General features: G+C 33.4%; 64 protein-coding genes, 3 pseudogenes, 1 riboswitch and 1 other annotated feature (2 of these 69 running past the window's edge). Of the genes and pseudogenes, 54 read left to right on the top strand and 13 right to left on the bottom strand.

The features are described 5' to 3' along the window. Both MHH59_RS13935 and lpdA read left to right on the top strand, forming a co-directional pair. On the top strand, nucleotides 1-815 hold the 3' portion of the coding sequence (locus MHH59_RS13935; RefSeq protein ID WP_002127715.1) for a dihydrolipoamide acetyltransferase family protein. 385 nt of this gene lie to the left of the window's left edge; the window shows 815 of its 1,200 coding nt (coding positions 386-1,200); its start codon lies beyond the left edge, outside the window; it ends in the stop codon at nucleotides 813-815. Nucleotides 816-830: 15 nt separating this feature from the next. Then, entirely contained in the window at nucleotides 831-2,210 is a 1,380-nt protein-coding gene (gene lpdA, locus MHH59_RS13930; RefSeq protein ID WP_061690298.1) for a dihydrolipoyl dehydrogenase, read from the top strand. 155 nt (nucleotides 2,211-2,365) lie between these two features. Here lpdA and MHH59_RS13925 read toward each other — a convergent pair whose 3' ends face one another. Beyond that, nucleotides 2,366-2,959, bottom strand: coding sequence for a hypothetical protein (locus MHH59_RS13925; RefSeq protein ID WP_002013060.1), 594 nt, complete (start codon nucleotides 2,957-2,959; stop codon nucleotides 2,366-2,368). A gap of 220 nt (nucleotides 2,960-3,179) precedes the next feature. Between MHH59_RS13925 and MHH59_RS13920 the strand changes: the two are divergent. The 4 genes and pseudogenes from MHH59_RS13920 to MHH59_RS13905 all read left to right on the top strand — a co-directional run bounded on the left by MHH59_RS13920 (nucleotide 3,180) and on the right by MHH59_RS13905 (nucleotide 5,934). Then, nucleotides 3,180-3,813 (top strand): annotated as a pseudogene (locus MHH59_RS13920) (DUF4085 family protein). A gap of 86 nt (nucleotides 3,814-3,899) precedes the next feature. Next, complete coding sequence (locus tag MHH59_RS13915) at nucleotides 3,900-4,301, top strand: Rrf2 family transcriptional regulator (protein WP_002127709.1); 402 nt, start codon at nucleotides 3,900-3,902, stop codon at nucleotides 4,299-4,301. A gap of 98 nt (nucleotides 4,302-4,399) precedes the next feature. Then, entirely contained in the window at nucleotides 4,400-5,305 is a 906-nt protein-coding gene (locus MHH59_RS13910) for an NAD(P)/FAD-dependent oxidoreductase (RefSeq protein WP_003189881.1), read from the top strand. Between the two features lie 26 nt (nucleotides 5,306-5,331). Then, nucleotides 5,332-5,934, top strand: coding sequence for a class I SAM-dependent methyltransferase (locus tag MHH59_RS13905; RefSeq protein ID WP_001062014.1), 603 nt, complete (start codon nucleotides 5,332-5,334; stop codon nucleotides 5,932-5,934). A gap of 59 nt (nucleotides 5,935-5,993) precedes the next feature. On the opposite strand, the gene MHH59_RS13900 is transcribed toward MHH59_RS13905, so the two are convergent. After that, on the bottom strand, nucleotides 5,994-6,491 hold the full coding sequence (locus tag MHH59_RS13900; RefSeq protein WP_000835754.1) for a hypothetical protein: 498 nt from the start codon (nucleotides 6,489-6,491) through the stop codon (nucleotides 5,994-5,996). 251 nt (nucleotides 6,492-6,742) lie between these two features. On the opposite strand from MHH59_RS13900, the gene MHH59_RS13895 reads away from it, so the two are divergent. From MHH59_RS13895 to MHH59_RS13870, 6 genes are all read left to right on the top strand, one after another. Next, nucleotides 6,743-7,513, top strand: a complete 771-nt coding sequence (locus MHH59_RS13895; protein WP_340851534.1) for a DeoR/GlpR family DNA-binding transcription regulator — start codon at nucleotides 6,743-6,745, stop codon at nucleotides 7,511-7,513. Between the two features lie 12 nt (nucleotides 7,514-7,525). Continuing rightward, nucleotides 7,526-8,122: a GNAT family N-acetyltransferase gene (locus tag MHH59_RS13890; protein WP_002013071.1), complete on the top strand. Its 597-nt coding sequence runs from the start codon at nucleotides 7,526-7,528 to the stop codon at nucleotides 8,120-8,122. After that, nucleotides 8,095-8,433, top strand: coding sequence for an NIPSNAP family protein (locus tag MHH59_RS13885; RefSeq protein WP_002127705.1), 339 nt, complete (start codon nucleotides 8,095-8,097; stop codon nucleotides 8,431-8,433). The genes MHH59_RS13890 and MHH59_RS13885 overlap by 28 nt, the downstream gene beginning before the upstream one ends. 314 nt (nucleotides 8,434-8,747) lie before the next feature. Continuing rightward, a complete protein-coding gene (locus MHH59_RS13880) occupies nucleotides 8,748-10,598 on the top strand; it encodes a sigma-54-dependent Fis family transcriptional regulator (protein ID WP_087996161.1) in 1,851 nt (616 codons plus the stop codon). 115 nt (nucleotides 10,599-10,713) lie between these two features. Next, nucleotides 10,714-10,959, top strand: a complete 246-nt coding sequence (locus MHH59_RS13875; protein WP_000873838.1) for a DUF3977 family protein — start codon at nucleotides 10,714-10,716, stop codon at nucleotides 10,957-10,959. Nucleotides 10,960-10,980: 21 nt separating this feature from the next. Further along, nucleotides 10,981-11,220 carry a DUF3953 domain-containing protein gene (locus tag MHH59_RS13870; RefSeq protein WP_002165667.1) on the top strand — a complete coding sequence of 80 codons (240 nt, stop codon included), beginning with the start codon at nucleotides 10,981-10,983 and terminating at the stop codon, nucleotides 11,218-11,220. 47 nt (nucleotides 11,221-11,267) lie between these two features. Here MHH59_RS13870 and MHH59_RS13865 read toward each other — a convergent pair whose 3' ends face one another. Then, the gene (locus tag MHH59_RS13865) at nucleotides 11,268-11,879 is read right to left on the bottom strand and encodes a TetR/AcrR family transcriptional regulator (RefSeq protein WP_016127093.1); all 612 of its coding nucleotides are present in this window, start codon (nucleotides 11,877-11,879) and stop codon (nucleotides 11,268-11,270) included. Between the two features lie 159 nt (nucleotides 11,880-12,038). Between MHH59_RS13865 and kynU the strand changes: the two genes are divergently transcribed. The 5 genes from kynU to MHH59_RS13840 all read left to right on the top strand — a co-directional run bounded on the left by kynU (nucleotide 12,039) and on the right by MHH59_RS13840 (nucleotide 16,518). Continuing rightward, a complete protein-coding gene (gene kynU / locus MHH59_RS13860; protein ID WP_002168240.1) occupies nucleotides 12,039-13,325 on the top strand; it encodes a kynureninase in 1,287 nt (428 codons plus the stop codon). Nucleotides 13,326-13,327: 2 nt separating this feature from the next. After that, nucleotides 13,328-13,957, top strand: coding sequence for an arylformamidase (gene kynB, locus MHH59_RS13855; protein ID WP_002065849.1), 630 nt, complete (start codon nucleotides 13,328-13,330; stop codon nucleotides 13,955-13,957). Between the two features lie 33 nt (nucleotides 13,958-13,990). Beyond that, a complete protein-coding gene (kynA, locus tag MHH59_RS13850; protein WP_002127699.1) occupies nucleotides 13,991-14,830 on the top strand; it encodes a tryptophan 2,3-dioxygenase in 840 nt (279 codons plus the stop codon). Between the two features lie 126 nt (nucleotides 14,831-14,956). Next, nucleotides 14,957-15,874, top strand: coding sequence for a serine hydrolase domain-containing protein (locus MHH59_RS13845; protein ID WP_340851527.1), 918 nt, complete (start codon nucleotides 14,957-14,959; stop codon nucleotides 15,872-15,874). 20 nt (nucleotides 15,875-15,894) lie between these two features. After that, nucleotides 15,895-16,518 carry a Pr6Pr family membrane protein gene (locus MHH59_RS13840; protein ID WP_215575840.1) on the top strand — a complete coding sequence of 208 codons (624 nt, stop codon included), beginning with the start codon at nucleotides 15,895-15,897 and terminating at the stop codon, nucleotides 16,516-16,518. A 66-nt stretch (nucleotides 16,519-16,584) separates the two neighbouring features. Here the strand turns inward: MHH59_RS13840 and MHH59_RS13835 are convergent, their stop codons facing one another. Continuing rightward, a complete protein-coding gene (locus MHH59_RS13835) occupies nucleotides 16,585-16,917 on the bottom strand; it encodes a DUF3889 domain-containing protein (RefSeq protein WP_002147449.1) in 333 nt (110 codons plus the stop codon). Nucleotides 16,918-17,061: 144 nt separating this feature from the next. Here MHH59_RS13835 and sleB point away from each other — a divergent pair, with 144 nt between their 5' ends. From sleB to MHH59_RS13805, 6 genes and pseudogenes are all read left to right on the top strand, one after another. Beyond that, the gene (gene sleB / locus MHH59_RS13830) at nucleotides 17,062-17,841 is read left to right on the top strand and encodes a spore cortex-lytic enzyme (RefSeq protein ID WP_340851519.1); all 780 of its coding nucleotides are present in this window, start codon (nucleotides 17,062-17,064) and stop codon (nucleotides 17,839-17,841) included. Nucleotides 17,842-17,856: 15 nt separating this feature from the next. After that, nucleotides 17,857-19,197 carry a germination protein YpeB gene (gene ypeB, locus MHH59_RS13825; protein ID WP_340851518.1) on the top strand — a complete coding sequence of 447 codons (1,341 nt, stop codon included), beginning with the start codon at nucleotides 17,857-17,859 and terminating at the stop codon, nucleotides 19,195-19,197. 26 nt (nucleotides 19,198-19,223) lie between these two features. Further along, on the top strand, nucleotides 19,224-19,820 hold the full coding sequence (locus tag MHH59_RS13820) for a YhcN/YlaJ family sporulation lipoprotein (RefSeq protein WP_002085166.1): 597 nt from the start codon (nucleotides 19,224-19,226) through the stop codon (nucleotides 19,818-19,820). Between the two features lie 104 nt (nucleotides 19,821-19,924). Beyond that, on the top strand, nucleotides 19,925-20,281 hold the full coding sequence (locus MHH59_RS13815; RefSeq protein WP_002127693.1) for a hypothetical protein: 357 nt from the start codon (nucleotides 19,925-19,927) through the stop codon (nucleotides 20,279-20,281). 27 nt (nucleotides 20,282-20,308) lie between these two features. Beyond that, nucleotides 20,309-20,806 (top strand): annotated as a pseudogene (locus MHH59_RS13810) (GNAT family N-acetyltransferase). 164 nt (nucleotides 20,807-20,970) lie between these two features. Beyond that, the gene (locus MHH59_RS13805) at nucleotides 20,971-21,507 is read left to right on the top strand and encodes a DUF1697 domain-containing protein (protein WP_078203324.1); all 537 of its coding nucleotides are present in this window, start codon (nucleotides 20,971-20,973) and stop codon (nucleotides 21,505-21,507) included. Nucleotides 21,508-21,548: 41 nt separating this feature from the next. Here the strand turns inward: MHH59_RS13805 and MHH59_RS13800 are convergent, their stop codons facing one another. Then, nucleotides 21,549-21,953, bottom strand: coding sequence for a hypothetical protein (locus MHH59_RS13800; protein ID WP_002127690.1), 405 nt, complete (start codon nucleotides 21,951-21,953; stop codon nucleotides 21,549-21,551). Between the two features lie 209 nt (nucleotides 21,954-22,162). Here MHH59_RS13800 and MHH59_RS13795 point away from each other — a divergent pair, with 209 nt between their 5' ends. Beyond that, a complete protein-coding gene (locus tag MHH59_RS13795; RefSeq protein WP_002013097.1) occupies nucleotides 22,163-23,332 on the top strand; it encodes a ParM/StbA family protein in 1,170 nt (389 codons plus the stop codon). Between the two features lie 11 nt (nucleotides 23,333-23,343). Beyond that, the gene (locus MHH59_RS13790; protein ID WP_002085171.1) at nucleotides 23,344-23,679 is read left to right on the top strand and encodes a hypothetical protein; all 336 of its coding nucleotides are present in this window, start codon (nucleotides 23,344-23,346) and stop codon (nucleotides 23,677-23,679) included. A 279-nt stretch (nucleotides 23,680-23,958) separates the two neighbouring features. Here MHH59_RS13790 and MHH59_RS13785 read toward each other — a convergent pair whose 3' ends face one another. Continuing rightward, entirely contained in the window at nucleotides 23,959-24,816 is an 858-nt protein-coding gene (locus MHH59_RS13785) for an alpha/beta fold hydrolase (RefSeq protein WP_002127689.1), read from the bottom strand. A 236-nt stretch (nucleotides 24,817-25,052) separates the two neighbouring features. Between MHH59_RS13785 and MHH59_RS13780 the strand changes: the two genes are divergently transcribed. Continuing rightward, on the top strand, nucleotides 25,053-25,979 hold the full coding sequence (locus tag MHH59_RS13780; protein ID WP_201056593.1) for an NADP-dependent oxidoreductase: 927 nt from the start codon (nucleotides 25,053-25,055) through the stop codon (nucleotides 25,977-25,979). Nucleotides 25,980-26,040: 61 nt separating this feature from the next. Here MHH59_RS13780 and MHH59_RS13775 read toward each other — a convergent pair. Further along, nucleotides 26,041-26,745, bottom strand: a pseudogene (locus MHH59_RS13775) (class I SAM-dependent methyltransferase). Continuing rightward, nucleotides 26,742-27,644, bottom strand: coding sequence for an SMP-30/gluconolactonase/LRE family protein (locus tag MHH59_RS13770; protein ID WP_016120320.1), 903 nt, complete (start codon nucleotides 27,642-27,644; stop codon nucleotides 26,742-26,744). The pseudogene MHH59_RS13775 and the gene MHH59_RS13770 overlap by 4 nt, the downstream one beginning before the upstream one ends. A gap of 141 nt (nucleotides 27,645-27,785) precedes the next feature. Between MHH59_RS13770 and MHH59_RS13765 the strand changes: the two genes are divergently transcribed. Both MHH59_RS13765 and lysS read left to right on the top strand, forming a co-directional pair. Further along, entirely contained in the window at nucleotides 27,786-27,956 is a 171-nt protein-coding gene (locus tag MHH59_RS13765; RefSeq protein WP_078203372.1) for a DUF2197 domain-containing protein, read from the top strand. Between the two features lie 71 nt (nucleotides 27,957-28,027). After that, nucleotides 28,028-28,284, top strand: a binding site (T-box leader). A gap of 83 nt (nucleotides 28,285-28,367) precedes the next feature. After that, nucleotides 28,368-29,921 (top strand): lysine--tRNA ligase, encoded by a 1,554-nt coding sequence (gene lysS / locus MHH59_RS13760; RefSeq protein ID WP_340851515.1) that lies wholly within the window; start codon nucleotides 28,368-28,370, stop codon nucleotides 29,919-29,921. A gap of 61 nt (nucleotides 29,922-29,982) precedes the next feature. On the opposite strand, the gene MHH59_RS13755 is transcribed toward lysS, so the two are convergent. After that, nucleotides 29,983-30,411 carry a cell wall hydrolase gene (locus MHH59_RS13755; protein ID WP_002085180.1) on the bottom strand — a complete coding sequence of 143 codons (429 nt, stop codon included), beginning with the start codon at nucleotides 30,409-30,411 and terminating at the stop codon, nucleotides 29,983-29,985. Nucleotides 30,412-30,570: 159 nt separating this feature from the next. Here MHH59_RS13755 and MHH59_RS13750 point away from each other — a divergent pair, with 159 nt between their 5' ends. From MHH59_RS13750 to MHH59_RS13735, 4 genes are all read left to right on the top strand, one after another. Further along, entirely contained in the window at nucleotides 30,571-31,485 is a 915-nt protein-coding gene (locus tag MHH59_RS13750; RefSeq protein ID WP_201056591.1) for an acetamidase/formamidase family protein, read from the top strand. A gap of 125 nt (nucleotides 31,486-31,610) precedes the next feature. Further along, nucleotides 31,611-32,318, top strand: coding sequence for a response regulator transcription factor (locus MHH59_RS13745; RefSeq protein WP_002127681.1), 708 nt, complete (start codon nucleotides 31,611-31,613; stop codon nucleotides 32,316-32,318). Further along, on the top strand, nucleotides 32,315-33,298 hold the full coding sequence (locus MHH59_RS13740; protein ID WP_002127680.1) for a sensor histidine kinase: 984 nt from the start codon (nucleotides 32,315-32,317) through the stop codon (nucleotides 33,296-33,298). The genes MHH59_RS13745 and MHH59_RS13740 overlap by 4 nt, the downstream gene beginning before the upstream one ends. Nucleotides 33,299-33,496: 198 nt before the next feature. Next, nucleotides 33,497-34,396: a LysR substrate-binding domain-containing protein gene (locus MHH59_RS13735; protein ID WP_340851511.1), complete on the top strand. Its 900-nt coding sequence runs from the start codon at nucleotides 33,497-33,499 to the stop codon at nucleotides 34,394-34,396. Between the two features lie 76 nt (nucleotides 34,397-34,472). Here the strand turns inward: MHH59_RS13735 and MHH59_RS13730 are convergent, their stop codons facing one another. After that, nucleotides 34,473-35,462, bottom strand: a complete 990-nt coding sequence (locus MHH59_RS13730; RefSeq protein WP_016101307.1) for an aldo/keto reductase family protein — start codon at nucleotides 35,460-35,462, stop codon at nucleotides 34,473-34,475. Nucleotides 35,463-35,978: 516 nt separating this feature from the next. Here MHH59_RS13730 and abc-f point away from each other — a divergent pair. The 5 genes from abc-f to MHH59_RS13705 all read left to right on the top strand — a co-directional run bounded on the left by abc-f (nucleotide 35,979) and on the right by MHH59_RS13705 (nucleotide 42,107). Continuing rightward, nucleotides 35,979-37,607 (top strand): ribosomal protection-like ABC-F family protein, encoded by a 1,629-nt coding sequence (abc-f, locus tag MHH59_RS13725; protein WP_340851506.1) that lies wholly within the window; start codon nucleotides 35,979-35,981, stop codon nucleotides 37,605-37,607. A gap of 20 nt (nucleotides 37,608-37,627) precedes the next feature. Next, nucleotides 37,628-38,221, top strand: coding sequence for a GNAT family N-acetyltransferase (locus MHH59_RS13720; RefSeq protein ID WP_340851503.1), 594 nt, complete (start codon nucleotides 37,628-37,630; stop codon nucleotides 38,219-38,221). 468 nt (nucleotides 38,222-38,689) lie between these two features. After that, nucleotides 38,690-39,460: an ABC transporter ATP-binding protein gene (locus MHH59_RS13715; protein ID WP_002127673.1), complete on the top strand. Its 771-nt coding sequence runs from the start codon at nucleotides 38,690-38,692 to the stop codon at nucleotides 39,458-39,460. Further along, entirely contained in the window at nucleotides 39,435-41,366 is a 1,932-nt protein-coding gene (locus MHH59_RS13710) for an ABC transporter permease (RefSeq protein WP_340851500.1), read from the top strand. Before MHH59_RS13715 ends, MHH59_RS13710 begins: the two co-directional genes overlap by 26 nt. 69 nt (nucleotides 41,367-41,435) lie before the next feature. After that, nucleotides 41,436-42,107 carry a lipoprotein BA_5634 family protein gene (locus MHH59_RS13705; RefSeq protein WP_340852951.1) on the top strand — a complete coding sequence of 224 codons (672 nt, stop codon included), beginning with the start codon at nucleotides 41,436-41,438 and terminating at the stop codon, nucleotides 42,105-42,107. 75 nt (nucleotides 42,108-42,182) lie between these two features. Here the strand turns inward: MHH59_RS13705 and MHH59_RS13700 are convergent, their stop codons facing one another. Beyond that, nucleotides 42,183-42,524 carry a DUF3914 domain-containing protein gene (locus tag MHH59_RS13700; RefSeq protein WP_002127670.1) on the bottom strand — a complete coding sequence of 114 codons (342 nt, stop codon included), beginning with the start codon at nucleotides 42,522-42,524 and terminating at the stop codon, nucleotides 42,183-42,185. 279 nt (nucleotides 42,525-42,803) lie between these two features. Here MHH59_RS13700 and MHH59_RS13695 point away from each other — a divergent pair, with 279 nt between their 5' ends. From MHH59_RS13695 to MHH59_RS13670, 6 genes are all read left to right on the top strand, one after another. Then, a complete protein-coding gene (locus MHH59_RS13695; protein WP_003189482.1) occupies nucleotides 42,804-44,045 on the top strand; it encodes an esterase/lipase family protein in 1,242 nt (413 codons plus the stop codon). Between the two features lie 86 nt (nucleotides 44,046-44,131). After that, a complete protein-coding gene (locus MHH59_RS13690) occupies nucleotides 44,132-45,157 on the top strand; it encodes a homoserine dehydrogenase (protein WP_002127667.1) in 1,026 nt (341 codons plus the stop codon). 96 nt (nucleotides 45,158-45,253) lie between these two features. Next, nucleotides 45,254-46,702, top strand: coding sequence for a MocR-like pyridoxine biosynthesis transcription factor PdxR (pdxR, locus tag MHH59_RS13685; RefSeq protein WP_003189486.1), 1,449 nt, complete (start codon nucleotides 45,254-45,256; stop codon nucleotides 46,700-46,702). A 4-nt stretch (nucleotides 46,703-46,706) separates the two neighbouring features. Then, on the top strand, nucleotides 46,707-47,621 hold the full coding sequence (locus MHH59_RS13680; RefSeq protein ID WP_002185707.1) for a D-alanine--D-alanine ligase: 915 nt from the start codon (nucleotides 46,707-46,709) through the stop codon (nucleotides 47,619-47,621). Between the two features lie 73 nt (nucleotides 47,622-47,694). Next, nucleotides 47,695-47,800: riboswitch (TPP riboswitch) on the top strand. A gap of 124 nt (nucleotides 47,801-47,924) precedes the next feature. Then, nucleotides 47,925-48,611 carry a thiaminase II gene (gene tenA / locus MHH59_RS13675; protein ID WP_002032475.1) on the top strand — a complete coding sequence of 229 codons (687 nt, stop codon included), beginning with the start codon at nucleotides 47,925-47,927 and terminating at the stop codon, nucleotides 48,609-48,611. 331 nt (nucleotides 48,612-48,942) lie between these two features. Next, entirely contained in the window at nucleotides 48,943-49,644 is a 702-nt protein-coding gene (locus MHH59_RS13670) for a pPIWI_RE module domain-containing protein (RefSeq protein ID WP_050000399.1), read from the top strand. A 38-nt stretch (nucleotides 49,645-49,682) separates the two neighbouring features. Here MHH59_RS13670 and MHH59_RS13665 read toward each other — a convergent pair whose 3' ends face one another. Beyond that, complete coding sequence (locus MHH59_RS13665; RefSeq protein WP_199626737.1) at nucleotides 49,683-50,792, bottom strand: site-specific integrase; 1,110 nt, start codon at nucleotides 50,790-50,792, stop codon at nucleotides 49,683-49,685. 204 nt (nucleotides 50,793-50,996) lie between these two features. Between MHH59_RS13665 and MHH59_RS13660 the strand changes: the two genes are divergently transcribed. The 5 genes from MHH59_RS13660 to MHH59_RS13640 all read left to right on the top strand — a co-directional run bounded on the left by MHH59_RS13660 (nucleotide 50,997) and on the right by MHH59_RS13640 (nucleotide 53,521). Next, a complete protein-coding gene (locus MHH59_RS13660) occupies nucleotides 50,997-51,146 on the top strand; it encodes a hypothetical protein (RefSeq protein WP_199626736.1) in 150 nt (49 codons plus the stop codon). Nucleotides 51,147-51,164: 18 nt separating this feature from the next. After that, the gene (locus MHH59_RS13655; protein ID WP_340851494.1) at nucleotides 51,165-51,326 is read left to right on the top strand and encodes a hypothetical protein; all 162 of its coding nucleotides are present in this window, start codon (nucleotides 51,165-51,167) and stop codon (nucleotides 51,324-51,326) included. Nucleotides 51,327-51,887: 561 nt separating this feature from the next. After that, nucleotides 51,888-53,039 carry an AimR family lysis-lysogeny pheromone receptor gene (locus tag MHH59_RS13650; RefSeq protein WP_106408228.1) on the top strand — a complete coding sequence of 384 codons (1,152 nt, stop codon included), beginning with the start codon at nucleotides 51,888-51,890 and terminating at the stop codon, nucleotides 53,037-53,039. Nucleotides 53,040-53,079: 40 nt separating this feature from the next. After that, nucleotides 53,080-53,226, top strand: coding sequence for a complement C1q protein (locus MHH59_RS13645; protein WP_088074297.1), 147 nt, complete (start codon nucleotides 53,080-53,082; stop codon nucleotides 53,224-53,226). 166 nt (nucleotides 53,227-53,392) lie between these two features. Further along, nucleotides 53,393-53,521, top strand: a complete 129-nt coding sequence (locus MHH59_RS13640; RefSeq protein ID WP_272938034.1) for a hypothetical protein — start codon at nucleotides 53,393-53,395, stop codon at nucleotides 53,519-53,521. Nucleotides 53,522-53,530: 9 nt separating this feature from the next. On the opposite strand, the gene MHH59_RS13635 is transcribed toward MHH59_RS13640, so the two are convergent. Next, a complete protein-coding gene (locus MHH59_RS13635; protein WP_088074295.1) occupies nucleotides 53,531-53,881 on the bottom strand; it encodes a helix-turn-helix domain-containing protein in 351 nt (116 codons plus the stop codon). Between the two features lie 223 nt (nucleotides 53,882-54,104). On the opposite strand from MHH59_RS13635, the gene MHH59_RS13630 reads away from it, so the two are divergent. The 6 genes from MHH59_RS13630 to MHH59_RS13605 form a co-directional block, all read left to right on the top strand. Continuing rightward, entirely contained in the window at nucleotides 54,105-54,296 is a 192-nt protein-coding gene (locus tag MHH59_RS13630) for a helix-turn-helix domain-containing protein (protein WP_050000403.1), read from the top strand. A gap of 54 nt (nucleotides 54,297-54,350) precedes the next feature. Then, nucleotides 54,351-54,617, top strand: coding sequence for a helix-turn-helix domain-containing protein (locus MHH59_RS13625; protein ID WP_340851480.1), 267 nt, complete (start codon nucleotides 54,351-54,353; stop codon nucleotides 54,615-54,617). Beyond that, nucleotides 54,617-54,763, top strand: a complete 147-nt coding sequence (locus tag MHH59_RS13620; protein WP_165763982.1) for a hypothetical protein — start codon at nucleotides 54,617-54,619, stop codon at nucleotides 54,761-54,763. Before MHH59_RS13625 ends, MHH59_RS13620 begins: the two co-directional genes overlap by 1 nt. 229 nt (nucleotides 54,764-54,992) lie before the next feature. After that, nucleotides 54,993-55,877 (top strand): DnaD domain-containing protein, encoded by an 885-nt coding sequence (locus tag MHH59_RS13615; protein WP_340851474.1) that lies wholly within the window; start codon nucleotides 54,993-54,995, stop codon nucleotides 55,875-55,877. Then, nucleotides 55,819-56,682 carry an ATP-binding protein gene (locus tag MHH59_RS13610; RefSeq protein ID WP_340851473.1) on the top strand — a complete coding sequence of 288 codons (864 nt, stop codon included), beginning with the start codon at nucleotides 55,819-55,821 and terminating at the stop codon, nucleotides 56,680-56,682. The genes MHH59_RS13615 and MHH59_RS13610 overlap by 59 nt, the downstream gene beginning before the upstream one ends. Nucleotides 56,683-56,684: 2 nt before the next feature. Then, nucleotides 56,685-56,770: the 5' portion of a hypothetical protein gene (locus MHH59_RS13605; RefSeq protein WP_340851471.1), read on the top strand. 109 nt of this gene lie beyond the right edge of the window; only the first 86 of its 195 coding nucleotides appear in the window; it begins with the start codon at nucleotides 56,685-56,687; its stop codon lies off the right edge, out of view.

Raw genomic sequence — 56,770 nt, 5'->3', positions numbered from 1 at the left:
CAAAAACTGAAAATCTCGATATTAGATCATTAATTGGTACAGGACCTGGCGGAAGAATTACAAAGGTAGATGTATTAAAGGCGCTTGAAGAAAGAGTAGCAATTCCAGAAGTACTTGAACAAGAAGAAAGTAAAGTCATTCCTATTACTGGTATGCGAAAAGCAATTGCGAACCGTATGCATGCAAGCTTACAAAATAGTGCGCAATTAACATTAACGATGAAAGTAGATGTTACAGATTTAGTTGCTTTACATAAAGAAATAGCGGAAGTTGTACAAAAACGATACGATAACAAACTAACTATTACTGATTTCGTTTCTCGTGCTGTTGTATTAGCGCTAAGAGAGCATAAAGAAATGAACAGCGCGTATATAAATGATGTCATTCATCAATTTGAACATGTTCATTTAGGTATGGCGGTCGCGTTAGAAAAAGGATTAGTCGTTCCAGCTATTCGCTTTGCTAATAATCTATCTTTAGTAGAGTTATCTAAAGAGATTAAAAATGTGGCACAAAAGGCACGAGCAGGCAGTTTAAGTAGTGATGATATGCAAGGGACAACATTTACAATTAGTAATTTAGGTAGCTTCGGTATTGAATATTTTACGCCAGTATTAAATACACCTGAAACTGGTATTTTAGGTGTAGGTGCAATTGAACATGTTCCTGTATATAAAGGGAAAAAATTAAGAAAAGGAAGTATGTTACCTTTAAGTTTAACATTCGATCATCGTGTACTAGACGGTGCACCAGCAGCTGCATTTTTACGCACAATTAAACGTTATTTAGAAGAACCTGTAACAATTCTTTTATAAAGAGAAGGTGAGAAAATGAGTAATTTAGTTGTTATTGGGGGCGGACCTGCTGGTTATGTAGCGGCAATTACCGCGGCTCAAAATGGAAAAGATGTCACTCTTATTGATGAAGCTGATCTTGGCGGGACTTGTTTAAATGTCGGTTGTATGCCTACGAAATCATTGTTAGAAAGTGCGGAAGTATACGATATTGTTAATCATGCGAATCGTTTTGGAGTATTAGTAGATAAGCAGAATATATCAATTGATTGGAAACAAATACAGACGAGAAAATCACAAATTGTTACGCAACTCGTACAAGGTATACAATATTTAATGAAGAAAAATAAAATAAAAGTTATACAAGGTAAAGCGAAATTTGAAACGGATCACCGTGTGCGAGTTACACATGGTGATAAAGAAGATGTAGTAGTTGGAGACCAGTTTATTATAGCGGCAGGATCAGAACCAACTGAATTACCTTTTGCTCCATTTGATGGGAAGTGGATTTTAAATAGTAGTCATGCAATGTCCCTAGAAAATATACCAAAATCATTATTAATCGTTGGTGGTGGTGTAATAGGTTGCGAGTTTGCAAGCATTTATAGTCGTCTTGGAACAAAAGTTACGATTGTTGAAATGGCATCGCAATTATTACCTGGTGAAGATGAAGATATCGCACAAATTTTAAGGGAGAAACTAAAAAATGATGGCGTAAAAATATTTACAGGAGCGGCTTTAAAAGGATTAAATAATTATAAGAAGCAGGCTTCATTTGAATATGAAGGAAGTATCCAAGAAGCCAACCCGGAATCCATTCTCGTTTCTGTAGGTCGAAAACCACGTGTACAAGAATTAGCTTTAGAAAAAGCAGGCATTCAATTTTCAAATAAAGGAATTTCTGTGAATGAACATATGCAAACAAATAGATCACATATTTACGCAGCGGGTGATGTGATTGGTGGAATACAGCTTGCTCACGTTGCCTTCCATGAAGGAACGACAGCGGCATTACACGCGAGCGGAGAAGATGTGAAAGTAAACTATCATGCTGTACCTCGCTGTATTTATACAGCTCCAGAAATTGCTAGTGTCGGTTTAACAGAAAAAGGAGCAAGAGAGCAATACGGTGACATCCTCATCGGAGAATTCGCATTTACAGCGAACGGAAAAGCGCTTATTATTGGAGAACAAACGGGGAAAGTAAAAGTTATTGTGGAACCTAAATATCAAGAAATTGTAGGGATTTCTATTATCGGTCCTCGTGCAACCGAACTAATCGGACAAGGAACGGTGATGATTCATACAGAAGTAACCGCTGATATAATGAGAGATTATATTGCAGCACATCCAACTTTATCTGAAGCGATTCATGAGGCATTATTGCAGGCAGTAGGACATGCTGTACATGCTTGAAGGTAAATAGGACTGGTCTTTTTAGTAAATAATATTTAAGTAGCAATATGTATAAAAAGATACTAGAAAAATCACTATACTCTCATGTTTTTTTAATCGATGAGAGTATAGTGATTTTGAAATTTCTTCGCTTATTTAATTGAAATGCGCTGTTACTATTTGATTTCAATTGCTGAAGTTATGTCGTTCCAATCCGCTGCTAAATTAGCAGTTTGACCATACCAATCAGAGTGTCTAAAGGAGACACCTTTTCCATATCCTTGAGTTGAAGAATGTTCCCATAGCGTAGTTGAATAACTTGCAGAAGGTGAAGCTGTACTTACAGAAGAAATTCTGTCGTTCCAGCTAGAAGGTAGGTTTTTAAAGCCACTGCTCCAATAAATATACTGTCCACCTTTATTTTGATGCTCATAAAAATCGGTACTACCAGCACCACTACCTAAAGGGTTAATTTGATTTTTAAGTACCTTTTTATCCTTTTCAATAAAAGCATTCAATGTTTCTCTGCTAGTAAAGCCATAAGCTAACCAATCTCCATTTTCATTTTGCTTAGGTAGTACCATAGTAATTTGGATGTCTTTTTTTGATTGATCGCTTAATTTTGTAAATGAATTAACATTCTTTTCATCAACTTTTAAATAGTCAAATGATTTAATTGTATTATCTTTTTCTGCAGCACTTACTACTCCTAATCCTCCAGTTAATGCAAAACCTGCTACTAATGTCCCTGCTACTAATTTCTTCAACATATAACCATCCCTTTTTGTTTAGATTTTTGTACAGGTAAAACTTGTACATGTAAAATGTATTCCAATTTCACATTTTTGTAAATATTCTGAAGTTTTAGAAAAAATAGGCGGAATATTTACAGTTTTGCATTTATTCTTTAGAAAAAATAGCTATTGGAATGATATAATAAATAGATATATTGCTTTTGTTGGATGTTAAAATGTTTTAGGAGAGATATCATTGAAATATTTTACAAGAGATTGGTATAAAGAAATGCAACTTTCAGGATTTGTACATTTCATAGAATCAATAGAAAAATGTAAAGAAATAGATCCCGATTATTTACAAAGTTTGAAAGATGAAGTAGAAGAAAGGAAAGAAGATTTATTAAATTATCTTCCTGAAACGCTACATTCATACTTTTATAACAACACTATTGATTCAGAATATCCCCCTAATGAATTAAAGAAACTTTTGTTAGAGTGGACAGCAGATTATGAAAAAAAGAATGACACAATTAGATCAATCATACTTAGAATATTTTAATTCCATTAAGAAAAAACTTCCGTCAAACGTTGTTCAATTACATGAATTCTCACTGCATGATAGTGTGATTAAAGTAGTAAAGTGTAAGTCAGAATATACTTTGTCTATCGTATTAGATTGCACTGGTACTTTTAGGAATTTCAATAAACTTCAAGTTTCTTTTACAGGAGTGACCAAATGTTCTATACCTGAAAATTTTGAAGGTGCTTGGTGGCTATACCATGAAATAGAGCTTACTGAAGACGGTTTCGAACTGGGTGTTTTATTTGACTGTCCATTTAGAGAAGTGACGATTTGTGCAACGAATTTATTACTTGAAAAGAAATAATATCATGCCTTTAAATTACAAATGTTTGACATGATGAAAAAATGAAGATATTGTAGATACATGAAGTCTGCAATAGGAGCCGTATTATGAAATATTCTAAAGCTACAAATTACGCTCTTCACACAATGCTTTTTCTGGCAGAGGCTACGCCAAATAAGTTAGTTAGTGTTCATCAGTTAGCGGAAATGCAGAAAGTTTCACCAACATACTTATCTAAAATACTAACTAAATTGACGAAGGAAGGCATGATTCATTCATCATCAGGACCTAAAGGTGGTTATTCACTTAGCAGTAATTGGGAAGATATCTCTTTTTTAGATATTATACATGCTATTGAAGGAAAAACATCATTGTTTGAATGCTGTTTACATCAGGAACCTGGATGTTTAATTAATGAAGTAATGCTTGCGGCAGAGGAAAAAATGGAAGAAGAGTTACGAAATCAAAAAATCGTAGATCTTGCGAAAAAAATAAATGTGGATTTTTAATCCGCTTTTATTTTTAAATTAATTAAGGATAAAAAGACTCTTTAATATCTATAATTATAGTTAAATGAGTTAAGCTTATTCATGGAGGATGTTTATTTATGAAATGTATTGACTGTGCAGTAATAGGTGCAGGTCCAGCAGGGCTTAATGCAGGTTTAGTTTTAGGGAGAGCTCGTAAACAAATAGCGTTATTTGATAATAAAACGAATAGGAATCGTGTAACGCAAAAGTCTCATGGATTTATTACACATGACGGGATTAAACCAGAAGAGTTTAAGGAATTAGGGTTAAATGATTTGAAGAAGTATCCATCGATTCATTATTATGAAAAAACAGTTTTAACGATAACGAAGCAATCGACTGGTTTATTTGAGATTATGACATTAGATCATAAAAAATATTTGGCGGAAAGAGTTTTATTAGCAACAGGTATACAGGAAGAATTTCCATCCATCCCTAAAGTACGGGAATTCTATGGAAAAAGTTTATTTAGTTGTCCGTATTGTGATGGATGGGAATTAAAAGACCAACCTCTTATTATTATTTCTGAAAACGAAGATTATACGTTGCATATGACAAAATTAGTTTATAACTGGTCTACGGATTTAGTAATCGCAACAAATGGTAATGAGTTAAGTAAGCCTTTCATGGATGAACTGTGTAATAAAAATATAAGAGTTATTACAGAGCCTATTCGTTCACTACAAGGTGAAGAGGGTTATTTAAAGCGAGTAGAGTTTCATTCAGGTTTGCACATTGAAAGAGCCGGTGGATTTATAGTACCTACTTTTTTTAGACCAAATCAATTTTTAGAACAACTTGGTTGTGAACTGCAAAGTAATGAAACTTTTGTAATAGATGATTTTGGTCGTACTTCAGAAAAAAATATTTACGTAGCAGGAGAAACAACGACTCAAGGTCCATCGTCGCTAATTATTGCTGCATCACAGGGAAATAAAGCGGCGATTGCTATTAATAGTGATATTACAGATGAGCGGTTCTAACTAGCATTTAGAAGGAGGAGAAGAAGATGAATAACATGTGGGATGATCGATTTAAATCGGATGAATATTATTATGGGGAAGAACCTAATACGTTTATTCAAGAACAAGCATTTCGTTTAGCAAATTATAATAAAGTAATAGCTTTCGCAGAGGGAGAAGGTAGAAATGCTGTTTTTCTAGCAAGAAAAGGCCACGAAGTGACTGCTATTGACTACTCTGAGAGTGGATTAGAAAAAACAAAAAAGTTAGCCGAGAAGTATGACGTAAACGTGCATACAAAAAAGGTAGATTTATTAACTGATAGTTTGCCAGATAATGAATTCGATGCGGCAATTATGGTATTTGGACATTTTCATGCTGACAATCAAAAAATGGTATTGAATAAAATGATTTATACGATTAGGCCTGGTGGATTAATAATGTTTGAAGTTTATTCGAAAAAACAATTAAATTATGGTACTGGTGGGCCAAAAGATATTGATATGCTGTATGATCCAATTGATATTCTTACTTGGTGTGAAGGGCATGAGGTTATTCATTTCTTTAATGGAGAACAAGAGCGAATTGAAGGGAAAGGACATACTGGCTTAGCTCATGTTATTCAAGTTGTTATTAGAAAATCAATATAAATGTTATTGGAAGTTGAATACTTGAATGTAAAAAGACCAGTCATTTAAGACTGGTCTTTTTATTTAGATACTAGATTATCAAGCTTCCAATATGTATTTGTTAATGGAGCAACTTTACTATCAATATACAAATACATGTTATTTAAGTCTTTAGGAGAAGTTTTCATTTCAAATACAACGTCAGTAGTTAAAGAGAATTCGTGTGGAACATTTTTATAGTGCTCGTCACCTATCGGATGAGCTTCACCTTCATATTTCTGACCAGTTTTTTCATCTTGTATGAAATATTTTATTTCCGAAAGATCAATAGTTTGTCCATCGTCTCGAACATTATTAATCATAACACGAGTTGTTAGGCGCCACTCTTTGTCTATTTTTTCAAATTTTGCATTTTCAACTGTTGCTCTATAGTATTCATTTTTAACAATTTCCCCATAATGCATTGCGTTTTTTTCAAAAGTGCTTTTTTCTTTTTTGGGTGTAGAATTACCGTTACATCCTGCCATGATTCCTGTAAATATTAATGCTGTACAAGTTACTTTAATTATAGATTTCATAGTAATCCCTTTCTGTATTAAAAAGTAAAACATAGGAATAATTTTACATCAATAGGAAGGTAAATGGAAGTATGTTTGTGGAATATGCAAATATACATTTATTTCGTTTTCAAGTTAATCGGATAGAAATAGGGAGAAAAACTGTATAAAGCTGAATAAATAAGAATTGAAAATATTGTAATACAGAAAAAGCATGCATATAATTAAAATAAAGATTAAATTTCTGAATCTTCAATAATGGTGGTGATAACATGTTTACTGAAGAGCGTAGAGAGAAAATTTTAGAGTTACTTAAGAGAGATGGAAGAGTAATCGCAAAGGATCTTGCGGAAAGTTTTGATATGTCTATTGATTCTATAAGAAGAGATTTGTCTATTATGGAGAAGGATGGTTTATTAAAAAGAACGCACGGAGGTGCAGTTGAACTTACGCGAGTGAGAAACTTAGCTGCCGAACCATCGAAACGTTATCGTGATAGTTCAATAGATGAAGATGCGATTGCGAAAGTTGCTGTATCCTACATACAAGAAGGAGGTTCCGTTTTTATTGGAGGGGCTTCCATTCATTATGCCATGTTAAAGTATTTACCTGAAACATCATTTACAGTTATTACGAATGCTTTAGAAATTGCTAGTAAGTTACGGGAATATAAGAACATTGATACGTACTTAATTGGTGGAAAAGTGAAACCATCAGGAAATATGACAGATACACTTGCCTCTGAATTGATAAGTAGATTCTCTATTGATCTTTATTTCTCTACAGGTGGCGGTATTTCATTGAATGGTATAAGTACTGCGACACCGGAAGTTGCTTATTTTGGAAAAACAGTAAGTAAAATTGCTAGAAGAAATATTTGTTTAGCTCCTCATACTAAACTTGGAATATACTGCTTTATAAAAGGAGAGTCACTAATAGAAATTGACCTTATAATAACAGATGAAGGGGCTAGTAAAGAAACGATTCAACAATTTGAGAAACAAGGTAAAGAAATTGTAATAGCGTCAATAGACCTCATTTAAAAGGAGTTTGAAATGATTATAAAAGGACAAGAGTTTCATACGAATGGATTAACTTATACAGTTCGTTCTGCAGTTCAAACGGATGCTGAGCAGTTATCGGAAATTAGAGTTCAGATCGATGGAGAAACTGAGAATATGGATAGAGAAGCTGGAGAGGGATTTATAGATAAGATAGGGTTTCAAAAAATAATAAAAACAGATAGTGAAGAGATGAAGAATCTCTTTTTAGTTGCAGAAGTGCACAATCAAATCGTTGGATTTTCAAGATGCGAAGGATCAAAGTTGAAGAGATTAGCCCATAAAGTAGAATTTGGTGTTTGTATTTTAAGAGAGTTTTGGGGATATGGAATGGGTAAGAGTCTATTGCAACAATCTATTCAGTGGGCTGATGAAAATGAAGTGAAAAAGATATCATTGCAAGTGTTAGAGAAAAATGAAAAAGCCATCCAACTTTATAAAAAATTAGGTTTGGAGGTAGAAGGTATTCTAAAAAATGATAAAAAACTGTCGGATGGTAAGTATTATAATACGGTAGTAATGGGAAGGTTTACTGATACTTTTCATAAAAGAGGTGAAGAAGTATGTTTTACAGAAGGAAATACTATGTAGTAAAAAATGAATTCATAGAAATATTTAATGATCATTTCAATGATACTAATTTACCTAATCAAATAAAATATGGTTCTCGTTTAATAGGACGCTGGATGAAAGATAATAATGATGGTACGACTGAAGTATTTGCAATATGGGAATATGATAGTTATGAACAGTATAAAGAAATTGAATCAAAAATTAGAAGCGACAAGATACATGTTAAAAGAATACATGATTGGTATGAAAAACATGGCGGGAAAGAATATGTTTTACAGGAGTACATATTAGAGTTAAAAAATGAAGAGTTAGTATGTACTGTAAAGTGATAGAGAGGTGAGGAATAATGGGAATTAAAACAAAATTATATTTTAGTTTAGCATCCACCATTTTATTTGCAATAGCGGTGATAGTTTTCTTTATAAACGGCAATCCACAAAAGTGGTTTTGGTTAAGTATTTTCTTTGCGTCCATTATACAAAATATAGTTCTACTAAAAAAGAATAAAGAAGGTCATTAAGATATTCAAATTATTAACATATTTGTGTCATCTTTCTAGTTGTATTGAAAACGCTTTTATTCAGTTTTATAATAAAAGTATGTTTTATAAATCTCCAAAACAATTAATAGGGGAGATGATACAATGTTAGCTTCACCGTTTTACTTACATACATGGAAAAAGTTTGTTGATGAAGGAGTCCTTGATTCGAACCGTATAAACGAAAGAATTTCAGAGTCATGGCATCGATGTAAACAAGCAAATGTGAATCCTCATATGAATAAAGGTCAGAAAATTTTGTCTTCTGATATTTTTCAGGATCAAAAGAAAAAGAGTGAAATCTTCCTTGATATAGCAATACCTCAAATACAAAATATGAGAAAAACCATTGATGAACTGCAAATGATGGCATTATTAATTGATCCAGATGGTTATGTTCTATCATTAAGTGGAAATCAGCAAACGTTGAAACGAGCGAAACATATTAATTTTATTGAAGGTGTGAAATGGACGGAAGCAGCTGTTGGTACAAATGCGATAGGAACAGCGTTACAGATTGAAGAGGCTATTATGATAAGTGGTACAGAGCATTATTCTGTCGCATCTCATAGCTGGAGCTGTGCGGCCTCTCCGATTCATAATGATGATGGGAAATTAATTGGTGTTCTAGATTTCTCCTGTCCAATTGAGTTTTCACATCCATATATGCTCGGAATGGTAACTTCGATCGCGCATGCGATTGAACGTGAATGTAGTATTCGAGTACATCAAAATGAACTGCATTTAATCCATCGTTTTTTAGATGTAATTGACAGTGATGAACAAGTTGTTATTTGTAACCATCGTGATGTTATCGTTTCTGCGAGCAAGAGGGTTCGTGAACGAGTATGTAATTGGTCACGAATGAAACTTGAAGATTTAATGCACAATGGATTGAAACCTAAATTAGAGGTACCGGTATATAGTAATGATAGAATGATTGGGAAATGTATTTACTTAAAGGAAAATAAACAAGAAAATTTATTTTCTACTTACCCGTTTATAAACGGAATTACTTTCCCTGGAGTTATTGGGACAAGCAGCGTATTTCAACATACTTTAGAAGAAATTAAGCTTGTTTCACCAACTGACGCTAGTGTATATGTTTGTGGAGAAACAGGTGTAGGGAAAGAATATGTAGCGAGAGCGATTCATGAAAATAGTCCAAGAAAAAATGGTCCTTTTATAGCTGTTAACTGCGGTTCATTACCGAAAGAATTAATGGAAAGTGAATTATTCGGTTATGCTGAAGGTGCGTTTACAGGTGCGCGGCGCCAAGGATATAAAGGGAAATTCGGACAAGCAGATGGAGGAACAATATTTTTAGATGAAATTGGTGAAGTACCGCCAGAGATGCAAGTGGCATTATTGCGTGTTTTGCAAGAACGAACAGTAACCCCAATTGGTAGTTCAAAAGAGGTACCAGTAAATATTCGTATTATTACTGCGACACATAAAGATTTACTACGATTAGTAGAAGAAGGGAAATTCCGTCAAGATTTATATTATCGTTTACATGTTTATCCGCTATATGTTCCGTCCTTAATAGAAAGAAAAGAGGATATTCCGTACTTCATACAACACTTTTGTGAACGAAAGGATTGGAATGTTGTATTTCCAAAGAGTATTTGTAATCAATTTTCACAGCATACATGGCCCGGAAATATTCGAGAATTATTAAATGTATTAGAACGCATATACATTTTTTCGCAAGGACGGGAAATATGCGAAAAACAAATCTCTTTTTTATTACAAACAATGATTGGAAATCAACATCAACTTGAAATGCAAGCAGAAAATAAAACGGAGCATACATTAAATTTCCGTGAAAAAATACAGCGTGATAGCATGATTGAAGCGCTAGAAAAGACGAACGGAAATGTTTCATTAGCTGCAAAACTAATAGATGTGCCACGCAGTACATTTTATAAACGTATGCAAAAATTTAGGCTATAAAAGTAGATTTTTGTAATCTACTTTTTCTTTATGGGCTCACGTTCTGTCGGAATGTGCGCTTGCCAGGGAAATAATAGAATAATTAGAAAGAAGATTTCCTGAAGGGGGTTAGCATGTGAAGTATATTGAAATTGGAATCGGGAATAGGTGGTTCATTCGAACGGAAACCGAAAATAAAGATGGAACTGAATTCGAGGAACGAGGAATTATTAAACCAATTTATTTTGAGTCTTTATATGTACGGATTTGGTTTCGGAAAACGTGTTTTATTTTTGATACGAAAGAGGGCTTTAAGAAAGTAAGAAAAAGTAGAGCTGAGTATAAGTTTATTGTTGGAATGGTGAGTAGGTTAAAACAATAGAATCAAATAGGGGGTGTTTTTATGATTAGAATTATCACATTCATACTCGCTTTTATTATAATGGGCTATTCTATTTACAGTTGGAATGATGATTCGAAGCAAAGTATGCTCATTTTACAATTACTTTTAGGTTTTATGCTTGCCGGTATGGGGATACACAACGTTAAGAAGGATGAAAAAGAGAATAAGAATATGGGGCTTTTGCTATTACTTACATCACTTTTTTGTATTATTGTATCGTTAATAAAATATTTTAAATAAACCGTTACTAAGCATATTGAGTAACGGTTTTTTGAGGTTATAATGTGCTATTTATATAACCCCGTCGTATACATTACCGTTAAAGTATGTACAATTTCTTCTAATTCTAGTTCTTTATCATTTTGCACGATTGTCCAAAGAAACGTTTCATTCATAGAGAACCAGCCGCATGCGACAATCTCTTTATTTAACTCAGTTCGTACTAATTCATTTTCCTGGGAATGGGTGATGTCTTGTATAATCCGTGTTACAAAGCGTTCGCGAATCTCATCCCATTTTTGACGTATTTCTTTTGAGGTTCTTATTGCTTCTTCAACAACTTGTAATATAGCTCTTTCTTCTTGTGCTAACTGTAAAAAAGCGCGCACTTGATTCTGAATCATATCTAGTGCTTCGGCCTTTGTTTGAGGGGAAAAAGAGCGATCAGCAATATCATAAAAGCGATTCATAACATCTTCCATCAAAACGACGAGGAGAGCATCTTTGTTTTTAAAATATACATATGCTGTTCCATAACCAGTTTCTGCATGTTTAATAATTTGCGTGATTGTAGTTTTTTGAAATCCGTTTTTTATAAACATAGTATAACCGGAATGTAATAGTTTCTTTTTTGTTTCTAAGGAGCGGTGTTTTCTTGTTGAAAGAGTAGAATTTTTCAAGGAATCACCTCTTTATACTGAAATATCTGAAAATATAATTGTATTGTAAAAGAAGTTCGTATATAAAGTCAACTGACATAATATCATTGACGTTATATCAATTTAAGTGATATATTTCAATTAGTTAGAATAAAAAGAAAATTAAAAGAAGGTGACACCATGTATAAAGAACCATTTCAACCAACTTATGAGTATGCGCTTGAATGTGATAAACATGATGAACTGAAAGATTTTCAATCTGAATTTTATAAAAAAGAAGGAACAATATATTTAGATGGTAACTCTTTAGGGTTGCTTTCAAAAAGAGCAGAGAAATCGTTACTTACCTTGCTAGATTCATGGAAAGAGTTTGGGATTGATGGATGGACTGAAGGTGAGCATCCATGGTTTTTCCTTTCGGAGAAATTGGGTGAATTGACAGCACCTCTTATTGGATCTTTACCGGAAGAAACGATTGTAACCGGTTCCACGACTGCGAATATACATCAAGTTATTGCGACGTTTTATGAGCCGAAAGGAATACGAACAAAAATTCTTGCGGATGAATTAACTTTTCCGTCAGATATTTATGCACTTCAGAGTCAAATTCGTTTAAAAGGCTTAGATCCAGATGAACATTTAGTACGAGTGAAAAGCCGAGATGGAAGAACACTTTCTGAAGATGATATTATTCATGCGATGACCGATGATATCGCTTTAATATTATTGCCTTCTGTACTATATAGAAGTGGACAAATTCTTGATATGAAGCGATTAACAGCTGAAGCTCATAAACGTGGTATTCATATCGGTTTTGATTTATGTCATTCAATCGGCTCCATTCCGCATCATTTTAAAGAGTGGGATGTAGATTTCGCTGTATGGTGTAATTATAAATATTTAAATGCAGGTCCTGGTGGTGTTGCAGGCCTTTATGTAAATAATAAACACTTTAATAGACTCCCAGGATTATCTGGTTGGTTTAGTTCTAGAAAAGATAAGCAATTTGATATGGAGCATTCATTAACTGCGGCTGACCATGCTGGAGCTTATCAAATAGGGACACCTCACGTATTAAGTACTGCACCATTAATCGGTTCTCTTGAAATTTTTAAAGAAGCTGGTATTGAAAAGTTACGTGAAAAATCATTACATATTACGAGATATATGCTTGATTTAATTGAACATGAATTAAAAGGCTTTGAATTTACAATTGGAAATCCATTAGAGGATGAAAAACGAGGCGGGCATATTTATTTAGAACATGCTGAGGCGGCGCGTATTTGTAAAGCGTTAAAAGCAAATGGGGTTATTCCAGACTTTAGAGCTCCAAATGGAGTTAGACTTGCGCCTGTTGCTTTATACAATACGTATGAGGAAGTATGGAACTCTGTACAAATTTTAAAGAAAATTATGAAAAATGAAGAATATAAAAACTTTGAAAATAAGCGAGAGGTTGTGGCGTAAGCATGAAAACATCGCAGTGGATTGATATTTCACAACCGCTAAATAATGATATCGCGACATGGCCAGGGGATACACCGTTCTCGTATGAAGTTTCATGGTCAAAAGAAAACAGTGGTTCAGTAAATGTCGGAAAGTTAACGATGAGTATCCATACAGGTACTCATATTGATGCACCTTTTCATTTTGATAATGACGGTAAGAAGGTGTTGGATTTAGATATTCAAGTTTATGTTGGCCCAGCGCGAATCATTGACGTTTCTAATCTTGAAAGCATCGGGAAAAAGGAATTAGAAAACTTTCATTTAGAAGGTGTAGAACGATTGTTATTACGTACATCTTCACATGGTAAAGCAAATGAATTCCCAGATGTAATCCCTCATTTACGCGCAGATATTGCAGCCTTTCTTTCTGAAAAGGGAATTCGTTTAATCGGAGTGGACGTACCATCTGTTGATCCTTTAGATGATAAAGAACTAGCAGCACATCATCAATTATTTAAACATGGAATTCACATTTTAGAAAATGTCGTACTCGATCACGTAGTAGACGGCGATTACGAACTTATTGCATTACCACTTGCATTAACAGATGCGGATGGGAGTCCAGTTCGAGCTGTTATTAGACCAATATAAGTAGAAATGAACACAAAGGGGCGTTTGGCTAATATGAAAGAAAATGAAAAGGTAATTATGGAAAAAGGGATTCATACGGATTTTAAGGAGAATATGACGTATGGAGAGTATTTACAGCTAGATAGCTTATTATCTAGTCAACAAAGATTATCAGATCATCATGATGAAATGTTATTTATCGTTATCCACCAAGCGAGTGAGCTTTGGATGAAATTAATTTTACATGAATTGAATGCTGCAATTGAATCTATTAAACAAGATAAATTACCACCAGCTTTTAAAATGTTAGCACGTGTATCAAAAATTCAGTCGCAAATTATTCAATCTTGGGATATTCTTGCGACATTAACACCATCAGAATATATTGAGTTTCGTGATTCACTTGGTCAGGCTTCAGGTTTTCAATCGTATCAATATCGAATGATTGAATATGCACTTGGTTATAAAACACCACATGCATTAAAGATTTATGAAAAGGACCCAGAATTACATGCTCGTCTTCATAAAGCACTTCATACACCAAGTTTGTATGATGTGGCGATACAAGCGCTTGTTAAAGAAGGATTCCCAATTCATAAAGATGTGTTAAATCGTGATATTACGCAGCCTTACGAAGAGGATGCAACTGTAGAAGCGGCTTGGATAGAAGTATATGCGGACGTGCAGAAATATTGGGATTTATATCAGCTTGCAGAGAAATTAATCGATATTGAAGACTGGCTACAACAATGGCGTTTCCGTCATATGAAAACGGTAGAACGAATTATTGGTCATAAAATGGGAACAGGTGGCTCTTCTGGCGTATCTTATTTAAAGCGAGTGCTTGATCAATGCTTCTTCCCAGAGCTTTGGAACGTTCGAACGAAATTATAAAAATAAACTTGTCAGCTATTAAATGCTGGCAAGTTTATTTTTTTGTTTTAATAACAAATATGATTTAATAGAGAGAACGAGATGAACTACAAATATTACATAACCGTTTAGATGGAGGAAGATTTCTTGAATTTCGAGCAATTACAAAATAAATTTGAAAAGAAAAAGGTTAATACATTTCTTGTTTATCAAAAGGGGGAATTAACGACTGAGTACTATAAAACGATAGACTGTGCAAATGACTTATTTAAAATTAATTCGATTACAAAAAGTATCGTATCTATATTAATTGGTATCGCAATTGATAAAGGATTTATAAATAATATACATACACCAATCACAACATGGATTCCCAATGTACCGGAGAAAAAAAGGGAATTAACACTGTATCATTTATTAACGATGACAACAGGAGAAGATTGGCAAGAATTCGGCAATGGGGTTGTTTTCCCAAATGACTTTGTGGAATCAGACAATTGGGTGCAATACATTTTAGAAAAGCCGTTCATTGAAGAAATGGGTACGAAAATGAATTATAATTCAGGTTCTTCTCACTTACTTAGTTACATCATTCAAGAATCAACTGGAATGTCGACGGAGCAGTTCGCGAAAAAGTATTTATTTGATCCATTAAACATTACGGAATATGAATGGCAACAAGACCCGCAAGGTGTATATGTCGGGGGATTCGGTATGAAAATGAAATCTATAGATTTATTAAAGTTAGGAAAATTATGTTTGCAGAATGGATATTCGAAGGGAAATGAAATTATATCATCGAAATGGTTAGAGCAATCAAGTACAGCTCTATTTGAAACGTATGAACATGTCGGGGCATATGGATATCACTGGTGGGTGTTAAATAACGAAAGATTTCACATACCGTATTGTATGTATTTTGCTATGGGATACGGAGGGCAATACATTATTATCATTCCACAGTTAGAGATCGTAGCAGTAATTAGTAGTCACATGCCTAAACGTGGCCTCGTACCATTAAAGTTATTTATAGAGCATATAAAAGAGAATTCCAATCATAAATAAGAAGAGACAGGAGGTGTTTTATGAGAAGTGCAAAAATGATAGCGATATTAAGATTGTTTTTAAGTCTTTTAGCGTTTAGTGCACTTGTTACTCAATTTGTTACAAGAGCACAAGTGAAACCGTTCAATCCAGTTAATTTTTTTAGTTACTTCACAATTGAAAGCAACATTTTAGTGGCGGTAATTCTTCTATTAAGTAGTTTAGGGACAACCCTATTTGGACGTTCGGAGCAGTTTGGAGTTCTTCGAGGTGCAGCTACAGTATACATACTGACTACAGGGCTTATTTATTTTTTGTTATTAAGGGGATTAGAAGAGTCACTTCAAACACCAATACCGTGGGTAAATACTGTGCTTCATTACATCATGCCATTAGCGATGATTTTAGATTGGGTTATAAATCCACCTACGAAGACCATTACATGGAAACAGGCTGCGAGTTGGCTTGTTTTCCCGCTTTTATATGTTGTCTATAGCTTAATACGAGGTCCATTCGTTAATTGGTACCCATATCCGTTTTTAGATCCGAGAATAGGGGGATATGGTAGAGTGTTTTTATATAGTATAGGGATAGCAGTTGTTATTGGAGGTATTTGTGGATTGGTGAAAATGTTAGGGAATCGATCTTTAAGTTTAAAACAATAACTTTCATTATTAAATGTGTATGAATAAACCCCTCTGTTTTAAGTAAAACAGAGGGGTTTATTTGTTCTACCGATTTGTTTTGTGAAAGGACATCTTTAAAAATTTCTCTGTTTTCGTATCGAATTCTACATCAACAAAAACACCATATTCTTTCCCACCTTCACGCAGCCACAGCTTAAATTTTTCAACTGTTATTTGAACAGTTTTTGGTTTTCTACCTATATGAAGGTAATCAATAATCTCTGCTTTCGGATATTGTTCTTTCGTTTTTTCAACGGCCAGTTTACCCCATTTTGCATAGGGTGGCTGTGCGTGAACTATAGATGGACCAGTATATATAGTTGAACATGTTGTTATTAAAAAAATTATAAATGCTGTGCGTGCGAAGAAATGCCTCATAATAAGCTCCTTTTGTCTTTTTTTATATTATTTACATATTTCTTTAAGCATATAAGTTTGGATTTTTTTGTCTTCTTTACATAAAAACGAGGGTTTTACAAAACATAACCATGAAATCATTTCCGTAATTAAGGAGGGAAATACATGCGTCAAAAAGCTGTTTTCAAGATAGCGATTTTGCTTGTATTTGTGGGACTATCTTTGATGGTCAGTAGTATACAAACCAAAAATGTAGAAGCCTTTTCTAATCAAGTGATTCAAAGGGGAGCTTCTGGAGAAGATGTCATTGAACTGCAAACTCGTTTGAAATATAACGGATTTTATACGGGGAAAGTTGATGGTGTTTTCGGATGGGGTACATATTGGGCACTTCGAAACTTTCAGCAAAAATTCGGATTACCAGTTGATGGTTTAGCGGGTGCTAAAACGAAGCAAATGCTTGTAAAGGCAACGAAGTATGATAAGTCGACCGCTAATAAAGATACTACAACTAATAAAGGGAACAGTGGTGGAGGTAAACAGGAAAATAAGCCGCCAAAAAGTACAGGGACAAATGTTCCAAACGGTTATTCTCAAAATGACATTCAGTTAATGGCAAACGCTGTATACGGAGAATCCCGTGGTGAGCCGTATTTAGGACAAGTTGCAGTAGCTGCGGTTATTTTAAACCGTGTCACAAGTGCATCATTTCCAAATACTGTTTCAGGAGTAATCTTTGAGCCGAGAGCATTTACAGCAGTAGCAGATGGACAAATATATTTAACGCCAAATGAAAATGCGAAAAAAGCCGTATTAGATGCGATCAACGGATGGGACCCAACTGGGAATGCATTATATTATTTCAACCCAGATACTGCGACAAGTAAATGGATTTGGACTCGTCCACAAATTAAAAAAATTGGTAAGCATATTTTCTGTAAATAGAGCGGAGGTGGAAACATGTTACGAGGTATTATCATCGTATTGTTAACAGTAGGTGTAGTCGGAACAGGGTATTGGGGCTATAAAGAGCATCAAGAGAAAAATGCAGTATTAATTCGAGCGGAAAATAGTTATCAGCGTGCGTTTCATGATTTAGCATATGAAGTTGATTTATTACACGATAAAATTGGAACAACACTGGCGATGAATTCACGTTCCTCATTATCGCCAGCTTTAGTAGATGTATGGCGTTTAACAGCAGAGGCTCGTTCTGATGTAGGACAATTACCTTTAACATTAATGCCATTTAATAAAACGGAAGAGTTCCTTGCGAATATCGGTGATTTTAGTTATCGTGCAGCGGTTCGTGATTTAGAAAAAGATCCGTTAAATGATCAAGAATATAAAACGTTACAAGGTTTATATTCAAATGCAGCAAATATACAAGATGAACTGAGAAAAGTGCAGCATCTTGTATTGAAAAATAATCTTCGCTGGATGGATGTAGAAATGGCTCTTGCGTCAAACCAAGACCCAGCAGATAACACAATTATCGATGGATTAAAGACGGTAGAAAAGAATGTAACCTCATACTCGTCCACAAACTTTGGACCGACTTTTACAAGTGCACAAAAGAATAAAAAAGGCGGATTTGAGGCAAAAGGAAAGGCGATTTCGAAAGAGGAAGCGGAAAAAATCGCGAAATCATTTTTAAACTTAAAAGGGAATGAAAAAGTAGAAGTTGAGAAAAGTGGAAAAGGTGCAAAAGAATCATTTTACAGTGTGAAAATTCAAGATCCAGCAACGAACAATGAGTATTATATGGATATTACTGGAAAAGGCGGATATCCAATTTGGGTAATGAACAACCGAGAAATTAAAGAGCAAAAAATTAGTTTAAATGATGCAGGAAGTAAAGGATTAAGATTTTTAAAGGATCACAAGTTTACAAATATGGAGCTGTTTGATAGCTCTCAATATGATAATATCGGTGTGTTTACGTACGTTGCAAGTGAAAATGGAGTGCGTATTTATCCAGAAGCAATCCAAATGAAAATTGCTTTAGATGATGGGTCGATTGTTGGTTTTTCCGCAAAGGAATATTTAGCATCACATCAAAAACGAACGATTCCGAGTGCGAAGCTAACCGCTGCTGAGGCGAGAAAGAAAATTAACCCCGATGTAAAAGTTATGGAAGAACGTAAAGCTGTAGTAGTAAATGACTTGCATAATGAAGTACTTTGTTATGAATATATTGGTACTTTAGGGAAAGATACGTACCAAATTTTCATTAACGCAAATAGCGGTGCAGAAGAAAAAGTGAAGAAGATGCAAGCTGTTGAGAAAATTTATGATTAAACATCAATGATAAAGTGGTGAAAATAATGAAAATCATTATATATATGTTAATGCTTTGTTTCGTTATTACTGGATGTAGCATTGGAAAAAAAGACAATCCTAATGAAAAGCCAGAACAAAAAAATGTCTCGATGAAAAATGTTACGTATACAAATAAATCAAATAAGCCAAATGAAAAAGCAGCTGATCATCTGGCATCTTTAGCTGCAAGTATACCTGGTGTAAACGATGCGACAGCAGTAGTAGTTGGGAAGTATGCTGTTGTAGGTATTGATGTGAAAGCAAAACTTGATCGAACTCGCGTTGAGTCAATTAAGTATTCTGTTGCAGAGAGTTTGAAGAATGACCCAAACGGTGCAAATGCAGTCGTTGTAGCAGATGTTGATACGTATGAAAGACTAAAACAAATAGGCAAGCAAATTAAAAAAGGTAAAACTGGTGAAGGCATACTTGATGAATTAGCAGCAATTGTTGGCCGAGTAATGCCGCAAGTTCCAAATGATATGATTGAAAATAGAGAAACGAATCCGATTAAAGATAATGATAAACAATTACCAAAAGATGAAGAACAAGAACTACGAAAAGAACAAGAAGATCAGTCAAATAACCATTTGAAAAAATAGTGAAAATCCCGTACTAAATTGTACGGGGTTTTTCTTCAAGATTAAATATTCAGTTTATTTTTAAGGGAATATATGGTTTAATAATGAGGGGAGGGACAGCCGTTATGATGAAAAAAAGCGCACTCATATTAGGTAGTTTATGCATAGGTTTTAGTATGACAGCGTGTGACCAGAAGAAAGAAGTGAAGAAGAAAACAGCTATGTCTTCTACTATAACGGAAAATAAAAAGCAAGAGACCATTAATATAAATCATTTCTCAAATATTAATGAAGGAATGACTTATTTAGAAGTGAAAGATTTAATCGGTTTTGAAGGGGATTTACTCATAGAAGAAGGGGAAGAACATTCTACACGAATTAAGCAAATTTTTGCTTGGAAAGGAAACGATCCAAAATCATTTGCTAAAATAACATTTTTGGATGGAAAAGTGCATTCTAAAACACAGCAAGGTTTAAGTTAATAACTTGAAGGAATGGGAGAGTTAAGCATGAACATACATACAGGAGAAATACAATTAGTGCCGTATAAGGAGCAATATAAAGAGATAATACAATCATTTACTTTACCAAGTGAACAAGTTCAATTTACGGCGAATCCAGGTGAATTACTGGAGAAAGCGAAAAATGATCGAACGAAAAATGTAGTTGTTATTTTAGACTATAACGGAGTACCTGTCGGTGTATTTATATTACAAACAGGTGATAGGGTACAGGAGTTTACAGAAAATAAGGATGCCATACTTTTAACTTCTTTTTCCGTTAATCACAATAAATAAAATAAGGGATATGCTAAAAAATCATTGGCGTTATTACAAGACTTTGTAAAATATTATTATCCAGTAAAAAATGAAGTGATTCTTGCTGTAAATGAAAAAAACATTCCGGCACAAAAGTTATATGAGAAAGTTGGATTTCAAGATAAAGGGTTTAGAAGAATGGGACCAATTGGACAACAATTCATATTACATTTACCTATAACGAGATAATGAGATAACAAAGCTTACTCTTGAAAAAAATCATGTAGTAAGTTTTTTAATTTGAGATATTTTCCGTACATGATATGTTAGATGTATTAAAGTAAGTATTCGAGAAGCATGAAGGTGCAAAACAATTCGATTGTTAAGCATTTAAATACGTGAGGGGTAATCATATGACAATTTATATTGCACTACTACGGGGAATTAATGTAGGTGGACATAAGGTAATCAAAATGGTAGATTTGAAAATAATGTTTGAATCAATAGGGTTAAAAAGAGTGAAAACATATATTCAAAGTGGAAATGTAGTGTTTGAGTCAGAAGAAGAGATAAGTTTTTTAAAGGAACGAATTGAATGTGAAATTACGAACGTTTTTGATTTCAATGTTCCAGTCATGTTACGAGCAAATGATGAATTTATTAATATTATTAAAAAGTGTCCTTACGAGACCCATTCGTTATTAGAAGGAGAAAGTGTACATGTGGCCTTTTTAGCTAATCCACTTTCTGAAGAAGACAGTAAGCGGTTACTTATGTACAAAAGTGACATAGAAGATTGCCATATCGAAGGAAGAGTAGTGTATTTATTTTTCAAAAAAAGCATTCGTAATTCTAAACTAATGAACCAGTTTCAAAAATTACATACGCCAGCTACAGTAAGGAACTGGCGGACTGTGAATAAGCTGAAAGCAATAGCAGAAGGTATTTAAACATAAAAAAGTGGTTTTCTGCATTTAGAAAACCACTTTTTTTATTTATATTGTTTGGCGACAATGAGTTCAACAATAGGGAAAATAAGAAAGGAAGAACAGAGTGCAATAAAGAGTGGAAGGTTTTTTACACCATCCAAATTGGAACCCATAGAAAATCCTTCCGAGCAGAGTAATATAAGGAACATAACACCTACAAGCACAAAATACGCGATTTTAAAGCTTTTATATGTAATTTGTTGTCCCATCTCATCTTGACTTTCTTTCGATACTCCGTTTGGATCTCCCCATGTAATATGATTAATTAAATTACTAAGTATTAAAGAAGCAGCGAAAATAGTCCCACCCAAAATTGAACCTTCAGTTATGTATTTGTATGTGCCATGTACAAGTATAGCGATTAAAGATAAAGTTATGATTACAAAAATAATTTTTTTAGTATTCAATATATAATTGCACCTCCACTTTTGTAAAAAACTCTTTACATCCATAGTATAAAATTGGAAAAGTTTTATGTCAAACATTTTTTACATATGAAGTGAATGTTTATGATATTTTGTTTAAAGGATGAAGAAAAAATTACATTACATTTGAATGTAAAAGAATGGGCTCGCATATATTTGGAAGGGATGTCAGATTAATTTAGGGGGTAGTTATGTCTATTCTTTTAAAAGCTGGTGCAGATGCAGGAAATAATGGTTTGAAGTTAATGGTGAAAGGGCAGGAACCTATTTTTATTCCGAGTATTTATTCCTTATATATAGGTGAGTCTACGGGGTTGTTAGATGAGGGTGAAGTTTCATCGTCAGAATTAGAGAATCACATTGATGTGACCATTAGTTCTCCATCGCTAATGTTAAATAATGTACGATACATCGTTGGAGAAAAAGTGATTCAAGATCAATTAAAAGGTACTGAAGTGGAGAAAAAATCAAATAAATCTACTGATGAGTTAATGGTCATTACAATCCTTTCAGGTTTAGCGATAAGTGCTATGCGTCAAAGCCCTACTTCAAGTCATATTAATATTCGTTATGATTTATCTGTTGCTCTTCCAATGCAACTTATTACACAGGAAATTGCTGCTGAAAATGCGAAACGGTATATGGGTAATCACAAGGTCATATTCCATTATCCAAATGGACGCGATGTTACGATTAATGTTTCTATTGAGTTTTGTAAATGTCTACCTGAAGGCGCTTCTGGGACGTGGGGGATTGTATATGATGAGGAAGGAAATGTTGTGAAACATAAAATAGAATGTGAACAAAATCAAGTTTCAGAAATTGATTTTGTAGATAAAACTTTATTGTCTTTTGATATTGGCGCGGGGACAACGGAAGAAGTTGTTTCATTAGGGGTAAATTTCCGTCCGCAATTAAGTAAAGGATTATCGTACGGTGTAAAAGAAACGTTACTACAAATTATTACGAGATGGAATCGGAAATATCCTACGAAAACAATTGATAGCATTACAGAATTTAACCAAATTTATTTAAATGAAAAGCACCCAAGAAATGCATTGTTAGTTGAGGAATCGCAGCCAGCATTTTTAGGTTTAGCAGCACGTGTCGCAACGGATATTATTAACAAAATTGATGATATGAAAGACGATCCATATGTATTTATTTATGGTGGGGGCGCAGTTATTATTAAAAATAGCTTAAAAATGATTTTGAAACAAAAAGGACGCTTGAAAAATGTGATCTTTGTAGATAACCCGTTATTCACCAATGCTCGTGGGTTATTAGTATATACATGCTCGCCAAAATATAGAGAGCATAAGCAAAAAGAGTTAGGGTTTACAAACTTAACGATAAGTTAGTTGGTGGAAGTATGCGATCTAGGCGATATAAACGTGGTGATCGAGTGAAAATTAACATTAATAAATCAGTATCGCCTGAAATGATTGCTTGGCTTAATAAACAATCTAATCCAACTAATTTCTTTTTCTTTGCGGCCCAGCAATTATTTAAACAAGTAGGAGATATTGATGTATCAAAAACCTTGCCAAGTAGCCATGTTTTTTCTTTATATATAGAACCATCATCTCTATTAAAAGTTGAAATGAATCCATTTAAACACGTACCACTAGAAAATAGTAAATCCACCGAAAATGTAAAAAAAAAATCGTGGGAATCTGTTGACCAGTTAGATTGTCCATTTTTTTAAGCATAGAAAAATATAGGTAGAGCCCATCACTATACATACGAATGCAGTGATGGGTTTTTGATATTGTATCGTAATCTTTATAAAGTGAAACTATAATCAGTGGGGGTTTTGTTCATCCCCCACTGATTATTAGTTGAACCAATCGGGCGTTTACGGGCAGTTTATCTCCCACCTAATTTCTTTGCTTCAGCTGAATTTTGAGGTGGGAGTTTTACTGCTCACAAATAGCGGGATAAATAGAAGGGGCAAAACAATTTGTGCCCCTTCTAATAGTTGTTCTTATCTTATACAGGATATATGTTCTGAAACTGCTTTAATAATTTTATCCCAGTCATCGGGATGAATCTCGTGCCCTGTACCTTCAAGGGATAATAGCTTTGAGTTCGGAATTTCATCAATAAGTGCGAGTCCATGTTCAAGTGGAAGAGCTGTATCGTCCGTACCATGAATTACTAAAGTAGGTACTAGTAACGACTTTAGTATACCTTCATAAGAATCATCACCTGTAAGGAGGGCGTGATTAAACATACTTAATAGATTGTTAGCACGTTCTATTTCTTGCTTTACTTGTTTTAAAGTTCTTGCTTCATCAAATATACGCTTTGATCCACAGAGTAGACGTGATCCTGTAATTAAATATTTCGCTATAACATCTTTATTTGTCCAATCTAAATTTGCACCATTAGCATGATGTGTCAAAATTCTTTCATCCATTGGAGGCAAATCACGAGTATTGTTATCAGATCCAATAACGCTTGTTGCTAGTAATGTTAAGGTCAAAATTCTTTCTGGGTGTTTTACTGCAGCAATTTGAGCAATCATACCTCCTAATGACATGCCAAAAAGGTGTGCCTTGTCAATATGATACGCATCGAGTACTCCGATTGCATCTTCAGCCATATCTGCTACAGTGTAATTGGAAGTCCCAGGCTCATATGTAACAGAACGCCCAACATCACGGTTATCATAGCGAATGACAAACCTTCCTGTGCTAGCCAACCTTTCACAAAATTCTTCATCCCAATAAACCATTGAACACGTAGCTCCCATAATTAATAATATTGCTGGGTTATTAGGATTTCCAAAGCTTTCTGTACATATATCAATACCGTTTACTTTGAAAACTTGTTCACTCATAGCACACTCTCCGTTTCATTTAAAGGTCATTAATAAATAAAGAGAAATATAACTTTGGGTGTTTCTTAGGCGTAAATTAGATTGTATTTAAGTGAAATAAATGTTTTTTGCACTCATGATGCTTAATTAGTAGAGTAGCATAAATATCACCTCCTAACATATTTATTGTCATCCAAGGCGGAAAATTTTGAAAAATAATTGTTTGTTATTACAATAAACAACAAGGAGGAGAGGAAATGAAAGCAATTGTTATTAATCAATATGGTAGTGTTGAAGTATTACAAGAAAGACAAGTTCCTAAACCAGTTGTTAAATGTAATGAAGTATTAATACGTATACACGCAACATCTGTCAATCCTGTTGATTGGAAAATAAGAAAGGGAGACTTACAAGAAAAGTTGCGATTTTCATTTCCAATTACATTAGGATTAGATGTTGCTGGAATAGTTGAAGAAGTTGGAGAAGATGTGAATCATCTTAAAATAGGAGATAAAGTGTTTACGAAACCTGAAAATACAGGGAAAGGTTCTTATTCTGAATACATTACAGTGAAATCAAATTTAGTAGCGCAAATGCCTAATAATCTTAATTTTGAAGAAGCAGCATCTATACCTCTTGCAGGACTTACAGCTTGGCAAAGTCTTGTCGATTATGCACAAATAAAAGAAAATGACCGAGTATTAATTCATGCTGGAGCGGGCGGAGTAGGGAGTTTTGCAATTCAAATCGCAAAATCATTTGGGGCTTTTGTCGCAACAACTGCAAGTAGTAAAAATGAAGAGTTTTTAAAGTCTTTAGGTGCTGACCTTGTTATTGATTATAAAAAAGATAAATTTGAAGAGCTACTATCAGATTATGATATTGTGTTAGATACAATCGGCGGAGAAGTACAAGAAAAAAGTTTTCAAATTATTAAATCTGGTGGTGTTCTAGTTTCTATCGTTCATGAACCACTTCATGAAGTAAAGGGTATAAGATCAGGATTTTTATGGTTAAAACCAAGTGGAAAGCAATTAGACGAATTAACTAGTTTGATCCAAGCTGAAAAAATCAAACCAATCATTAGTAAAGTTGTGCCGTTTAATGAAAAAGGCGTTAGAGAAGCTCATATTTTGAGTGAAAGTCAGCATACTAGAGGGAAAATTGTAATTACGATGGAATGATATTTACATAAATATACGAGTGGTGACTATAAAAAATAAAAATTGTCACCACTCATATAAACTACAATTTTTGCACGACAAAAGTAATCGCATTCGTATTTAATTGAATGTGTTTACCGTTTCGTACAATATCATACGCTAAATTTTTCATTTCAACTTTTACTTCTTTCCATTCGTTATAAACGCCTTTTAGTGTACGTATCATTTCTTCCGTAGAAAGGTTAATTTCAATTAAAGCATCTAATTCTTCTCCTGTTTCTAAATCTATTTCTTAAATGTTAGAGTTAACTATTAAACAATTGATACCGCCACTCTTTGTCCCATTTTTCATAGTGTGAAGCACTTTTTTAAAATCGTCTATTGATCTAACATGTTCTAAACTTGATACTGCAACGATGTATTCATAAGTATTAGGAGCAATATAGTAGTCTTCAATTGCTGCTTGTTCCGTTTTTATGTATTCAAATACACCATATTCTTTTCTATAAACTTGTAACTTCATTAAAGCCGAATCAAGTAGATCAATACAAGTAACAGTGCCGCCACTATTCATAATTTTTTGTGCAATCGGAGTACTGTTTCTACCGACACCAGAGCCAAGGTCCAGTATTTGTAGGTCTTTCTGTTCTTCAAGATAGTTCAGCATGTCCATAACTGTTTTAACAGGTTTATAAAGCCAAGATCCCGCTTCGAATAATTTATATTGTTCATAGCAAAGATCGTGATACTTTTTCTCTTCTTGTCTTATGTAATCGATTCTGTTCATAGTGTTTCAGCTCCAATAGTTTCATGGCGAAATGAATAGGTTGGACAACCTTTAACATTCATTTGAATTCGAAATATACCACCAGCATGTGGGTACTGTTTTAATTCCGCATCAGTCATTCTTGTTCTGGCTGTTGTGATATATAAATCGGTCAAATTAGGTCCTCCAAATGTACACGACGTTACATATAAAGCAGGAATCGGAATACTTAAAATCTGTTCTCCAGTCAAGGGATTCCATCTAGTAATCTTCGAGCCTCCCCAATGTGCAATCCATAAACAACCTTCTACATCAATTGTCATACCATCGGGTAGACCTTCATTTTCAGGGAAGATGATAACATCTGTTGGATTGCTAATTACACCAGTATGTATATCATAATGAAAACGGACTACTTTTTTTGTAGGTGTATCAATAAAATAAAGGTATGTATCGTCAGGAGACCATGCTATGCCGTTTGATGTATTTACATGTGATACCTTTTTCTCTACTTGGAGATTATTATTTAAAGAATACAAGGAACCGGCGCCACTTATACCATATAAGTCAGTAGTGCCTGCCCAAAAGCGGCCAGCCGGATCGCATTTCCCGTCATTAAAACGATTTTCTATTAAATGTGGTTCAGGATCATAAATATGTGTAAGCTCTTCTGTATTTAGATTAAAAGAATAAAACCCTTTTTCTAGAGCTAAAAGTACTACATCATCTAGATATGGAACGACACAGCCGATTTGCTGATTGAGGGCAATCACTCGGTTTGAATTATTAGCGGGGGTATAAATGCATAGTTTTTTCTCCATAATATCAACCCAGTATAAAAGCTGCTTTTTTTCATTCCAACATGGTCCTTCAGCTAAACTTGCTTTAGCATCTAAAACTAATTCTATATTACTGAACAAGATGTTCACCTCGCTTTATAAGATATTTATATAATTCGATAAGAATAGAGGTAAACCTTTTGTGAGAGATTATTAAGATTTGCAATGTCGAAAACAGACCTTTTCAAGTTATTAAAAAAATGTATAAACACTGTGAGGAAAATGCATATGCTGTTTTATGAGATTGTTTGCTTTTCGTGTAAAAATATATTCCGAGTATACGAAGGAAGTGAAAAATATAAGCGATTTAAAGAGAAACCGAAAGGGACATATTGTTGTGATGAGTGTAGCCACAGAATTCAATTAGAAGCGATAAAATGTTTTTTTAGGTAGTTTTATATTTTTGTTCAGAAAAATTTGACAATATATACGTTATAAATTATCATATGTAAAAACTAATATTCAAAATGGCATTGAAGAGAAGAGTAGTTAAGAAAGAATACGTACAGAGAGCTCTGGTAGCTGAGAAAGAGCGGTATACATCTTAATGAAAAAAGACTTAGAGCTGCGCAAGGAACTAATTCATTTAGGGATGGTGCGACGGGTTCTCCCGTTATAGAGATAGGGTATAAGCATATTTTGCCGTACCTGAAGAGGTTAATATGGTGACGTATTAACAAACTGAGGTGGTACCGCGAAGTTAATAACTCTCGTCCTCAAGATGAATAATCTTGGGGGTGGGAGTTTTTTTATTGCATAAAACTGAAAATGTGAAAACAAAAATACAATTGAGGTGAGTAACATATGCATTGGGCGTATGAAGTAGCACATGAATTGATTAGAAAAAATCCAAACAAAGAAACTTTTGTTTGTGCAGCTGGAATTAGTCCATCTGGTTCTGTTCATATTGGGAACTTCCGTGAAATAGTAACGACTTATTTCGTTGTAAGGGCTCTGCAAGATTTAGGGAAAAAGACTCGTTTTATCTTTTCATGGGATGATTATGACAGGTTTAGAAAAGTTCCTAAAAATATTGATCCATCTTTTGCAAAATATATTGGTATGCCATACTGTGATATTCCTGATCCGTATGGGTGTCATAACTCGTACGCAGAGCATTTTGAAAAAGAGTTTGAGAAATCGCTCCAAGCATTTGGGATTGAAGTGGAATTCATATATCAACATGCTGAATATAGAAGCGGAAGGTATAACGAAAACATATTAGAGTCTTTGTATAAAAGAAAAGAAATATATGATATTTTAATGGGGTTTAAAACAGGAATACACCGAGAAGAAGATAGAGAAAACTTTTATCCCGTTACGTTATATTGTGAGAGGTGCGGGAAAGATGCCACAACTATTACACATTTTGATGAAGTATTAAAAGCAGTTAGGTATGACTGTGAATGTGGAAATCAAAATAAATTATCCATATTAAATACAAGTCAAATGAAACTGAATTGGAAAATCGATTGGCCGATGAGATGGATGATAGAGGATGTTATTTTCGAACCGGGCGGAAGAGATCATTCATCGGAAACTGGTAGTTATAATGTATCAAAAGAAATTGCAAGAGAAATATTCAATTGTGAAGCCCCTCAATACATTGCTTATGATTTCATTGGAATTAAAGGGCATCATGAAAAAATGTCCAGTTCTTCAGGGAATAGTATTACACCTAGGGACTTATTAAAAGTGTATGTACCAGATGTGATTCTTTTTATGTTTGCAAAATATAGGCCCGGCGCAGCTTTTCATATTGGACTTGATGAAGATGTGATTCGCAATTATACAGAGTATGAGAGATTGAAGGATAGTTATGAAAATAAAACACTCAAAAATGAAGATTTATTTGATGCAATTAAACTTTCTAGACTTGATAGCCGATTTAAAGAGTATCCAAAGTTTAATCAAGTAGCAGGAACTTTACCGTTATTAAATTTTGATTCATCTATTTTACAAGATATATTAGAGAAAATAGATAGGAGCTATGCATTACCTGAAATGATAGCGATAAGTAATCGTGCTGAGTATTGGATAAGAAACTTTCAATCTAAAAAATTAATTGCGGTAAATAAAGAGAAAAATACGGAGTTTTATAACACATTAGATGAACGGCAGAAAAAATGGCTAGTAGAAGTTTGTAAAATAATTCGTTCTAATAACGATCATTCTAAACTAATGGAGCAATTGTATACGATTTGTCATCATGAAAATATAAAAATAATGAAAGAAAATCAAAAACAATTATTTACCATTTTATATAGGCTCATTATGAATCAATCAAGTGGTCCACGTATACCATTATTAATACATGTGGTAGGCGCTAGAAAATTCGTCACATTATTAGATTTCTAAAATATAGTTAAAAGCAACGCAAGTACTCAATAGAATAAGTACTTGCGTTGCTTAATTTTTACTATCTTGAATACATTTTTGGACATTCATCACCACTTGGTTCGTAAAAGCAATGGCTTTTAAATTGCCCTGCAAACGGCTGATTATACCATTCGGGTGGACAAGCTCCAACTGGACGAAAATACCAAAGAGCCCATCGTGCTGGCCAGCGCCATTCACCTTGTAAAACTTTTCTTGCGATTTCTTTTTCTGATTCACGGGCGCGTTGGTAAAAATATCCGAATTGCACTGCTTCGAATCCGCCAGGGCTTTGATATACTGCATCACGCACAGATCGAAGTTGTTTAAAATCTAAACAATCACAAAACACACGATTTACGACAACACAGCCAACAAGTTGTTCACCTTGTCGTCCTTCACCTTCAGCTTCAGCTCGAATTAAACGAGCTAGTAAATCAACGTCACTTTCGTTGTATGGAATAAGGGGCATTGTAATACCACCTTTCTTTACCTGTTATAGTAAAGAGTGTATGTTTCAAAATGAGCTAAGTGCATTTTTCTTGAAAATAACTACTAATTTTAAAAAGGAGCTTATACAGATAAAAGCTAATTATTATATAGAAGATAAAAACGAAAAAGGAGGGGTACTATGCATCGTATACATAAAGAACATATCATTTACGCAATGTCACCAGAAAATAATCCATGTATTGAAGTAGAAATTGGGAGCCGTCTTGTATTTGAAACATATGATTGCTTTGAAAATCAAATTGATTCTGAAGATGTTGTGTTTCAAGAATTAGATTGGAATCGAATAAATCCAGCGACGGGACCTGTACATATTAAAGGTGCAGAACCTGGTGATATATTAGTCGTAACGATTGAAAAGATTAAAATCGCAGAGCAGGGTGTTTTAACTACAGGTGCGAACCTAGGTGTAATGGGTGATGAGCTAAATGAAAATACAGTGAAAATTGTCCCAATACATAATGGACATGTTTCATTTTCAAATGAACTGAAAATTCCAATTAATCCCATGATTGGTGTGATTGGTACTGCACCGAAAGAAGAGAGTATTTCATGTGGTACACCGCATGATCATGGCGGGAATATGGATTGTAAAGAGATTAAAGAAGGAACAGCATTATTATTACCTGTAAATGTTCCTGGTGCTCTTTTAGCATTAGGTGATTTACACGCTGCGATGGGTGATGGTGAAATTGGTGTTAGTGGAGTAGAGGTTGCTGGTGAGGTAACTGTAACTGTTCAGACTATAAAAGGAAAGAAATGGCCATTACCATTGGCTATTCAAAAAGAAAAAATAATGACGATTGCTTCAGAGAAATTGCTAGATGATGCAGCGAATCGTGCTGTACGTAATATGGTGACATTTTTACATGAAGAATTAGAAATGTCTAAAGCTTATGCAACTCTTTTATTATCAGCAGCAGGTAATTTAAAAATTTGCCAAGTTGTGGATCCACTAAAAACGGCGCGGATGGAACTAGGAAGGGAATATGTGGAGAAGTTAGGATTTTCTCTAAATGCATTTCATATTAAATAAGAAAAATAGAAAAAGGATACTTTTGTATAAAAGTATCCTTTTTCTATTTTACGGATTTTGTGAAAAGAGGTAGTATTTATTTATATAAGTATATTTGAGATTGTGGATCAAAAAGGAGTTCAGAGATGGTTAAAATTATGATTGTTGAAGATGATATGAAAATTGCGGAGTTATTATCAACATATGTTGCGAAATACGGTTACCAAGGAATTATTGTAACGGATTTTCAAAATGTGTTAGACATATTTTTAGAAGAACAACCGGAGTTAGTTTTATTAGATATTAATTTACCAAGTTTTGATGGTTACTATTGGTGTCGTCAAATTCGCGGGGTTTCCACATGTCCGATTTTATTTATTTCGGCCCGTGAAGGTACGATGGATCAAGTTATGGCGTTAGAAAATGGTGGCGATGATTTTATTCCGAAGCCGTTTCATTATGAAGTTGTAATGGCGAAAATTCGTAGTCATTTAAGACGTGCTTATGGAGACTATGCACCGAAACTAGAAGAACGAATGATTGAGCAACAAGGTCTTAGTTTATATCCCGAAAGACTTGTATTAAAACTTAGGAACCAAGAGATTGATATAACGAGAAACGAAGCCATTTTATTAGAGATGTTAATGAAAAACTATCCGCGTGTTGTGAGTAGGGAAGTATTATTAAATAAATTATGGGATAGTGAATCTTATGTTGATGATAATACATTAAGTGTAAATACAACACGTGTGCGTAAAAAGTTAAAAACGTTACAAATTGAAGGAGCAATTGAAACAATTCGTAGTGTTGGATATAGATTACATATTACTTGGGATAATGGTATGGAAAAATGATAAGGTTATTTATACGTGATCATATACCACTTATTTGTTTTACTGCGATCCAACTACTAGCCATATTCTTAGTTTATTGGTTTGATGGGCATAATCATATTTCAACGGCATTATATGCAATGTTTTTAGGTGCTTTTTTTATGGTAAGTTATTTAGTATTTCGTTATTTTACACATCGTTCTTTTTATGAACGTTTAGCAAATCCGTTGCAATCTTTGGATGAATCTGTTCAAAAATCTGATTTTGCAGTTTTATCTACTGCTCTCCAAGATTTGCTCGAAGTACAATATCGACATTATCAAAATCAGCTCCAGTTACAAGAGAGGAAAAATAATGATCATTTAACCTTTATGAATCAGTGGATTCATCAAATGAAAACACCTTTATCTGTAATAGAATTAATTACACAAGATGAAGTGGATTCACGTTTTGAAAGTATTAATGAGGAAACAGATAGGTTAAAAAAGGGGTTAGAGATGGCACTGTATGTCGCACGTTTAGAAGCATTTACACAAGATTTTTATGTAGAAAGAGTACAACTACATAAAATAGTGAATGATTCCGTGCATGAACATAAACGCTTTTTTATTCGGAATTTTGTATACCCAGAGCTTGAAATTGATAAGAGTATTACTGTAGAAAGTGATGCGAAGTGGTTACAATTTTTAATTGGACAAATAATATCGAATGCGATTAAATATTCATCAGGTAGTAGAGAAAAGATTAAAGTGAAAGCATGTAAGGAAGGTAATACAGTTGTACTTGAAATTACCGATAGTGGCGTAGGGATACCGAAGCAAGATTTACCAAGAGTATTTAAACCTTTCTTTACAGGAGAAAACGGTAGAGATTTTAAAGAATCAACAGGAATGGGATTATATCTTGTATATGAAATTACGAAACAATTAGGACATAGTGTAGGAATCCATTCAGAGGTTGGTAAAGGTACCGTTGTACGAATAATATTTTTTAATGTGTAAAAAGTGATTCAGGCTAAAGAACTTTTAAGATAAGTTTTTTAGCCTTGTTTTGTAATACTGATACAATTTGAGAATGTAAAATTATTTACATAAGAGAAGATAAACTCAACTGAAAAGGAAAAAGAACAACTAGTCATACACATGCTTTTTAGTAATAAAAGTGCTTTTTGGGTAATTGATAATGACTGGGGGATTGAAATGGATATTCGTAAAATGAGGTATTTCATAACAGTGGCAGAAGAATTAAACTTTAGTCGTGCAGCAGAGCGTCTTATGATGGCACAACCTCCTTTAAGTCAAGAAATTCGTAAATTAGAAGAAGAAATAGGAGTTCAACTTTTTCATCGAACAAAAAGAATGGTTGAACTTACGGATGCTGGAAAAATATTTTTAGAAGGTGCGCGGCAAACATTGCTTCAAGTAGATAGAACTATTAAAGAAACACAGCTTGCGGATGAAGGGAAGATAGGACATTTAATAATCGGTTTTGTCGATTCTACAGAAACCGTAATAGACATATTAAAAAAATTTCGAGAACGTTTTCCTAGAATACAGCTTATATTACGCGAGATGACAACAGACCAGCAAATAAAAGCGCTCTATGAAAAACAAATTCACATTGGATTTATTCGTTCTAAGCAGAATAATGAAATATTGTCTTCCGAAGTTTGTTCTAAAGAACGTTTAAAATTGGTTTTACATGAAAATCACGCATTAGTTTCGTTACCTAATATTTCTATTAAAGAACTAGTAGATGAACCATTTATTTTATTTCCTCGTCATTTCGGTACTAACTTTTATGATTTAATTATTAGTTACTTTTGGGAACATGGAGTAAGTTTAAATATTGTTCAAGAGGCGATCCAAATGCAAACGATTGTGAATTTAGTTGCTACAGGAATGGGAATTTCTGTCGTTCCATCATCGGTGGAAAGTTATAAAAAATCGTGTGTCATGTATAAAGACATTCAAGAAAATACACCGAAAATAAATTTATATGTTGGATGGAGACAAGATGAAAAGTCTGTCGTGTTAGAGAACTTCTTAACAGTTGTTAGAGAGGTTTATGCGACTTCACAATTTGAATTTGAAAAGTAAAAGCCCATCTTGATAGGATGGGCAGTGGAAATTTGGAAAGGGAAACTTCTATTTTTATTTTAAAGTCACTGATGATTCAACCTGTTTTACTCGGATCGTACTCAACGAAACCTTTTAGTACGCTATCAATTTGATCCATAATTTCAGGTTGCAATTTAACACTAGAAGCAATTACGTTTTCTCTTATTTGCTCCGGGTTTGAAGCGCCAATAATTGCAGAGGAAACAGCTGGATTTTGTAGTACCCAAGCAACTGCGAGTTGTGGTAGGGTAAGATTAGTTTCTTGCGCGATGGGATTGAGTTTCTGAATTGCAGTGAGTACATCATCACTCATCCAACGTTGCACGAGTTTGTGGAAAAATGGTTTACCAGCATCTGAATTAGCACGTGATTGAGTCGGCAAGGGTTTACCAGGTTGATATTTTCCTGAGAGAATACCTTGTGCAAGGGGAGACCAAACAACTTGACCAAGCCCCTCACGTTGACCGGTTGGTATTACATCAGTTTCAATAACACGCCACAACATCGAATATTGAGGTTGGCTAGCGATAAGTGGAATGTTCAATTCTCGTGCAAGTGCTGCACCGCGGGTAATTTGTTCTGATGTCCATTCACTTACGCCTAAGTAAAGGACTTTACCTTGTCTTACAAGATCAGCAAAAGCTAACATCGTTTCCTCAAGGGGAGTTGTTGAGTCAAATCTATGTGCATAATAGACATCAATGTAGTCTGTCTGCAACCGCTGTAACGATGCATTGCAATTTTCTATAATATGTTTTCTCGATAATCCACGATCATTTTTTCCAGGTCCGGTCGGATGGCATACTTTTGTACATAGTTCTATACTTTCTCGTCGTATACCTTTCAAAGACCGGCCAAGTACTTCCTCGGCTATCGTGTCCGAATAAACATCAGCAGTATCGAACGTTGTAATTCCAACATCCAGTGCGGCTTTCACACAATCATTTGCAATATCTTCATTTACTTTCCCGCCATGGTTTATCCAGTTCCCATATGCAATCTTACTTACTGTTAATCCACTGTTTCCTAGTTTGCTAAATTCCATTGTAGAATCCCTCCTTAAAAATGATAACTTTATTATAAGAACTGAAATGTAGTATGTATAATATATAATTAATCATAAATTTATATAAAAATTATATAAGAGGGAGTACTTAGAAGTTTATTACTAGGGAAATCTAAAGAAATTAGTACAACAAATGTAATTTATGCTTGTTCAATATGAAGTTAAGAAATGATAAATAGACCTAGAAGACAGTAATCTTTATGACAGCACATATAATTGCATTTACTCATACCATACTAGTATGGTACAATATGGTTACTTATGACGGAAAGGATTGATGGGTGGACGATGATTAACTAATCTTATTTTTAAATGTTGAAATTAAATAAATTTCAATTTCTAAAAAATAGGATTAGTCTGCCCAATTTCCATACAACGGTATTGCTATTTATGTTGTACAATAGCTTATTTGGGTATAAATATTTTAATGACTAATCCTGCCAAATTTATTTGGGAGGATTTTTTTATTCTCCCTTAATGAAAGGGATCGGTATTATGAAAGAACTTTTAAAATTAAATGATGTTTATGTTGAAATAAAGGAAAATACTTTGTTAGAGAAAATGAATGTGACAGTTAAACAAGGGGATGTTATCGGATTAATTGGTAAAAACGGTGCCGGTAAATCAACGTTACTTCAATTAATAAATGGGAAGATTGAGCCATCAAAAGGGATTGTTGAATGGCAGCAAATGAATATGACAACGGCATATGTTGAACAAGAAATAGAATCTTTTATTAGTAATGATATGATTGCAAAAGAAGCAGAACTTCTTGCGAAATGGGGCGTGCCAACGAACGATTTTCTTACTTTAAGTGGTGGTGAAAAGCTGAAAGTTCGACTAGCAAAAGGATTTGCCGGAAATCCTAATTTATTAATATTAGATGAACCGACAAATCATTTAGATGAGATGAGTACGGAATTTCTCATTAAGCAAATAAAAAATATGAAGGGTACAGTTATCGTTGTATCGCATGATCGATACTTTTTAGATGTTGTCGCAACTAGAATATGGTCAATTGAGGATAAGAAATTAATTGACCATATCGGTAATTATACGAGTTATATGAAAGCACGTGAGCATAAAAGAATGACGCAGCAGCGTGAATATGAAAAACAACAAAAAAAGATAGAACAAGTAGAAACACATATAAAAGAATTAAGTTCATGGTCACAAAAGGCACACGCACAGTCTACAAAACAAGAAGGAGTTAAAGAGTTTTATCGTGTAAAAGCGAAGCGAATGGATGCGCAAGTGAAGTCAAAACGAAAACGTCTCGAAAAAGAGCTGGAGAAAACGAAAGTAGAACGTCTGAAAGAAGAGTATTCAGTGGAGTTCTCTATTCAAGCGAATAAAAAAGTAGGAAAACGCTTTTTAGAAGTAAAGAAATTAAAAAAAGACTTTCATGGAAAGACATTATTTGAAAACGTTAATTTTACAATCCAGCACGGTGAGAAGGTTGCGATTGTTGGACCAAACGGTTGTGGGAAAACAACATTACTGAAGATGATTATGGGAACGGAAACTGTACAAGGAGAAGTATGGATTTCACCATCTGCAAACATCGGTTATTTAACACAAGAAGTATTTGATTTACCACTAGATAAAACACCAGAAGATTTATTTTTTAAAGAGACATTTGAAGAAAGAGGAAAAGTCCAAAGTTTAATGAAACATTTAGGATTCCAAGCTTCTCAATGGAAAGAGCCGATTGAGCATATGAGTATGGGAGAACGAGTAAAATGCAAGTTAATGGCTTATATTTTAGATGAAAAAGATGTACTTATTTTAGATGAACCGACGAATCACCTTGACCTTCCTTCACGTGAACAGCTTGAAAATACATTAGCTGAGTATAATGGAACACTCGTTATAGTTTCTCACGATCGATATTTTCTGGAGAAAACAACTAACACGAAACTCGTGTTTTTAAATAATATGATACAAAAGCAGCTAGAGGAACTTATTAAAACAAGAGATGATATTGAAGAGCTACGTTTAACATTAGAAACAGAGAGACAAGAAGTATTAGGTAAATTAAGCTTTTTAACTTCTAACGATAAAGAATATAAAGAACTTGATGAACGATTTATAGAACTTACGAAGCAGATTAAGGCGCTTTAATGTAATTAAGGGGGATTAACATGGGAGAAGAGAGTTCGACTAATTTATTTAGAATAGACTGTGGAGATATATACTTGCAAGAGTTTACTATCAAAGATGCGGAGAGTATTTATAAAATATCGAATCAACCGGAAATAGAACAGTTTTTACCAGACTGGAAATCAACGAAAGAACAAAGGATTGACTGGGTTATTAATGATGAAATACCAGCAAATAAAGCATTTCTTAATGCAGTGAAAAATACATGTAACATAGATGATCATATATTAAAGCTAGGAATATTTAATAAAGATACAAATGAATTTATTGGATGGTGCTGCACAAGCATTAAAGAAGAACTCCCTTCACCAAATAGAGAAATAATGTATGCTATTTCAAGCGAGTATCAAAACAATGGTTACGCTACGAAAGCGACTAAAGGGTTAATTGATTATTTGTTTAAAAATACAAATGTAGATGTCCTCAACGCAATTGCTTTAATTAACAACGTACCATCAAATAAAGTTATTGAAAAATGTGGATTTACTTATATGAGCCAACAAACGATAGAAAACCAACTATATAATCATTATTTATTGAGCAAATCAGAGTGGATAAAAAATATTGCTCTTTAAAAGGAGTTATAATGGAATGAAATGATTTTAAAAAAGCTTAGAGCTAAAGCTCTAAGCTTTTTTATGTACTATTTACTTTTGGATTATACTTATGAATTATAAGTTATTATTCATCGTTTTGAAGTTCTATAGTTATTCTTTATAATATATTTTATGTTGCTAATAAAGAATACAAGGAATACAGCAACTTTTAATGATGATAATCGTTTCTTAAACCCACTTTTATTTATATTTTTAATAGGCTTACAAGGTGTCCTGGCAACTAGAAATAAGTAGCGTTGTATTTTATACTACTATATAGATATTACAATATTAATAATCGTTAATTATAGTTTGAAAACAGGTTTGTTATCAGTTTTTTTAGAAATCTTACAAGCGTGTAAGATAAATGAAAGATGAATCAATATGTGCTATAAGACAATTCATTTACACTATATTGTGAGAAGTGCAAATGAAGGGAGAATATAAATGGAAATTCTACATGCAAAAAGTATTAGTAAAGTATATAAAGGGAAAGTACCTTTTAAAGCATTGGTAGATATTGATTTATCAATTCAAGAAGGTGAATTTATAGGGATTATGGGGCCATCAGGGAGCGGGAAAACAACGTTATTAAATATGGTATCTACTATCGACTCTCCAACATCGGGAGAAATATTAATAAATGGTACAAATCCTTTCCAGTTGACATCAGATAATTTGGCTTTATTCCGTAGGAAACAATTAGGATTTGTTTTTCAATCATTTAATTTACTTAGCACACTTACAGTAAAGGAAAATATCGTATTGCCGATGACATTAGATGGTGTTTCTGTACAAGAAATGAACAAACGAGTTGTAGAAATTGCAGAGAAATTAAATATTACAGATATATTGAGTAAAAGAACTTTTGAAATTTCAGGGGGGCAAGCTCAAAGAACAGCAATTGCTCGTGCAATTGTTCATAAGCCGCAATTATTACTTGCAGATGAACCAACAGGGAATTTAGACTCTAAATCTTCAAATGATGTAATGGAGATGCTAGATACTTTGAATAAAGAAGAAAAAGCTACGATGATGTTAGTTACACATGATCCGTATGCAGCGAGTTTTTGCAGCAGAGTCATATTTATTAAAGATGGTCAACTATATAACGAAATTTATTGTGGTGAAAGTAGGCAAGCATTTTATCAAAAGATTATGGATGTCCTTTCTTTGTTAGGAGGGAAAAGGCATGACTTTTCGTCAGTTCGCATTTAATAATATTTTTCGTAATAAGCGTACATATGCAGCTCATTTTTTAAGTAGTGCATTTTCTATTATGATTTTCTTTACGTATGCTCTTTTATTATTTCATCCTGATTTACAAGGTGAGTTGAAATCGACAAGTGCAACAATAAGTGCATTTGGTACATTGGGATTTTCAGTTTCGCAAGGCTTGATTTTTGTATTTTCATTTTTCTTCATTCTATATTCAGTTAGTTCATTTTTAAAAACGCGTAAGAAAGAATTTGGGATATTAATGATGCAAGGTATGTCAATGAGACAGCTTAAGAAATTATTATTAATTGAAAATATGTTGATTGGACTTGGCTCAATTTGTATAGGAATTCTAATTGGACTCGTATTTTCTAAACTAGTTTTATTGATAAGCGCAAGTGTATTAATGATTAGTAATGGTTTGCCTTTTTATATACCAGTGCAGGCCGTATTATTAACAGTCATCACATTTCTTTTATTATTTTTAATTGTTTCGCTCGTTACATTTAAAATGATAAAAGTAACAGAACTTGTGGAACTTATACAAGCAGAGGAAAAGCCAAAGCCAGAACCGAAAGCATCAATTTTATTATCGCTACTTTCTTTAATTAGTATAGGGTATGGATATTTTTCAGTATTTCGCTTTATCCCAAGTACTAATTTTATTACGCTTGGAATAGGGGTGCTTCTAGTAATTATAGGAACGTACTTTTTATATACACAGTGTAGCGTTTATATATTGCACCTTGCGAAAAGGAGAGAATCTTTCTTTTTAAAGAGAACAAATATATTAACATTTTCTGAATTAATTTACCGTATGAAAGATAATGCAACGATGTTTTTTATAGTATCTATTGTTTCAGCAGTTGCATTTACAGCGATTGGTACAACAGCTGCAATTGGAAATAGGGATTTGGTAAGGATGACAAATCCCTATACATTTTTGTATGGAAGTTTTGATAACGACAAAGTATTAAATAAAAATCTTTCTATTATAAAAAAACACCTTTCTGATGCTAATATTCCGTATCGAATGGCTTCATCTTCATATATATACACGGAAAATGGTGTAGATGTAATGAAGTTAAGTGAATATAACGATCTTGCTAAAGCACTAGGCTATCAACAAGAAACAATCGAAAAAGAAGATGAAATTTTATTAATTCCTGGAGTCGTATCACAAAAACAAGAATTTAAAAATGGCGAGTATAAAAAGAATATAGAAGTCATTCAAGGAGATTGGACAAAGACATTTCATGTGAAAAAAGCCGTAGAAAATTTAGTTTTACCACATGATTCTAGAACTATTTATATCGCTGTTAAAGATCAGGTATATGATGGAATACCTCTTACTAGTGACCCAGTTAATAAAGACATTCAATATCGTACTTACGGATTTGTTGTAGACGATTGGATGAAAACGAAGGGAATTTCAAACGAATTAATTAGTAGATTTGAGAAAGATACTAGAGTAGGTAATTTTCAATTTCGGGCTTTAACTATAGATTTGTTAAGTGCAAAGCAAACGAATGGATTATTACTTATGGCAAGTGTTTTAGTCGGAATCGTCTTCTTCACATTCGCTGCTAGTTTTATTTATTTCCGATTATATACTGATTTGGATCGCGATCAACAGCAATATAAAATGATTTCGAAAATGGGATTAAGTAAACGAGAATTAAAGAAAATTGTAACGAGACAGTTATTATTAATGTTCTTCTTACCGATTGTTGTTGCAGTGATTCATACTGTAGTCGCTTATACGGCATTACAGCAATTAGTCGATTTTTCTATAATTAATAGCTCTATCGTTATTTTAATTTCATTTATATGTATACAAGTATTATATTTCTTTATAACCCGTTGGCGTTACCTGCAAAAGCTTTATAAGGTTATGGAGCAATAGAGTTTATTAGCTTGTAAGACTACATTAAAGTATGTGGAAAAAATGAACTGTATGATGAAAGGAAACGCGATGAAAAGAACTTTAACTATTTTTATGTTAACGATACTACTATTAATAAGTTTTAGTGCATGTTCTAAAAAGGAGAATCCATTTCCTGCAAACGGTTTATTAATCATTGGAAATGAAAATAAAATCTCACCAATTATTAATCGTTATCAGGAAATTACGAAAGCAAATGAAGTGTTTTCTGTGAAAACAGGTACTTATGGAAACGGACAGGTATTAATTTTAAATGAGTCTACAGCACAAGCATTGATTAAAGCTAAAGTTTTCCGTAAACGAGATAATGGCTCCAATTTTATGCCTGTAAATACGTTACCGAAATTCCCAAAAGAGGGTTCTCTACTGTTTGCACAAGAAGACGAAAAGACTTTGAAAAGTATTAAATTAGAAGGAAAAGAGGTCCCTGTCATATACAATAGTGACGCTTGGATAGGTAACAAGCGTAATTATCCAACGCAATGGTATGTGATTGTATCCAAAAATAATATATATAAGGAAATAAAAGCAAATGAAACAAAAATGCATCTTCTTCAATTAAAAAAATCTTTAGGTGACGAAAAACCTAAAATGTCGACAGATAATACATTGGTTAATGAAAATGTAAAAGTAAGAAAGCTAATTAAAGATTTTGAGGGAGAAGTATCAGTTCAGTTTTTAACGATTGAAGAAAAATCTTAAAAAAGAGTTCAAGGTTGATAAAGTTTCTATCAACCTTGAACTCTTTTTAGTTATAGACCATTCAGATAACATAGTTTACATGACTTCATTTAATCGAGTCTCGCTCGTTTCTTCAATCGCATTTGAATGTTGAACCGAACCATTTTGAGATTCCTTTTCTTTACGAAATTTCTGTAACATTTCTAAAATCATCCATAAAGGTACACCTTTGTCTTTTAGCATTTTCCATAAGTCTAATTCGCTAAATTTATGATCCGCTTGTTTCATTTCTTGTTCAGATGTACGAATATCAAATTTGATTAGATCATTAGATTTCTTATCTTCATGCTTAGTAGAAGAGATAGTATTATGCTCAAGATTAGATGGGGTTATTTTAGAAGGTTGAGCTAATGTATGAATGTTTAATCCGACTTGCATGCTTTTTTCCTCCTTTTCAAGCAATGAAATTAGTTTTCTTATGATTTTTAAATCCATTTAACATGAGGAAACTATATTTAATTATAAATTCAAATAATCAGATTTACAAGTTGTGTTATAAAAAGTAACTGCTTACTAGAATTAATATTTATCAACATTTGTATATGTTTTCTATATATACAACGTATATAAAATACTTTACATTATGTTTAAGTTAAAAACTGATTGTGTCAATCTTTTTCACAGAAAAATGAAAGCGTTTAATTAGGGGGAGAAAGTATGGGGAATTTATTTTTAAAAGTATGTTTTTTTACATTAGTGACTGTTTGTTCATTCGCAGCGAAAACAACTTACGCTGAAGAGAGACAACAAAATAATTATCCTATCATTTTAGTGAATGGATTTGCTGGATGGGGTAGGGAAGAAATGCTAGGGGTAAAATATTGGGGTGGTGTTCATGATATACAGGAAGACTTAAAAAGAAATGGTTATACAGTTCATACGGCTGCTGTTGGCCCTGTTTCTAGTAATTGGGACCGTGCATGTGAATTATACGCGCAAATTAACGGTGGAACAGTAGATTATGGTGCGGCACATGCTGAGAAACATGGACATAATCGTTTTGGTAGAACATATAGTGGTTTTGCACCGAATTGGAGTGAAACAAATAAAGTTCATTTAGTTGGGCATAGTATGGGAGGACAAACGACGAGAACATTAGTACAGCTATTAAAAGAAGGAAGTTATGAAGAAAAAAATTATATGAAAAATCATCCGAACACAAAGATATCACCACTATTTGAAGGTGGTAAATCGTATGTTCATAGTGTTACAACATTAGCAACTCCTCATAATGGGACAACACTTGCAGACGGGAGTCTTCTATTGCCATTCGTTAAAGATTTTCTCATTACAGCTGCAAGCTTAGGAGGAAACAATAATTTAACATTATATGATTTTAAATTGGATCAATGGGGTATGAAAAAATATGCTGGAGAGTCCTTTTTCCAATATACTGATCGTATTTTAAATAGTTCAATTTGGGAGAATACAAAAGATATTAGTCAATGGGATTTAAGTACTGATGGAGCAAAGGAGTTAAATAATTGGGTAAAGACGCAATCGGATGTATATTACTTATCCTATAGTGGACATGCATCGCAAGCAGCACCTATCACAGGTTTGCATCTACCGCATATAACAATGAATAAAGTGCTAATGGGGAATGCATTCTTCTTAGGCTCTTATGCAAGATATGAAGAAAACCGACCATTAATAGATACTTCTTGGTGGCAAAACGATGGTGTAGTAAATACAAATTCTATGATTGCGCCTGCGTCTAATACTTTTGTAAATAATAATGAGTCTTTACAAATTGGAAAATGGAATCATATTGAAACGAAAGCAAATTGGGACCATCTTGATATGGTAGGGCTTAGTGTTTCAGACACGTTAGGTTTTTCTAACATTCAAGAGTTTTATAGAACAATTGTTGGAAAATTATCACGTCTACCGAAATAGATAATATAAAGCGCTCTCGATGGAATTCGAGGGCGCTTTATATTATATTGAAAGAGGGATTTGGTATAAAAATATGGGGGGATATTATGAAAATTCAAATTGTATTATCAGGATATGGGACAGTAGGAAGAGAGTTTATAAAATTATTAAATGAAAAATATTTATATATAAATGAAACATATGGAATTGACTTAGTTGTTATTGGAGTGATAGGAAGAAATATTGCAATACATAACGGGAAAGGTTTGCAGATTAATGATTTATTGACGTATGGTGATGGTTCTGCTGCAATTGAAAAATATATCGAACATTATCCAGAGGAACGCGGAACGATTAATATAAATGGTACTGTATTGGTTGAATCAACTGCTACAAATCTTAAAAATGGAAATCCAGGGAAACAGTATATGAAACAAGCTATTGAAAATCAAATGGATATAGTAGCTATTTCAAAAGGTGCACTTGTTACAGCTTGGAGTGAACTGAATACAGCAGCACGTATTTCAGGCTCACGCATTCGATATAGCGGTGCAACTGCCGCGGCGTTACCGACATTAGACATTGGACAACTAAGTTTAGCAGGTTGCCATATTGAAAAAATAGAAGGAATATTGAACGGGACAACAAATTATATTCTTACAAAGATGCATGAAGAATATAAGACGTTTGAAGAAGCATTGCAAGAAGCACAAAATAAAGGAATTGCGGAGACTAACCCGTTATTAGATATAAGCGGGATGGATAGCGCTTGTAAATTATTACTTTTGACGAATAGTTTAATGGGAAACGATTATTCACTCAAAGATATAAAAATAAACGGAATAGAGCACGTTACAACGCAACAAATTCAAAATGCAAAGGAACAAAATAAATCAATTAAATTAATTGCATCAGCATATAAAGATGATAATGGAAAAGTAAACCTTAGTGTACAACCTTGTAATTTAGAGAAAGAACATCCGTTAGCAAATATAAATGGCACGGAAAAAGGAATTACGTTCTTTACAGATACAATGGGACAAGTCACTACAATTGGTGGAGCTTCTAATCCACGCGGAGCTGCAGCAGCTGCTTTAAAAGATGTAATCAATTTATATCGAAATGATTTATAGGCTTTATAACCGTACCGCTATTAATAAAAAATACATATGTAGTGGACCTTTTGAGAATGAAATAAATATGCAAAAATAATTGCAGGGGGTAAGAAATTGTTTAAAGATTTTAAAGTTGTAAAAGATCGTCCCGTTTATATTCAATTAAAGGATTATTTAAAAAAGATGATTATGAAAGGGCATTTGTTGGGGGACCAAAAAATCCCATCAACAAGGGAACTGAGTGAATTATTATCAGTGAGCAGAAATACAGTACTCTCTGCATATGCGGATTTAGAACAAGAAGGACTCATTTATGCAGTTAAAGGAAAAGGAAATTTCGTTGCGAAGGTGGATATAAGTAACACCTCGTCTGTTGAAATAGATTGGAAAAATAAACTTAATACAGTTACCATATTAGCGGATGAATTAGACTTAATGAAGCATGGAGTTCGCTGGGAAAAAGGAATGATTGTTTTTAATAGTATAGCCCCGGACGAAAAGCTATTTGATGTTGAAAATTTCAAAAGAGCTTTTCTTACTCGTATGTCCATTGAAGGGGATATCGTATTGAACTACGGATATGCAAAAGGTTATAGACCGTTAATGAATTATTTACTTCATTACATGGAAATGAAAGGTGTAGATATTTCGAACAAAGATATTCTAATTACAAATGGATTTACAGAAGGATTAGATATTGTGTTATCTTCTTTATCGAAGAAATCAGGGCGTGTTATTTGTGAGAACCCAACTCACCATGCTGCATTGAAGCTTTTTCGTTTACATGGACTTGAAGTTCATGGAATTAATATGAATGATGATGGTATTGATACGAATGAAGTAGAAAAAAGTTTGCGTGAAAAGGATTTTGATTTCGCGTATTTAATCCCTTCTTATCATAATCCAACTGGTATTGTTACGAGTTCGGAGAAAAGAACGGAATTGATGAGGTTATTTTCAAAATACAAGATCCCTATTATAGAGGATGGGTTTAATGAAGAATTACGTTATTCGGGTTCACATTTATCGCCATTATTAACTTTTGCAGGGGCTGGTAATAATGTGATTTATATTAGTAGCTTTTCAAAGGTACTTTTCCCTGGTTTACGTGTAGGTTGGATCATTGCAGATAAAGAACTGATACATTATTTAGAAAGTGTTAAAAGAGCCAGAACCATTCACACATCTACGTTAGATCAAGCTGTTCTGTTTCAATATTTACATGAAGGATATTTTGAAAAATATTTAAAAAAAGCAAGATCTGTTTATAAGAAAAAATATGAGTTAGCTGTTGGGGCGTGTAATCAGTACATTCCGTTTAAAAGAATGACTGGAGACGGTGGACTTCATTTGTTTATAGAGTTGGAAGAAAAAATTCAAGCCCGCACACTTTTACAAAAGTGTTATGAGAAAAGAGTTACGTTTTCTCCTGGAGATGTTTTTTACTCTGATGGAGGAGGAGCGAACACATTCCGATTAGGATTTTCACGTTTGAAAGAACAGGAAATTGTTAGCGGGATTCAAATAATTGGTGAAACTTTAAAAAATGAAACTTGGAGTTGAGAAAATGAGAATTGGCGTTATTATGGGAGGAGTATCCTCTGAAAAACAAGTATCAATTATGACTGGGAATGAAATGATTGCACATTTAGATAAGAGTAAATATGAAATCGTTCCAATTACGTTAAATGAAAAAATGGATTTAATTGAAAAAGCGAAAGACATTGATTTTGCATTGCTAGCATTACACGGAAAGTACGGAGAAGATGGTACAGTTCAAGGGACGCTAGAGAGTTTAGGTATTCCTTATAGCGGTAGCAATATGTTATCTAGCGGTATATGTATGGACAAAAATATTTCGAAAAAGATTTTGCGTTATGAAGGAGTAGAAACACCAGATTGGATTGAACTTACAAAAATGGAGGATCTAAAGCTTGAGGAGTTAGATAAATTAGGATTTCCGTTAGTGGTAAAACCAAACTCTGGCGGCTCAAGTGTTGGAGTTAAGATTGTCTATGATAAAAATGAATTAACCTCTATGCTGGAAACTGTATTCGAATGGGATTCTGAAGTAGTAATTGAGAAGTATATAAAAGGTGACGAGATTACATGTTCAATTTTTGATGGGCAACAGTTACCTATCATTTCGATTCGACATGCTGCTGTGTTCTTTGACTACAATGCAAAATATGATGATACTAGTACAGTTGAAGAAGTTATCGAACTTCCAGCTGAAATAAAGGAACGTGTAAATAAAGCGTCACTGGCTTGTTATAAAGCATTAAAATGTAGTGTTTATGCAAGGGTTGATATGATGGTGAAGGAAGGAATTCCATATGTAATGGAAGTTAATACATTACCAGGGATGACACAATCAAGTTTACTGCCAAAAAGTGCGGAAGCAGCGGGAATTAATTATAGCAAACTATTAGATATGATAATTGAAACTTCATTAAAAGTAAGGAAAGAAGAAGGTTTTTAAGGTAGTTATGTAATTAATTCTTTTGACAGTTCCACGAATTATGCTATGATAATTACAATACGACAACTAAATATTTGTCCACTAGGGGGGCCTCTTATAGGCTGAGATCAGATGAAATTTTGAGACTCTTAGTACCTGATCTGGTTAATGCCAGCGTAGGGAAGTGGGAAAGACGTTGCTATTTAACGAATAAATACTGTCAATTTCACTTTCTTTACGCCTGTAAAGAAAGTTTTTTTATTTTACAGCTTTAATAATTGTGGATAAATACGTATATTTTTTACATTATTTGGAGGGGATTAAATGACTTTTTCACAATCATTACGTAAAGAAGTAGATTCAATTTGGGAAGCAAGTTTTAACCATCCTTTTGTAAAAAAACTAGGCGAAGGAACATTAGATTTAGCTAGTTTTCGATATTATGTGCTTCAAGATTCTTATTATTTGAGTCATTTTGCTAGAGTACAAACGTTAGGTGCTGCAAAGGCTCTTGAATTAGAAACGACAGCTCGTATGGCACACCATGCACAAAATACGTATGAAGCTGAGTTATCATTACATGAGAATTTCGCAAAGAAATTAGGGATTACAAAAGAAGAAAAAGATAATTTTATTCCTGCGCCAACTGCATATGCATATACATCTCATATGTATCGTGCAGCTTATGAAGGGCATTTAGGAGATATTATTGCGGCTATTTTACCTTGTTATTGGTTATATTATGAAATCGGTGAACGATTAAAAGAATGTCAACCAGAAGAGCCAATTTATCAAGAATGGATTTCTGCATATGGATCTGATTGGTTCCGTACTCTAGTAGAAGAGCAAATCACACGATTAGATACGATCGCTGAAAAAGTAACAGAGGCAGACCGTAATCGTATGAGACAACATTTTATTTTTAGTAGTCAATATGAATATTCATTTTGGGAAATGGCATATACATTAGAAAAATGGCCGGTGAATGAAGAAGTTAAAGGTGTTATTTAATTAAGAGTGTATAAAGGGTATCGCTATATAAAGAGGCGATACCTTTTATTATATTTAGTTTCTGTAATTTTTTTGTAAATCATAGATAAAAAATATAATAATTCATTATAATGATTTTATAATATAAAGTCCCATAAGGAGGTAGTTATATGTTAATAGTTACTTTATATTAATTTGATTTTAATAATGTTTTATTTGTATAATCAAATGTAATTTAGCTATTTCCTTTAATGTGCTTGGTTAAAAATTGATTCGTTAATGCTTAAAAAATTGGTATCTTTTCTAGTATTACTCATGATCAATATAAATTAAGAGAGGAAGTATTAATAATATGGAAAAATTACAGTTATTAGCATTTAAAAATATAGTAGAACCCCTCTATAATGAGAAAGTATCGTATATTTATTTTCCTATTGAATGGCTTGAGATTGTAGAGATACATTATAGAACATTTTTATTAACGAGCAAATTAAAACTTGTAAATGAAAGATTGTATGAAATGTTTTCTGATATATTATTCATTCAGCATAATCCATATATATTAAAGGAAGATACGCCCTGGATTGTAGCAAAAGAACCAATGAAACAAGAACAGTTAGACTATATTTTCCAAAGCTGGTATGAGGTTATTCATGATTGGAAACCTAATAAATTAATAGATCCACCACATTTAGAATGGCAGTATGATTTAATTAGTAATTTACCAGCATTACATGATAAAAAAACGTTTTCTAAATGGGTACCAGCTCTAATTACTCATATTTTTTGCGAACAGCCTTTACGTATGGAAAATAAAAATGAGGAAGAAATATATTTTTCACCACTGCGATCACAACATGTTTCTGAAGCGATGTCTGAGCCAATTAAAGATGAAGAAACACATGATTATTTCTCTTATGTATATCGGTTTGAATACGTAACTCGTGGAGGTGAGAATATTCCGCTATTAAAAGTATCTGTAGGGATTAGGAGGTTTTATCAACAATATAAGATAATAAGTCAAATAAACCTTGATATAACAACGTTTGTTTGACTTATTTTTATGAAATGCAAACATTTTGCAAACATAAGTTATCCAAAGATGCTTTTACCAAAATTTTTAACAGCTTCTTCTTGCATGTTCGGTAAAACATGAGAATAAACATTTAATGTCATTGAAATATCTGTATGACCTAATCTTTCACTGATAATTTTAGCATTAACTCCTTGTTTTAATAGTATGGTTGCGTGTGTGTGTCTTAAGTCATGGAATTTAATTTCTTTTATGCCTGCATTGTGTGTCGTTCTAATGAAATGATTTCTGAAAGTTGCTCTTTTTATAACCATTCCAAACTCATTACAATTAATTAAATCCAAATCTTGATAAGCAGAACCAAATCTTAATTTCTCTTTATTAATTGTAATCTTATGCTTTTTTAAGGATTCTATTGTTTCTTTAGGCACAGGAATTGTGCGTTTTGACGAATTTGTTTTTGCCGTTTTTTTGATTTTATTGTTATGACCAGATGTTTGATTTATTGTAACAGTATGTTTTTCAAAATCCACGTCCTGCCATCTTAAGCCTAGAACTTCTCCCAGACGCATACCCGTAGTTATTGCAAGTAGATATCCAATGTGATATGGTGATTCTTGTGAATGCAATAGAAACTTTTTTACTTCTTCCTCTGTCCAAGTCTGGATAGAGGTTTTTTCTTTTTTTGGTATCTCAGCAAAAGCAGCTGGATTTCGAGAAATAACATTTTGTTTTACAGCTAGATTTAAAGAACTCTTTAAAATTCTATGCATAAGCAGAATGGAATTGTTTGTAATACCTTTATCTATAGAGGATTTATAACATTTTTGAATGTGCATAACATTTAATTTATGGAGCGAAATCATTCCTATACTAGGTATAACATGTTGGTTGATAAATGCCCTATAGCAAGCAAAGGTACTCTCTTCTATGCTCATACTTTTAATTTCTAGCCAATGATTTAGGTAGTCCTTTAAAGTAACTTTAGATGGCTCTATAAATGTCCCTTCATTCAACTCTGTAATCTTTTTCGCGACATCAGCCTGTGCTTCTTTTTTTGTATTATATCCAGAAAACCACTTCTGTCTTCTTTTTCCTGTCTCCGGATCAGGACCGATATCAATAACAATACAATACTTATTTCCTCTTTTTCGAATATGTCCTTTCACTTAAAACACTCCTTCATTTGTTTTGAATCATGTTGTATAAGTCTAGTTGTAATTTTGCTGCTATGAAAATTACATGTTTGGACATATCAGCGATGGATACATTTTACCATATATGAACAAATTCAGTTATAGGATATGATTGTCAGTTGATGTTAAATAATAGTAGAATATTAGTAGATTCAGATGAAGAGAGGAGGGGAGAATATGGGAGAATTTGCAAAGGACCCTGGTGGGCACAGAGTAACTGATCCTGGTGTAGGTTGGCATAACGAACCAGGCGGTGGTGGTTGGAAATGCAACGAAGAACCTGGAACAGGATGGAAATCGATTTTAGGTCCAGGTACAGGTGTATAACAAAGGGGGAATAGCGGAATGAACAGTTACATAAAAGACCCAGGCGGTGCAGGTGGAAGTCCGTTATCATATGACCCAGGTGGTGGCGGCGCTGGCTATGAAAAGGAACCAGGTGGACATAAGATGATTGAACCTGGTGGTGGAGGTTTGAAAAATTCGACTGATCCAGGAGGATGGTAATTATGTTATTTTACTCAAAAAAATCACAAGACCTTGGGCCAGGCGGGGAAATGGGTATGTATGATCTAGGTGCAGGCTACACGAAAGACCCAGGAACAGGGATATAAAAAAAGAGAGCATTGTGCTCTCTTTTTTTGTTAGCAAAAATATGTTAATTTTTACGGTTATGATTGGATATAAGATCTCAAAACAAAAAATGCATAATTACATATTTTATTCCATCGAGCACGAGGAACGTTGCTATATAGCGTTTTTTAAACTTTCTCAACAATTGTCAGGTAACTCCATGACCGAATTTTGGGAAATTTATGTTATTATAAACGAAATAACTGGAACGAAAAAAAGACTCACAGCGTGTACAAGTAGTGCTCGCAACACTCTTGTACCGTTCGCCCGACTCACCAGGGGAACATCTGCCATAAGTCTATTTCCGGTCACTTCATGAGTAACATTTACATTATAACATGCCGATATTACTAAATCATTACTATGGTATGAATTTCCTGTTTAGAATTTGAGGAAAAGAGCGAAGCGTCTTTGGTCCAAAGGGAGGAACAAGAAGTGTGGAAAGTTTTAAATGTAATTGAAGGAGAATTGTATGTAGCTGGATTTAGGAAAAAACAGTTAGCTGATTATTGGGGTGTTAAGCCAGCTACTGTAACCAAAGTTTTTAAAGGGACTAATGATATAAGCTTTGGCTATCTTTCAAAGACGCTTATTTTATTAAAGAAAAATTTAATTTCACAATCAAAAATTGTTTCCCAATATATATCAGAGACAGATCCTAAACCTGAAAATATAAGAGAGGCTATGGAAGATCTTGCTCTTAGAGGAAAGTTCGACTTGTTGAAAGGAATTATAGATCAAGAAATTATTTCTGAAGTAAATGAAAATAAAGAGTTCGCTGAAGTATATGAGATTCTTTATAAAAGATATCATGAAGGGTTGAGAGCTTCTGCATACTTTGAATTATTACGCAAAAAAAGCAAAAGTGTTAAAACAACTGAAATGGAAATACTGATAGAAATTTTATTATGCCAAGCTCAATATCAGTCTGGGAATTACAAAAGTTTGTACAAGAGATTAAAAACAGTTAACGATAAAATCAATGATATAACAAATAAGTTTATAAAAGAGTGTCTGTTTTTGAGATATAAAGAAGCGATTGCTGTTACTTCTTTACAAGGTGGAGAAATAGACAAGTCACGTTTAACATGTCGAGATATATTAGATGAATTAGAATGGGATGATTTTTTTTCGCTACCAAAACTTAATGCATATTTGAAAATGGGTGAGTCATTAATATTCGAACCTGAAAATTATGAAAGCGCCAAGTTTTATTTGGAAAAAACCCTAGAATTATTAGGGAATCCTACTTGCAAAGGGTTAGAAAATAAATGGGAACTTGTACAACAAACTTTATCATTTTTAAAGATTCATCACCAAAGAGATTTAGATACTTTAGACTTTGTACATTCTAGTGAAAAGGCATATCTGATGATATTACAAGGAGATTCATTAGAAGCCAGAAAAATACTATTAGACTTAAAAGAGAAAAATGGAGAACTGACAGATGTTCAAACAGCGTATTACGCTCTTACATGTGAAGGTAAAGAGAAGGAAGAAATACTACGAAAGTCCTTATTGATGTGCCAAAAGTCTGGTAATATTCATTATTCGCAATTACCTAAAATATACTTGGGTTTAATTTGAAAAAATGGTATAATTATCTCCGAAAGAAGAGGTGAAAATATTGAAAAGAATATTAGCATTATTACCAATTTTATTAGTAGCAGGATTGTTCACTTTTTCTACTGATAGCCAACAAACAGATAATAAACAAGAAGCGTCTAAACCTGTCGTTCAGCGTATGATGACTGATCCAGGCGGAGGCTGGTAGTAAATCCTAGTTTCGTGACTGATTTTAATTAAATATAAATTAAAAATGACATCGTCTTAATTGACGATGTCATTCGTATTTTACGGAGAAATTTCCCTTTTGGGGAAAATGATAAAAAAGTAATTAATTCCAAAAATATACAAAATAGGATGCGGGGGAATTGGAGATGACAAGAGACGAAGTATTAAAAGCTTTTCTACAAGGTGTGGCTATTACTTCAAACAATAAAGAAGATAAGATTGATGAATGTATCGAAATAGCGTTTGAACAAGAAAAGAATAGCCACGCCTCATAATGGGTTTGGCTATTTTATCGATTTATTATTAAGTTGTTCGAAGCTTTCCATCATACTTTCCATTTGTTTTAACACAATCGCTTGTTGATCTTCAGAAAGTCCATCCATTCTTTCTTTCATCTGTTTGAATTTTTTATCAAGTATTTCATCTAATTCTGGCTCGTCACTTCTATTAAGTAAATAATCCGTTGTTACATTAAAATAATTGGCTATTTTTTGTAGTGTTTTTGTACCTGGAGATTTTTTTCCCTCTACATAATAATATATAGACACGTGACTAAGACCTATTGCGTCAGCTAATTGTTGCTGAGTTATTCCTCTACTATTAATCAATTCCTTCAATCTTTCGTAATTGAACATTAAAAACACCCCTATTAGTCTTCTTTTATATTTTCATTAGTTTTTTTATAAAAGGATATAAATATATATGTTTTTATATTTTCTTTTGTTTTTATTATATATTAACTAACAGTTAAGTTGAAAGAGGGAAATTTATATGTTTTTTTATTGAAAAAGACTTGCGCTTAACCGTAGGTTAAGTTATTATGTGATTAACAGCTATTATAGAAGAAAGGAGTTGCTTATGAAAACTCTAAAACAGCTAAGAGAAGAACGTGGTTATACTTGTAAGGATGTAGCAGAAGCTGTTGGTATCACTGAACCTTATTATTGGTACATAGAAAATGGAAAAAGACGTCCTTATTATGATTTGGTTGTAAAAATCGCAAATTTCTTTGATGTTAAATTAGATAATATTAAAATTTTTTACCCTTAACTTAACTGCTTGTTAAGTTAAAAAGTTAAGTTGAGAGAAAAAGGAGGAAAGAAAATGGGTATAGATCAAATCATTAAAGAATCCATCCGTGAAGTTGTTCGCGAAGAAATACAAGCAGCACTAGCTACATTCCAACAACACTCGCAACCCAATAAGGTAATGAGGGTGAAGGAAGCGGCTGCTTATCTTAATATCGCAGTTTGTAGAATGTATGAATTAGCCAATCATCCACACTTTCCAGTGATTAGGGAAGGTCGCAAACTACTTTTCCTGCAAAAGGACTTAGAAGCTTGGCTTGAAGCACAAAAGGAGGTGATTTAGTGGAAAATCCAGCATCGTTAGCAATATTCGGAATGCTAATTGCATGTAGTACATGGATTGCTAATATCACGTACGAACCAATTAAAAAATGGGCTTGGAGTGATGTAGAACAAAAGGAAAAGACCCACGGCAATGGGTCTCTTTAGAAAAAACACTTGTTATTAGTATATCACGAAAGTAGGGAAATAGTACATGCACTTAGTTCATTATCAAGTGCTGTTACCTAATAAATTCTGGGAATTAGCAAAAAGAAAATAAGAGTTAAAACTGATGATTAATCAATACTTCAGTGATGGTTATCCGCATTATGATATTCAACAAATTATCAAAATTGGTACATCACACATAGCAATCTGTATAAGGAGATAAATACATATGACGAATATCGTAACTGAAATTGGAGGGTTAAATTTCAAAGGTAATGTGGTAGACCATGAATGGTTTAATTACATCACTTTTAGTAATGATAAGCCTCATATTGTAGCAATTATGGTACTGAGCGAAATTGTTTACTGGTATCGACCAACAGTTATTAGAGATGAAGTTACTGGAAGGGTTACTTATAAGAAAAAATTCAAATCGGATAAGCTTCAAAAGAGTTACCAGCAATTAGCAGAGACATTTGGTTTTTCGAAAATCCAAGTAAAACGAGCTTGTGACTTATTGGTGGAAATGAGCTTAATTGAAATTGAATTTAGAACAATTATTGTAAATGAAATAACGCTAAACAACGTAATGTTTGTTGAGCCAAAAGTAAATGAAATAAAAAGTATTTCTAGTATGTATCAACAAGTAGAAGAAGACCCTATTGACTTGGAAGTAAAGAGGGTCGTCACTTCCAAGTCAGGAACCTCTTCACTTCAAAGTAAGGGAGCTCCTAACTTTAAAGTAAGGACAAATACAGAGATTACTACAAAGAATACTACAGAGAATGTAGGTAGTAGTAACGTCTTCTCATTCTATGAAAATAATTTCGGGATTTTAAATCCATTCGTAGCCGATAGTATTACCCAATGGGCAAACGATACAAGCGAAGAACTTGTACAGGCAGCCATGGAACGTGCATTGAAACAACAGAAAAAATGGAACTACGCTGAGGGGATTTTAAAACAGTGGGCTAATAAAAACATTTGTACATTAGAAGATGTTCATGCGTCAGAAGCTGAGTTTAAAAACAAAGGTAAAAAAGGGGAGAAAAACAATGCAAGCAATCAAAAAGATAGTAGCTTCATCGACAAATACGACTTCAAGAAACGCTAGTCAAAGATATGTACTGTCTCCTAATAGATGCACGAATGTCTTTTTAGTAGGGAAAGAAAAATTTAAAGACGTTTGTAGTAAACGCATGTTGATAGATATAGAAACAAATGAGGAATTTTGTCCTCAATGTAGATCGGTAGAAAAAGAAGATCAGAAATTAGCTATAGAGACACTAGCTATAAAAAAGAAAAACGAAATCATTCATTTATATGATTCATTTGCTGATAACAGCTTAATAAATGACAAACTCAAGAAAGCTACATTTGAAAATTATGTACCAACAAAAAAAGAATTGGCTGATGCTAAAGAAACGATTATGGATTTTGTTACTTCATTCAATAGAGAAGAGCCAACAAGCATGATAATAACGGGTGATTATGGAGTAGGGAAAAGCCATTTGTGTGTGGCAGCCACTAAAGAACTTATGAAAAAGGGTCACAGTGCAATGTTTATTCAAATGAATAAGCTATTTACAAAAATTAAATCAACTTGGAATAAAAACAGTGAAATGAAAGAGGACAAGCTTATGTCCCTACTAGCAAAAGTTGATGTCTTGATTATCGATGACTTTGGAGCGGAATTCACGGAGAAAGATAAAGAAGGTGTCACTTGGAAGCAAACGAAGACAAACGAAATTGTAGATAGTCGTATAGGTAAAAGTACTTTATTTACTACCAACTTTAACATTGGTGAATTGGCAGGAATGTATGGAGAACGTGATTTTAGTCGGATGATGGAAAATGCCGAAATGTTAGAAATGCATGGGGATAATTATAGATTACGCAATTTTAAAAAGGGGGAATAACAATGTGTGCATTATGTCATGATACAGGAATTATTCGTAAAGAAACTTATCCAGGTGTAATTGAAACGAACGGTTGTAATTGTGAAGT

The organism is Bacillus sp. FSL E2-0195 (genome assembly GCF_038003645.1).
In the GTDB taxonomy this organism is placed as follows: Bacteria; Bacillota; Bacilli; order Bacillales; family Bacillaceae_G; genus Bacillus_A; species Bacillus_A mycoides.
This window is presented reverse-complemented; position numbering and strand designations above follow the sequence as displayed.

Excerpts from the sequence above, each read along its gene's own strand:
- kynU (WP_002168240.1), top strand. The coding sequence starts at position 12,039 with ATGTATAAAGAACCATTTCAACCAACTTATGAGTATGCGCTTGAATGT.
- MHH59_RS13895 (WP_340851534.1), top strand. The coding sequence starts at position 6,743 with ATGTTTACTGAAGAGCGTAGAGAGAAAATTTTAGAGTTACTTAAGAGA.
- MHH59_RS13815 (WP_002127693.1), top strand. The coding sequence starts at position 19,925 with ATGATGAAAAAAAGCGCACTCATATTAGGTAGTTTATGCATAGGTTTT.
- MHH59_RS13705 (WP_340852951.1), top strand. The coding sequence starts at position 41,436 with ATGAAAAGAACTTTAACTATTTTTATGTTAACGATACTACTATTAATA.
- MHH59_RS13640 (WP_272938034.1), top strand. The coding sequence starts at position 53,393 with ATGACAAGAGACGAAGTATTAAAAGCTTTTCTACAAGGTGTGGCTATT.
- MHH59_RS13910 (WP_003189881.1), top strand. The coding sequence starts at position 4,400 with ATGAAATGTATTGACTGTGCAGTAATAGGTGCAGGTCCAGCAGGGCTT.
- MHH59_RS13915 (WP_002127709.1), top strand. The coding sequence starts at position 3,900 with ATGAAATATTCTAAAGCTACAAATTACGCTCTTCACACAATGCTTTTT.
- MHH59_RS13740 (WP_002127680.1), top strand. The coding sequence starts at position 32,315 with ATGATAAGGTTATTTATACGTGATCATATACCACTTATTTGTTTTACT.
- MHH59_RS13790 (WP_002085171.1), top strand. The coding sequence starts at position 23,344 with ATGCGATCTAGGCGATATAAACGTGGTGATCGAGTGAAAATTAACATT.
- MHH59_RS13720 (WP_340851503.1), top strand. The coding sequence starts at position 37,628 with ATGGGAGAAGAGAGTTCGACTAATTTATTTAGAATAGACTGTGGAGAT.
- MHH59_RS13750 (WP_201056591.1), top strand. The coding sequence starts at position 30,571 with ATGCATCGTATACATAAAGAACATATCATTTACGCAATGTCACCAGAA.
- MHH59_RS13840 (WP_215575840.1), top strand. The coding sequence starts at position 15,895 with ATGAGAAGTGCAAAAATGATAGCGATATTAAGATTGTTTTTAAGTCTT.
- ypeB (WP_340851518.1), top strand. The coding sequence starts at position 17,857 with ATGTTACGAGGTATTATCATCGTATTGTTAACAGTAGGTGTAGTCGGA.
- MHH59_RS13710 (WP_340851500.1), top strand. The coding sequence starts at position 39,435 with ATGACTTTTCGTCAGTTCGCATTTAATAATATTTTTCGTAATAAGCGT.
- lpdA (WP_061690298.1), top strand. The coding sequence starts at position 831 with ATGAGTAATTTAGTTGTTATTGGGGGCGGACCTGCTGGTTATGTAGCG.
- abc-f (WP_340851506.1), top strand. The coding sequence starts at position 35,979 with ATGAAAGAACTTTTAAAATTAAATGATGTTTATGTTGAAATAAAGGAA.
- MHH59_RS13745 (WP_002127681.1), top strand. The coding sequence starts at position 31,611 with ATGGTTAAAATTATGATTGTTGAAGATGATATGAAAATTGCGGAGTTA.
- MHH59_RS13780 (WP_201056593.1), top strand. The coding sequence starts at position 25,053 with ATGAAAGCAATTGTTATTAATCAATATGGTAGTGTTGAAGTATTACAA.
- MHH59_RS13885 (WP_002127705.1), top strand. The coding sequence starts at position 8,095 with ATGTTTTACAGAAGGAAATACTATGTAGTAAAAAATGAATTCATAGAA.
- MHH59_RS13660 (WP_199626736.1), top strand. The coding sequence starts at position 50,997 with ATGGGAGAATTTGCAAAGGACCCTGGTGGGCACAGAGTAACTGATCCT.
- MHH59_RS13680 (WP_002185707.1), top strand. The coding sequence starts at position 46,707 with ATGAGAATTGGCGTTATTATGGGAGGAGTATCCTCTGAAAAACAAGTA.
- MHH59_RS13670 (WP_050000399.1), top strand. The coding sequence starts at position 48,943 with ATGGAAAAATTACAGTTATTAGCATTTAAAAATATAGTAGAACCCCTC.
- MHH59_RS13690 (WP_002127667.1), top strand. The coding sequence starts at position 44,132 with ATGAAAATTCAAATTGTATTATCAGGATATGGGACAGTAGGAAGAGAG.
- MHH59_RS13880 (WP_087996161.1), top strand. The coding sequence starts at position 8,748 with ATGTTAGCTTCACCGTTTTACTTACATACATGGAAAAAGTTTGTTGAT.
- MHH59_RS13765 (WP_078203372.1), top strand. The coding sequence starts at position 27,786 with ATGCATATGCTGTTTTATGAGATTGTTTGCTTTTCGTGTAAAAATATA.
- MHH59_RS13610 (WP_340851473.1), top strand. The coding sequence starts at position 55,819 with ATGCAAGCAATCAAAAAGATAGTAGCTTCATCGACAAATACGACTTCA.
- MHH59_RS13890 (WP_002013071.1), top strand. The coding sequence starts at position 7,526 with ATGATTATAAAAGGACAAGAGTTTCATACGAATGGATTAACTTATACA.
- MHH59_RS13630 (WP_050000403.1), top strand. The coding sequence starts at position 54,105 with ATGAAAACTCTAAAACAGCTAAGAGAAGAACGTGGTTATACTTGTAAG.
- MHH59_RS13835 (WP_002147449.1), bottom strand. The coding sequence starts at position 16,917 with ATGAGGCATTTCTTCGCACGCACAGCATTTATAATTTTTTTAATAACA.
- MHH59_RS13755 (WP_002085180.1), bottom strand. The coding sequence starts at position 30,411 with ATGCCCCTTATTCCATACAACGAAAGTGACGTTGATTTACTAGCTCGT.
- MHH59_RS13730 (WP_016101307.1), bottom strand. The coding sequence starts at position 35,462 with ATGGAATTTAGCAAACTAGGAAACAGTGGATTAACAGTAAGTAAGATT.
- MHH59_RS13900 (WP_000835754.1), bottom strand. The coding sequence starts at position 6,491 with ATGAAATCTATAATTAAAGTAACTTGTACAGCATTAATATTTACAGGA.
- MHH59_RS13700 (WP_002127670.1), bottom strand. The coding sequence starts at position 42,524 with ATGCAAGTCGGATTAAACATTCATACATTAGCTCAACCTTCTAAAATA.
- sleB (WP_340851519.1), top strand. The coding sequence starts at position 17,062 with ATGCGTCAAAAAGCTGTTTTCAAGATAGCGATTTTGCTTGTATTTGTG.
- MHH59_RS13795 (WP_002013097.1), top strand. The coding sequence starts at position 22,163 with ATGTCTATTCTTTTAAAAGCTGGTGCAGATGCAGGAAATAATGGTTTG.
- MHH59_RS13655 (WP_340851494.1), top strand. The coding sequence starts at position 51,165 with ATGAACAGTTACATAAAAGACCCAGGCGGTGCAGGTGGAAGTCCGTTA.
- MHH59_RS13635 (WP_088074295.1), bottom strand. The coding sequence starts at position 53,881 with ATGTTCAATTACGAAAGATTGAAGGAATTGATTAATAGTAGAGGAATA.
- kynB (WP_002065849.1), top strand. The coding sequence starts at position 13,328 with ATGAAAACATCGCAGTGGATTGATATTTCACAACCGCTAAATAATGAT.
- MHH59_RS13735 (WP_340851511.1), top strand. The coding sequence starts at position 33,497 with ATGGATATTCGTAAAATGAGGTATTTCATAACAGTGGCAGAAGAATTA.
- MHH59_RS13715 (WP_002127673.1), top strand. The coding sequence starts at position 38,690 with ATGGAAATTCTACATGCAAAAAGTATTAGTAAAGTATATAAAGGGAAA.
- MHH59_RS13925 (WP_002013060.1), bottom strand. The coding sequence starts at position 2,959 with ATGTTGAAGAAATTAGTAGCAGGGACATTAGTAGCAGGTTTTGCATTA.
- MHH59_RS13870 (WP_002165667.1), top strand. The coding sequence starts at position 10,981 with ATGATTAGAATTATCACATTCATACTCGCTTTTATTATAATGGGCTAT.
- kynA (WP_002127699.1), top strand. The coding sequence starts at position 13,991 with ATGAAAGAAAATGAAAAGGTAATTATGGAAAAAGGGATTCATACGGAT.
- MHH59_RS13805 (WP_078203324.1), top strand. The coding sequence starts at position 20,971 with ATGACAATTTATATTGCACTACTACGGGGAATTAATGTAGGTGGACAT.
- MHH59_RS13615 (WP_340851474.1), top strand. The coding sequence starts at position 54,993 with ATGACGAATATCGTAACTGAAATTGGAGGGTTAAATTTCAAAGGTAAT.
- lysS (WP_340851515.1), top strand. The coding sequence starts at position 28,368 with ATGCATTGGGCGTATGAAGTAGCACATGAATTGATTAGAAAAAATCCA.
- MHH59_RS13905 (WP_001062014.1), top strand. The coding sequence starts at position 5,332 with ATGAATAACATGTGGGATGATCGATTTAAATCGGATGAATATTATTAT.
- tenA (WP_002032475.1), top strand. The coding sequence starts at position 47,925 with ATGACTTTTTCACAATCATTACGTAAAGAAGTAGATTCAATTTGGGAA.
- MHH59_RS13785 (WP_002127689.1), bottom strand. The coding sequence starts at position 24,816 with ATGAGTGAACAAGTTTTCAAAGTAAACGGTATTGATATATGTACAGAA.
- MHH59_RS13820 (WP_002085166.1), top strand. The coding sequence starts at position 19,224 with ATGAAAATCATTATATATATGTTAATGCTTTGTTTCGTTATTACTGGA.
- MHH59_RS13695 (WP_003189482.1), top strand. The coding sequence starts at position 42,804 with ATGGGGAATTTATTTTTAAAAGTATGTTTTTTTACATTAGTGACTGTT.
- MHH59_RS13625 (WP_340851480.1), top strand. The coding sequence starts at position 54,351 with ATGGGTATAGATCAAATCATTAAAGAATCCATCCGTGAAGTTGTTCGC.